Genomic DNA, 56,444 nt, shown 5'->3' with positions numbered 1-56,444 from the left:
GCGATTGTCGTAAGTATTGCCTCAAGCTTCCGTGACAAACCAACTAGGGCAACAGATTGTATTATTGGTGAGGTTGGCTTAACGGGCGAAGTAAGACGAGTTTCTAGAATTGAGCAGCGTGTGCAGGAAGCAGCGAAGCTAGGTTTTGAACGAGTTATATTGCCTGCCAATAATTTAAGCGGCTGGCAAGGTCCGAAAGATGTCGAACTCATCGGTGTGTCCACTGTAGCTGAAGCCTTAAAAGCTGCGTTGGGAGTGTAAGACATGGAAAATAGAAAGCTGGGGGAACAAACCGTAAGTGAAGTTTTACAATTTCTTGCTCCTGGTACACCCCTTCGTGAAGGAATTGATAATGTATTAAGGGCGAATACAGGCGGACTCATTGTTGTTGGTTACAATGATAAGGTCAAAAGTATTGTAGATGGCGGCTTTCAAATAAATTGTCCTTTTTCACCAAGCTATCTTTATGAGTTAGCAAAAATGGACGGTGCCATTATCCTTAATGAACTAGGTAATACGATTCTTATAGCGAATGCACAACTGGTTCCGGACTCTGAAATTTCTGCCTCGGAAACAGGGATGCGGCATCGAACGGCTGAAAGGGTCGCTAGGCAAACAAAAGCACTTGTCATAGCAATTTCTCAAAGGAGAAATGTGATAACCCTTTATCAAGGAAATTTCCGTTATGCACTTAAAGATATATCTGTGATCTTAACGAAGGCGAATCAGGCTATTCAAATGCTCGAAAAATATAAAGCAGTCCTTGAGCGGAGTATTGCCAGCTTAAGTATTCTAGAATTTGAAGAGTCTGTTACCTATAATGACTTTCTTCTGGTTCTTCACCGCTTTGAAATGGTTCTCAAAATTAAAAATGAACTCATAACCTACTTAAATGAATTAGGTACAGAAGGCAGGCTTATTCGTCTGCAAATGAATGAAATTTTGACAGATTTAGAAGAAGAAACTTCTAATATCATAAAGGATTACTCCTTTGATCGGACTGTCAAGGCGAGGGACGTTCTTAAACGAATGCAGGTTCTAACGAGCAATGGAGCATTAGAGGATAGCGCTATTTTGAAATTAATGGGTTACCATGGATATATACCGTTAGATGAAAATAAACATCCGAGAGGTTATCGGATACTGAATAAAATTCCCCGCCTGCCTTTAGTTATCATTGAAAATATTATTACAAGCTTTGGGGAGTTTTCGAAAATTATTACAGCCACTGTTGAAGAACTGGACGATGTGGAGGGAATTGGCGAGATTCGTGCTAAAAAAATTAAAGAAGGTTTAAAATTAATCAAAGACAGATTATATACGGAACGACAAATATAAATTTTCTGTGGATAAACAGCAAATTTCCTTTGTTTGACAGAGTTTTTTTCCAGTGCTACCCTATGGAGTGAAAAATATATTTTCATATATAAAGTTATATTCATGTTTTAAAACTTACACTTTGCTAAAAATAATCAATAAACAAAGGTTTCATTTTTGGGAATATGTTTATAATGAGTAGAGGAGGTGAAGGAATGTTAAAACGTATTGTGCAAGCATGTTTTCTCATTACCGGAGGTACGCTTGGAATATTATTGATTCCGCAATTACTAAAATTAATAAAATTTGATGACATTCCAATAATTAGTAACTCATATGCAACGGCTATTATAGGTGCAATTATTTTCTATCTTATTACTTTTTGGGCAGTAGATTATGTACTGGAGTTTATTAAATGGGCGGAAGATTCACTGGTGAGAATCCCTGTTACAGATGTGATTTTTGGCAGTATTGGATTAATTTTTGGTTTATTAGTAGCCTTTTTAATTGGTTTTGCTCTAAATGCTGTTCAAGTACCTATTCTTAATGCTGTCGCTCCTATTTTGCTGACATTATTATTTGGATACCTTGGATTTCAGGTTGGATTTAAGAAAAGGGATGAGTTGTTAAATCTCTTTGGCAGCCGTGGGAAGAAGAAGTCCGGTGAAGAGGATGCGGAAAAGTCTGAGGGACAATCGCTAAAAATCCTCGATACAAGTGTAATTATTGATGGCCGCGTTGCGGATATCTGTCAAACAGGATTTTTAGAAGGAACAATTGTCATTCCTCGCTTTGTACTAGAGGAATTACAGCATATTGCAGATTCATCTGATGTGTTAAAGCGGAACCGCGGTAGACGTGGATTGGATATTTTAAATCGAATTCAAAAAGAACTAGCGATTAAAGTAGAAATTTACGAAGGCGATTTTGATGAAATCCAAGAAGTCGACAGTAAGCTTGTGAAATTAGCCAAAATCACGAATGGCATGCTTGTTACGAATGATTTTAATCTAAATAAAGTATGTGAATTACAGAACGTTTCTGTATTAAATATTAATGATTTAGCCAATGCGGTTAAACCAGTTGTACTACCTGGTGAAGAGTTAGCCGTACAGGTGATTAAGGATGGGAAGGAATATCACCAAGGTGTAGCTTATCTTGATGATGGAACGATGATTGTAGTTGAAGAAGGAAGAGAATATATCGGAAAGAGAATAGATGTTCTGGTTACGAGTGTCCTTCAAACTTCAGCAGGAAGAATGATATTTGCAAAACCAAAGTTACTGGAGAAAAGTGCTTTAGGAAGCTAGATAGAATAGATTGGAGTTTTAGCATGACTTACCAAGTCATTATCCCTGCTGCAGGTCAAGGGAAGAGGATGGGCGCAGGGAAAAATAAGCTTTTATTAGAGTTAAATAGTATTCCTGTATTCATTCATTCATTAAAGGTATTTGAAGAAGATGAGTTATGCGATGGAATAATCTTAGCCATTCACCCCCAGGAAGAAGCAGAATTTAATTCCATTTTGAAGAAGCATGAAGTGAAGAAGGTGCTTGAATTAGTTCCAGGTGGAAAAGAGCGTCAGGACAGCATTTATAACGCATTGAAGACAGTGAAGAGAGATGGAATTATTCTTGTTCATGATGCGGCGCGGCCTTTTATTCGCAAGGACCATATTCACCGATTACTAGAAACAGCACAAGAAACAGGTGCAGCAATCATTGGAGTGCGAGCAAAGGATACCATGAAAACAGTACGTAATGATGTGGTGATGGCAACTGTCGAAAGGTCTAGCTTGTGGGCTGTACAAACCCCACAAGCTTTTCGTTTTTCCTTATTGTACAGTGCATATGAACAGGCAGAAAAGGATGGCTTTATGGGTACCGATGATTCTAGCTTGGTAGAGCGGATCTCTCATCCAGTCACAATGGTCGAGGGGGACTATGATAATATCAAGCTTACGACACAGGAAGATTTATTTTTTGCACAAGCGATATTACAGAAAAGACAAGGGAGTTTTTGACTATGTTTCGTATTGGACAAGGCTTTGATGTACATCAATTAACGGAGGGGCGTCCGCTTATCATTGGCGGGATTACCATACCATATGAAAAAGGGCTGCTGGGTCACTCAGATGCAGATGTTTTGTTACATACGGTAACGGATGCATGTCTTGGAGCGATTGGAGAAGGAGATATTGGCAGACATTTTCCGGACACAGATCCGAACTTTAAAGATGCAGATTCAGCTAAATTGATGGAGCATGTGTGGCAGCTTGTCAAAGATAGAGGATACGAGCTTGTTAATGCAGATTGTACAATCATTGCACAACAGCCCAAAATGTCACCCTATATTCAGCAAATGAAAGAGAGAATCGCTGAATTACTTAATGCTACTCCCGAACAAATTAATGTGAAGGCAACAACGACAGAAAAGCTGGGCTTTACTGGCCGTGGTGAAGGAATTGCCTCACAAGTTGTAGTTTTACTAAAAAGGAAATAAATTCTTTATTGCTGAAATACACAATGGTAAAATAAATCAGATATAGAAAATCAACGGTATACGGAGGCATAATGATGTCAAATGAAGTTCGTGTAAGGTATGCTCCAAGTCCTACTGGACATTTACATATTGGAAATGCCCGTACTGCATTATTTAATTATTTGTTTGCACGTAATCAGGGCGGAAAATTTATTATCCGGATTGAAGACACTGATAAGAAGCGGAATATTGCTGGCGGTGAAGAAAGCCAATTAAAATACCTTAAATGGCTGGGTATGGATTGGGATGAAAGTGTGGATGTCGGCGGTGAATATGGACCTTATCGACAGTCAGAGAGAAATGACATTTATCAAACCTACTACAATCAATTAGTAGAGAATGGTCATGCTTATAAATGTTATTGTACGGAAGAAGAAATTGCAGCAGAGCGGGAAGAGCAGACTGAAAGAGGCGAAACTCCTCACTATTCTGGAAAATGCCGTCATCTAACTGCTGAGGAACGTGCTAAATTAGAAAGTGAAGGCCGTGAACCGAGTATTCGAATCATCGTACCAGAAGGGAAAACCTACACCTTCGAGGATATGGTAAAAGGGACTGTTTCCTTTGAGTCTGAAGGAATGGGTGATTGGGTCATCATCAAAAAGGATGGCACGCCTACTTATAATTTTGCGGTAACCATTGATGATTATCTAATGAAAATATCCCATGTACTTCGGGGAGATGACCATATATCCAACACTCCTAAGCAGCTAATGGTTTATGAAGCATTAGGATGGGAGCCTCCGATTTTTGGTCACATGACACTCATCGTAAATGAAAGCAGAAAGAAGTTAAGCAAGCGGGATGAATCCATTATTCAATTTATTGAGCAATATGAAGAATTAGGCTATCTGCCAGAAGCTTTGTTTAACTTTATTACTTTACTAGGCTGGTCTCCAACTGGTGAAGAGGAGCTATATTCGAAAGAGGAATTCATTAAAATTTTCGATGCCAGTCGCTTATCAAAATCCCCTGCTTTATTTGATACAAATAAGCTGACATGGATGAACAATCAATATATGAAGAAGATTGAGGTTGACCGCGTACTGGAGCTTTCCATGCCACATCTAGTAAAAGCTGGAGTGTTAGGTGAGAGCTTGACGGATGAAGAGCATGAGTGGGCAAGAGGTTTAGTAAGTTTGTTACAGGAAAAGATGAGCTTCGGTGCAGAGATTGTTGAATTATCGGATATGTTCTTTAAAGAAGAAGCAGAATATGAAGAGGATGCTAAGGAAGTATTAACAGGCGAGACAGTTCCTGAAGTACTTAAGGCTTTTGCTGAAGAACTAGAGAAACTAGACAACTTTAAAGCCGATGGAATTAAAGCAGCGATGAAGGCAGTTCAAAAATCCACCGGTCAAAAAGGAAAAAATCTGTTTATGCCGATTCGTGCAGCTGTTTCGGGTCAAACGCATGGTCCAGATTTACCTCAGGCGATTGAACTTTTAGGAAAAGCAAAAGTTCTAAATAGAATTCAAAAAATAATTGGTTAACATTTGACCAAATATGTAATATAGTAAAGGATATATACTCGCTATATGTAAAAGTGTTGAAGAGGAAAAGTAGAATATGACGCTTTAAAGAGAAAACCATCACCGGCTGAAAGTGGTTTAAGCCTCTCATGTTTGAAAATGCACCTCTGAGTCCCATTTCGAAAGATGTTAAATCTGTGTAGATATGGGCGGAACCTTTCCGTTAACAGGTAGAGTGAGGCCAATGTAAGCTGTATGTGAAGCAGCTTATCGGTCTAATCAGAGTGGAACCGCGCCAAAGCGCCTCTGTCGTTATGACAGGGGCGTTTTTTATTTTTTTAGGAAAAACAAGGGGAGTATTTACAGATGATGCTTTATTACATTTAAGGGGAGATGAGAAAATGTTCAAAAGGTTGAGGGAGGATATTGAGGTTGTTTTTGAACAAGATCCTGCAGCAAGAACTCACTTAGAAGTTATCCTGACGTATTCAGGTTTACATGCAATTTGGGGGCACCGAATTGCACATGCATTTTTTAAGCGTAAGTATTATTTTCTTGCACGGGTCATTTCTCAAATAAGTCGCTTTTTCACAGGTATCGAAATTCATCCAGGTGCAAAAATAGGCAGGAGATTATTTATTGATCACGGTATGGGGATTGTTATTGGAGAGACCTGTGAAATTGGTGATAATGTAACAATATTTCAGGGTGTGACACTTGGGGGAACGGGGAAAGAGAAAGGGAAACGTCATCCAACCATTAAGGATAATGCATTGATTGCAACAGGTGCAAAGGTACTGGGCTCTATTACTATCGGTGAAAATTCAAAGATTGGTGCAGGCTCTGTTGTCTTAAAGGAAGTACCTCCTAATTCAACGGTTGTAGGGGTTCCAGGCAGGGTTGTCATTCAAGACGGGAAGAAAATAACGAGAGATTTAGACCATTGTAACCTTCCAGATCCGATTGCAGATCGAATTAGAGAAGTGCAAGTTGAGTTAGATGAATTGAGAGAAGAGTTAATTGAATTGAAAAAAGAAAGGACTAAAGTAAATGGCCATTCAGCTTTATAATACATTAACCCGAAGAAAAGAAGAGTTCATTCCCCTGGAGGCAGGGAAAGTTAAAATGTATGTTTGCGGTCCAACTGTCTATAATTATATTCATATTGGTAATGCACGCCCGGCTATTGTTTTTGATACCGTTCGCCGTTATTTTGAGTACCGTGGATATAACATTCAGTATGTGTCCAACTTTACAGATGTAGATGACAAATTAATCCGTGCTGCCAATCAGCTTGGGGAGGATGTCCCAGCTATCGCAGATCGGTTCATTCAAGCGTATTTTGAAGATGTGTCAGCATTAGGCTGCAAGCAGGCAGATATTCACCCACGAGTAATGGAAAATATGGACATTATTATTGATTTTATTGCACAGCTTATTGAGAAAGGTTTTGCATATGAATCAGAAGGTGATGTCTATTTCAGAACAAGAAGTTTTAATGACTACGGAAAACTCTCTCATCAATCCATTGATGACCTGCAGGTTGGAGCAAGAATTGAAATAGGTGAGAAGAAGCAAGATGATTTGGACTTTGCCTTATGGAAGGCTGCAAAAGAAGGCGAAATCTTTTGGGAAAGCCCTTGGGGAATTGGACGTCCAGGCTGGCATATTGAGTGCTCGGCAATGGCAAAAAAATACCTAGGTGAAACGATTGATATCCATGCTGGCGGTCAAGATTTAACCTTCCCGCACCATGAAAATGAAATTGCTCAGTCGGAGGCTCTTTCTGGAAAAACCTTTGCCCGCTACTGGATGCATAACGGATATATCAATATTGACAATGAAAAGATGTCAAAATCACTTGGGAACTTTGTTCTTGTCCATGACATTATAAAGGTGCATAATCCTCAAGTGTTGCGATTTTTTATGCTGTCGGTTCATTACCGCAATCCTATCAACTATAGCGAGGAGTTACTTGAAAGCACAAAGGCCGCCTTTGAACGCTTAACAACCTCTTATCAGAATTTAAAGCATCGTAAGGAATCTAGTACAGATTTAACAAATAATAATCAGGAATGGCTAGAGAAGATAGCAGCGCTACAGGATGAGTTTATCAAAGCAATGGATGACGATTTCAACACAGCAAAGGCTATTTCTGTTTTGTTTGACCTTTCGAAATTGGCTAACTACTACCTTTTAGAAAAGAACACCGCAGTAGAGGTAATCGATACATTTACCAAACAATTTGATGAGTTATTTAATGTTTTAGGTTTGACACTAGAACAAACGACAGAAATGTTAGATGAAGAAATCGATGCCCTAATCGAAAAAAGAATTCAAGCCCGCAAGGACCGCAATTTTCAACTGTCTGACCAAATTAGAGATCAATTAAAGGAAATGAATATTATTTTAGAAGATACTCCACAGGGTACAAGATGGAAAAGAGGCTAATTCATGCTTGATTATCAAGAAAAAGTAGACGCTAATCAATTGAACAGTCTTGCACTAGCTTATTTGGGTGACGCTGTCTATGAAATTTATGTCAGACGTCACCTCCTGCAAAGCGGGAAAGTAAAGCCCAACAGTCTTCACCGAGAAGGGACAACCTATGTTTCTGCAAAGGCCCAATGCCAAGTGTTATTTCGAATGATGGATGAACACCTTCTTAGTGAGGAGGAGCTGGCGGTAGTTAAGCGCGGACGCAATGCTAAATCAGGTACGGTACCAAAAAACACAGACGTCCAAACCTATCATTACAGTACCGCATTCGAAGCATTAGTAGGATTTTTATATTTAACCGAGAATACGGAACGTCTTGAAGAACTTATCTTAAAGGCTTTTGAATATGTGGAAGAAAAGAAAGGAGGAAAAAGCGAGTGAACGAAAACCAGGATTATATCATTGGTAAAAACCCAGTTATGGAAGCACTAAGATCGGAAAGAGATATCAACAAAATATTAATTGCAGAATCCTCCCAGCGTGGTCAAATGCAGCAATTAATTCAATTAGCAAAAGAAGCACATGTTATCGTTCAATTTGTACCAAAGAAAAAAATTGACCAGATATCCGATGAAAATCATCAAGGAGTTCTTGCTTACGTTGCAGCCTACCAATATGCAGAGATGGACGATTTATTTGCAGCTGCAGAAAAGAAGAATGAAGCTCCATTCTTTCTGTTATTGGATGAAATTGAGGATCCTCATAATTTAGGATCAATAATGCGGAGTGCTGATGCAGTTGGTGCACATGGAATAATTATTCCGAAAAGGAGAGCAGTTGGATTAACGGCAACCGTCGCAAAGGCCTCAACAGGTGCGATTGAACATATTCCTGTTGTCCGTGTTACCAATATGGCAAGAACAATCGATGAATTAAAGGAGCGCGGTGTTTGGATTGCGGGTACGGATGCAAGTGGAAAACAAGATTATCGTCAATTAGATGGTATAATGCCGCTTGGACTTGTCATTGGGAGCGAAGGAAAAGGGATGGGTCGTCTTGTTAGAGATAAATGTGACTTCCTCATCAACCTGCCGATGGCCGGAAAGGTAACATCATTAAATGCTTCTGTTGCAGCAGCGTTATTAATGTATGAGGTATACCGCAGGCGGCATCCTCTAGAGGGATAAAAATGGATATCTTGCTTGTCGATGGATATAACATAATTGGGGCATGGCCTGAGCTAAGGGCATTAAAGGACCATGATTTGCCGGCAGCTAGGGACACTTTAGTAGAAAGAATGGCAGAATACCAAGCATTTTCAGGCTATCGAGTCATTGTTGTTTTTGATGCCTACTATGTACAAGGAACTGAGAAGAAGTATAGTAACCATAAAGTAGAGGTTATTTTTACAAAAGAAAACGAAACAGCAGATGAGCGAATTGAAAAACTAGCCATTGCTTTAAATAACCGAAGGACTCAAATTCATGTTGCTACCTCGGATTTTACAGAGCAATGGGCTATTTTCGGACAAGGAGCACTAAGGAAATCTGCACGGGAGTTACTTATAGAGATGTCCTCAGTCGAAAAGGGAATCGAGAAAAATGTAAAAAAAATTCAAGAAAAAAGGCCAGTCTCAAAAATACCAATTAGCAGTGAAGTGGCAGAAATTTTCGAAAAATGGCGCAGAGGGCAAAAGTAAGCGTTGACGTTCAAAAGTTACGGGCAGTATAATAATACTATCTATGCTTGTTCGGTGGAGGGGGATCTTAATTGAGTACAGACTTCGGGGAAAAAAGCAACCTGCTATTTTTAACAATGGAAGACGAGGGTATTGTAGATCTAGTGCACCAAGGTAATAGTGAGGCTTTGGATTATTTAATCCACAAATATCGAAATTTTGTACGTGCAAAGGCAAGGTCCTACTTCCTAATCGGTGCAGATAAAGAAGATATTGTCCAAGAGGGAATGATTGGGCTATATAAGGCAATACGTGACTTTCGCGAGGACAAGCTTACCTCTTTTAAGGCGTTTGCTGAATTATGTATCACTCGGCAAATTATCACTGCTATTAAAACTGCAACGAGACAAAAACACATTCCTTTAAATTCCTATGTATCATTGGATAAACCGATCTATGATGAAGAATCTGACCGCACCTTAATGGATGTCCTTTCTGGTGCCAAGGTTCTTGATCCAGAGGAACTAATTATTAATCAAGAGGAATTCGATCACATAGAAGTAAAAATGACTGAATTATTGAGCGATTTAGAACGTAAGGTTTTGGCGTTATACCTCGATGGGCAATCCTATCAAGAGATTTCTGAGGAATTGAATCGTCATGTTAAATCAATTGATAATGCTCTGCAGCGTGTGAAAAGGAAATTAGAACGGTATTTAGAAATTAGGGAATTTAGTCTCTGATTTTTGAAAACGGTGACATTTGGGTGAACACGCTCACGCACGATGTTGACAATAAATAGGGGTCATGTTACATTTTTAAAGATATAAAAGATGGATATTGAAGGTGACACATTATGAGTAAAAAGATTATTCTGGCATGTGCTGACTGTGGATCACGTAATTACTCGACGAATGCAAATCAGTTACAATCAGAACGATTGGAATTAAATAAATATTGCAAAACATGCGCCACCCATACAGTCCACCGAGAAACAAAATAATTTTTATTCATACTAGCAATGTTATTCCGATAGTTGGAGGGTTACAGATATGCAACGCTTAAAGAAATTCTTCAGTGATATTTTCCGTGAAATGAGAAAAGTTAGTTGGCCAAAACGCAAGGAATTAACTCGCTATACCATCACTGTTCTTACAACAGTTGCTTTTTTTGCAATATTCTTTGGTGTAATCGATTTAGGAATATCAAAATTGATTCGAGTTATCCTTGAATAATAAAAGGTATTTCATGGTATAATGGTGAATAATAAAACAAATTCTTATGTAAAGCCCGTCTAACGGGTTTTTTCATTTGCTTTTTAAAAGTTTTTTATGAAAGTACGGGGAGGGATGGACGTTTAGTCCTCTTGAATGGAAAAAAATTGGTATGTTTTACATACTTACTCAGGTTATGAAAATAAAGTTAAAGCAAATCTAGAAAAGCGTGTTGAATCAATGGGTATGACGGATAAAATTTTCCGTGTCGTAGTACCAGAAGAAGAAGAAACAGAAATAAAAAATGGGAAAACAAAAGTAGTGAAACGAAAAGTTTTTCCTGGCTATGTACTTGTTGAAATCGTCATGACAGATGATTCATGGTATGTTGTCCGAAATACTCCAGGTGTAACGGGATTTGTCGGTTCTTCTGGAGCCGGTTCTAAACCTACTCCACTTTTACCTGAAGAAGTAGTTGTCATCCTAAAACGCATGGGCGTTGATGAGAAACGCTTCGATGTAAACTATGAAATTGGCGAAACGGTTCGGGTAAAAGAAGGTCCATTCATGAACTTTACAGGAACAGTAGAGGAAATGGATAAAGACAAGGCTAAACTTAAAGTTCTTGTTAATATGTTTGGACGAGATACCCCCGTAGAACTAGAATTTACACAGATTGAGAAGTTGTAAATTAAAGAATTATTAATAGTAATTTGAAAAAAACTTGAAATCATTTTTAAAAAGTGGTAATATTTCATAGGTCAGTATGTCTCTTCGAGAGACAAGACTTTTGCTAAGATCTTTATCTTTATATAAAGACAGATACCTGAGTGGGAGGGTAAATACCCTATTACCACATCACGGACTTTAAGGAGGTGTGTCTCGTGGCTAAAAAAGTAATTAAAGTTGTTAAATTACAAATCCCTGCTGGGAAAGCGAATCCTGCACCACCAGTTGGACCTGCATTAGGTCAAGCCGGTGTTAATATCATGGGATTCTGTAAGGAGTTTAACGCTCGTACAGCGGATCAAGCTGGATTAATCATTCCTGTTGAAATCACGGTTTTTGAAGACCGTTCATTTACATTTATTACGAAAACTCCTCCTGCTGCAGTTCTTTTGAAAGTAGCAGCTGGAATACAGTCTGGTTCTGGTGAACCAAACCGTAATAAGGTAGCAACAGTTAAGCGTAATACAGTACGCGAGATTGCGGAACAGAAAATGCCTGACCTAAACGCTGCAAGCGTTGAAGCAGCAATGCGCATGGTTGAAGGTACTGCTCGCAGCATGGGAATCGTTATCGAAGACTAATCCATGCAAACTGTTATTGTTGTAATGAAGGGGGTTGCGTTACTTACGCAACCTTTATTCGTGACAAGCTGCGGCGCCTAGCCCCTCGGGGTCATAAGCCAATCCGTCTAGAAGGTTAAAGAACAACCTTCCAGCCGGCTCGTCTTACGCCTGTCGGGGCTGGACAAGGCGCCTCCGCTTTATTAAGTGGGAGTTATTAAACGTTAAAACCACAATCTAGGAGGAAATAAAAATGGCTAAAAAAGGTAAAAAGTATTTAGAAGCTGCTAAGCTTGTTGATAACACAAAAGCTTACCCAGTTGCTGAAGCAATCGAACTTGCAAAGCAAACTAATTATGCTAAATTTGATGCGACACTTGAAGTTGCATTCCGTTTAGGTGTAGACCCTAAGAAAGCTGACCAGCAAATCCGTGGTGCAGTAGTACTTCCAAACGGAACTGGTAAGACTCAACGCGTTTTAGTATTCGCGAAGGGTGAAAAAGTGAAAGAAGCAGAAGCTGCTGGTGCAGATTATGTTGGCGATGCAGAATACATCACTAAAATCCAACAAGGTTGGTTTGAATTTGACGTAATCGTAGCAACTCCTGACATGATGGGTGAAGTTGGTAAACTTGGTCGTACATTAGGACCAAAAGGTTTAATGCCAAACCCTAAAACTGGTACTGTAACATTTGATGTAACTAGAGCTATTAACGAAATTAAAGCAGGTAAAGTTGAGTACCGTGTAGATAAAGCTGGAAATATCCACGTACCTATCGGTAAATCATCTTTCGAAAACGAAAAACTTGTTGAGAACTTCAAAACTGTGTTCGAAACAATGGTTAAAGTTAAACCTGCAGCTGCAAAGGGAACATACATGAAGAACGTAACAGTTACTTCAACTATGGGACCTGGCGTGAAGGTTGATCCTTCATCTGTAACAGTTAAGTAATTTTTTACCAATTGACAATTATAGATACATTTTATATAATCTATTTTGTTGTTTAAATAAAACATTTGTACTGAAGACAGCAGGTGCGAACATTCGCTTAATTCCCTGCCGAGGTAATGCGATAGAATTGGCTGATTCATTCGGCTATTGTATGCACCTCCATGTCTGTCTAGTGATGTGGAGGTTTTACTTTGCCTGGTATAAATGTAGAGAATCTACAGGAGGTGTAAAGATGAGCAGCGCAATCCAACAAAAAGTTCAAATCGTTGATGAAATTACAGCTAAGTTAAAAGCTAGTGTTTCAACAATCGTTGTTGACTACCGTGGGCTATCTGTTGCTGAAGTAACTGAACTTCGTAAGCAACTTCGTGAAGCTGGTGTCGACTTCAAAGTTTACAAAAACTCTATGACTCGTCGTGCGGCTGATGCAGCTGAACTTTCAGAGTTAAACGCAGCATTAACTGGTCCGAACGCAATCGCGTTCAGCACGGAAGATGTAGTAGCACCTGCAAAAATCCTTAATGACTTTGCTAAAAAGCATGAGGCACTTGAAATTAAAGCTGGTGTAATCGAAGGCAATGTAGCAACAGTTGAAGAGGTTAAAGCACTTGCAGAATTACCTTCACGTGAAGGCTTACTTTCAATGCTACTCAGCGTACTACAAGCTCCAATCCGCAACCTTGCTCTTGTTACAAAAGCAGTTGCAGAACAAAAAGAAGAACAAGGCGCGTAAGTTAACACTTATCGCTTAACCACTATGGAATGAAAACTAAGGAGGAACATTAAAATGACTAAAGAACAAATCATTGAAGCAGTTAAATCTATGACTGTTTTAGAACTTAACGACCTAGTAAAAGCAATCGAAGAAGAATTCGGCGTAACTGCTGCTGCACCAGTAGCAATGGGCGGAGCTGCGGTAGCGGCTGTTGAAGAGCAAACTGAATTTGACGTAATCCTTGCTAGCCCTGGCGATCAAAAAATCAAGGTTATCAAAGTTGTACGTGAAATCACTGGTCTTGGTCTTAAAGAAGCAAAAGATCTTGTTGATAACACTCCAAAAGCTGTTAAAGAAGGCGTTTCTAAAGAAGAAGCTGAAGAACTTAAAGCTAAACTTGCTGAAGTTGGAGCTAACGTTGAAGTTAAGTAATAACCTTATAGAAAAGCTCGCTGTATAAGCGGGCTTTTTTTCGATACTTAAAAGCTAAAAACGCCTAGGTGCTTTTCGCTAGATACTAGTTATTTTCCTCAGGTAACCTCATTATAAACACTCCTCAGGAGGTGAGCTTATTGTCTGAACATTACTACTCTCGCACCCAAAAGGTCGAAAGTGAACCGAAATATTGGGACTTCACCTTAAGGGATGTGTTATTTCGTTTTAAAACGGATAACGGTGTGTTTTCAAAAAAAGAAGTAGATTTTGGCTCCCGCTTATTAATAGAAGCTTTTGACCTGCCCAATGTTGAAGGACAAATTCTAGATGTTGGGTGTGGATACGGTCCAATCGGCCTTTCAATCGCAAAAAATTATCCAGAGCGCATTGTCCATATGATCGATGTGAATGAACGGGCAATTGAGTTAGCGATGGCTAATGCTAGGCAGAATGCGGTGGACAATGTTGAAATTTATGAAAGTGATACTTTGTTAAATGTGAAGCAATCAAACTTTGCTGCAATATTAACAAATCCACCTATTAGAGCAGGTAAGAAGACAGTTCACGATATCTTTGAACAAAGTTATGAGCATTTAGTCACCGGTGGTGAGCTTTGGATTGTCATTCAAAAAAAGCAAGGTGCACCTTCTGCTATTGAAAAATTAAAAGAACGATTTACCACAGTAGAAACTATTGACAAGTCTAAAGGTTATTTTATTATTAAGGCTGTAAAATAGTTGACTTGAATTTGTCAAGTGTGTTAGCATTATAAAATGCCATCATAATATTTTCCGAATTATTCCTGAAAATACTTATTTTATTAGTATAAAACATGTTTAAGTCGGAAAAGATGACAAAATAATAGTCAAAATGTGAAAATGTGGTTTTTAAGAAATAAAAACCCTTTTTCTTTTTTTGTCTAATGGAGGAACTCCTTTTGTTCCTTACATAAGACCAAAATATATGTTTCATAAAAACGCTTGATTTGAGGGGTGAATCAGTTGACAGGTCAACTAGTTCAGTATGGACGACACCGCCAACGAAGAAGTTACGCACGAATCAGTGAAGTTTTAGAATTACCAAATCTTATTGAAATCCAAACCTCTTCCTATCAATGGTTTCTTGATGAGGGTTTGCGTGAAATGTTCCAAGATATTTCACCAATTGAAGACTTTACTGGTAACCTATCACTAGAATTTATTGATTACAGCCTTGGCGAACCGAAGTATTCTGTTGCGGAATCGAAAGAGCGAGACGTTACATATTCTGCACCATTGCGTGTTAAAGTACGTCTTGTAAACAAAGAAACAGGCGAAGTAAAAGACCAAGATGTTTTTATGGGTGATTTTCCACTCATGACTGAAACGGGTACGTTTGTCATAAATGGGGCAGAACGTGTTATCGTTTCACAGTTAGTACGTTCACCGAGCGTATACTTTAGTGGAAAACTTGATAAAAACGGGAAAAAGGGTTTTTCAGCTACAGTAATTCCGAACCGCGGCGCTTGGCTTGAATATGAAACAGACGCCAAAGATGTCGTATATGTCAGAATAGATCGTACTCGGAAACTGCCCGTTACGGTTCTTTTGCGTGCACTTGGCTTCGGATCTGATCAAGAAATCATTGAATTGATCGGAGATAATGAGTACATTCGCAATACGCTAGAAAAGGACAACACTGAAGGAGTAGAAAAAGCGCTTCTAGAAATTTATGAGCGCCTGCGTCCAGGTGAACCTCCTACCGTTGAAAACGCAAAGAGTCTATTGGTTTCAAGATTCTTTGATCCAAAAAGATATGACCTTGCAAACGTAGGTCGTTATAAAATTAACAAGAAACTCCATATTAAAAATCGCTTATTTAATCAGCGTTTAGCTGAATCACTTGTCGATCCTGAAACAGGTGAAATTATTGCAGAAAAAGGGACACTTTTAGATCGAAGAAATTTAGATCGAATTATCCCTGCTTTGGAAAAGGATATTAATTTTAAAGGCTTTAATCCAGCTGGTGGTGTAGTACAGGAAGAAATCATTCTTCAAGGAATTAAAATCTATGCACCAAATGAAGATGGTGAAAAAGTTATTAATGTGCTAGGCAATGCGTATGTTGCAGAGCCGATTAAAAACATTACGCCTGCTGATATCATTTCTTCTATCAGTTATTTCTTTAACTTACTGCACGGTGTCGGCGATACAGATGATATTGACCATTTAGGGAACAGACGTCTTCGTTCCGTTGGCGAATTGCTTCAAAATCAGTTCCGAATTGGTTTGTCACGTATGGAGCGTGTGGTTCGTGAAAGGATGTCAATCCAAGATACTGCTACCATCACACCACAGCAGTTAATTAACATCCGACCTGTAATTGCTTCGATTAAAGAGTTCTTCGGAAGCTCTCAATTATCGCAATTTATGGATCAAACAAATCCGCTTGCAGAATTGACGCATAAGCGTCGTTTATCTGCATTAGGACCTGGTGGATTAACGCGTGAACGTGCAGGATTTGAAGTGCGTGACGTTCACTATTCCCACTATGGCCGTATGTGTCCGATTGAAACGCCAGAGGGACCAAACATTGGTTTGATTAACTCACTCTCATCTTTTGCAAAAGTGAACCGTTTTGGTTTTATTGAAACTCCATATCGCCGGATTGATCCGGATACTGGTAAGGTTACAAGCCGAATCGATTACTTAACAGCAGATGAAGAGGATAACTATGTTGTAGCACAGGCGAATTCACGTCTTAGTGATGACGGTACATTTATTGATGATGATGTTGTTGCTCGTTTCCGTGGTGAAAACACGGTAGTAAAACGCGACCGTATCGACTATATGGATGTATCTCCTAAACAGGTAGTTTCTGCTGCGACAGCTTGTATTCCGTTCTTAGAAAATGATGACTCTAACCGTGCATTAATGGGAGCGAACATGCAGCGTCAAGCCGTTCCATTATTACAGCCAGAGGCGCCGAGAGTTGGAACAGGAATGGAATATGTTTCTGGTAAAGACTCAGGTGCAGCGGTAATCTGTAAGCATGAAGGAATTGTAGAGCATGTTGAGGCACGTGAGGTTTGGGTGCGTCGAATTAATATAGTCGATGGTCAAGAAGTTAAAGGTGACCTTGATAAATATAAAATGTTGAAATTCATTCGTTCTAATCAGGGAACTTGTTATAATCAACGTCCGATTGTTGCAGTGGGTAACCACGTAACAAAAGGTGAGATTCTAGCAGATGGTCCTTCTATGGAGCTGGGTGAACTTGCTTTAGGTCGTAACGTTTTAGTTGGCTTTGTTAACTGGGATGGCTACAACTATGAAGATGCCATTATTATGAGTGAACGTCTTGTAAAAGATGATGTATATACTTCTATTCATATTGAAGAATATGAGTCAGAATCCCGTGATACAAAACTTGGACCAGAAGAGATTACCCGTGATATTCCAAATGTAGGGGAAGATGCCCTCAGGAATTTGGATGAGCGTGGAATTATTCGTACTGGTGCTGAGGTAAAAGACGGCGACTTGCTGGTTGGTAAGGTAACTCCAAAGGGTGTTACAGAACTTACTGCTGAAGAACGTCTATTGCATGCAATCTTCGGAGAAAAGGCTCGTGAAGTTCGTGATACGTCGCTAAGAGTTCCGCATGGCGGAGGCGGTATTGTCCTTGACGTTAAGGTCTTTAATCGTGAAGATGGCGATGAGTTGCCACCAGGCGTAAATCAGCTTGTTCGTGTTTATATTGTTCAGAAGCGTAAGATTCATGAAGGGGATAAAATGGCGGGCCGCCATGGTAATAAAGGGGTTATTTCCCGGATATTACCAGAAGAGGATATGCCGTACTTACCGGATGGTACCCCGATTGATATTATGTTAAATCCTTTGGGCGTTCCATCACGTATGAACATCGGTCAGGTGCTTGAGCTTCATTTAGGAATGGCTGCAAGAGCTCTTGGAATCCACGTTGCATCACCGGTATTTGACGGTGCACGTGAAGAAGATGTTTGGGGAACGATTGAAGAAGCTGGAATGGCTAATGATGCAAAAACAGTATTATATGATGGACGTACAGGTGAACCGTTCGATAATCGTGTGTCTGTAGGTGTCATGTATATGATTAAACTTGCTCACATGGTTGATGATAAGCTCCATGCTCGTTCAACTGGACCATACTCACTTGTTACACAGCAGCCACTTGGTGGTAAAGCACAATTTGGTGGACAGCGTTTTGGTGAGATGGAGGTTTGGGCACTTGAAGCATACGGTGCGGCTTATACACTACAAGAAATTCTGACAGTCAAATCAGATGACGTGGTGGGTCGTGTGAAAACGTACGAAGCGATTGTCAAAGGTGAAAATGTACCGGAACCAGGGGTTCCTGAATCATTTAAAGTATTAATAAAAGAACTTCAAAGTCTAGGAATGGATGTAAAAATCCTTTCTGGTGATGAAAAAGAAATTGAAATGCGAGATACGGAAGATGATGATGACTTACAGCAAGTCGATACATTAAACATCGTTCCTGAAGCACAAGCATTTGAATCTGAAAAGGTTGGTTCCAAGGAATAAGACTTAGCTGAAAGCGCCTAGAAGCGTTTTCAGCTAATGATTGTCTAGATAGAAAGGGAGGTAGGCCCCTTGCTGGATGTTAATAATTTTGAGTATATGAAGATTGGTCTGGCATCACCAGATAAAATCCGTTCATGGTCTTTTGGAGAAGTAAAAAAGCCAGAAACCATTAACTATCGTACATTGAAGCCTGAAAAGGATGGTTTATTCTGTGAGAGGATTTTTGGTCCTACAAAGGACTGGGAATGTCACTGTGGAAAATATAAACGTGTCCGTTACAAAGGTGTCGTGTGTGACCGATGTGGTGTTGAAGTAACAAGAGCAAAGGTTCGTCGTGAACGTATGGGTCATATTGAGCTTGCAGCTCCTGTCTCTCACATTTGGTACTTTAAAGGAATCCCTAGCCGTATGGGACTAGTTTTAGATATGTCTCCAAGAGCATTAGAAGAGATTATTTACTTTGCATCTTACGTTGTTACAGAATCAGGAGATACAGCTCTTGATAAGAAACAACTGTTATCAGAAAAAGAATATCGAGCATACCGTGAAAAGTACGGAAATAAGTTCCAAGCTGCTATGGGTGCTGAGGCAATTAAAAAGCTTCTATCTGATATCGATTTAAATAAAGAAGTTGACGCATTAAAAGAAGAATTAAAAACAGCACAAGGTCAGCGTCGTACGCGTGCGATTAAGCGCCTTGAAGTGTTGGAAGCATTCCGTAACTCTGGAAATGAGCCGTCATGGATGATTCTAGATGTTCTTCCTGTCATCCCTCCAGAACTTCGTCCAATGGTACAGTTGGATGGAGGAAGATTTGCTACATCTGATTTAAACGATTTATACCGTCGAGTAATCAATCGGAATAATCGTTTAAAACGTTTATTGGATCTTGGTGCACCAAGCATTATCGTTCAAAACGAGAAGCGGATGCTTCAAGAGGCAGTAGATGCACTAATTGATAATGGTCGTCGTGGCCGTCCGGTAACAGGCCCAGGTAACCGTCCATTAAAGTCACTGTCCCATATGTTAAAAGGAAAGCAAGGTCGTTTCCGTCAAAACTTACTTGGGAAACGTGTTGACTATTCTGGTCGTTCCGTTATCGTTGTTGGTCCAAACCTAAAAATGTACCAATGTGGTCTTCCAAAAGAAATGGCTCTTGAATTATTTAAGCCTTTCGTAATGAAGGAACTAGTAGAAAAAGGTTTAGCCCACAATATCAAATCTGCAAAACGTAAGATTGAAAGAGTGTCACCTGAAGTTTGGGATGTGCTAGAAGATGTTATTCGTGAGCACCCAGTTTTATTAAACCGTGCCCCAACACTTCATAGACTTGGAATCCAGGCATTTGAACCAACACTTGTTGAAGGAAGAGCGATTCGCCTTCATCCACTAGTATGTACGGCATACAATGCGGACTTCGATGGTGACCAAATGGCTGTTCACGTTCCACTTTCGTCTGAAGCGCAAGCAGAAGCTAGACTTTTAATGCTCGCAGCCCAAAACATTTTGAACCCTAAAGATGGTAAGCCAGTTGTTACACCTTCACAGGATATGGTACTAGGTAACTATTACTTAACTCTTGAAAGAGAAGGTGCTATCGGAGAGGGTATGATTTTTAAAGATACAAATGAAGCGTTAGTTGCTTATCAAAATGGCTATGTTCACCTGCACTCTCGTGTTGCTGTCCATGCTGGTTCATTAGGAAACGAAACGTTAACAGAAGAACAAAATAATAAATTACTGATTACAACGGTTGGTAAACTTATTTTTAATGAAATTCTTCCTAAATCTTTCCCTTATATCAATGAGCCTACTAGACAAAACCTAGAGGTTGAAACCCCAGCAAAATACTTTGTTGAAAAAGGTGAAGATGTTAGAGCAAGAATTAAAGAAATGCCGTTAGTTGATCCGTTCAAGAAGAAAATCCTTGGTAATATCATTGCTGAAGTATTTAAGCGATTCAAAATTACTGAAACGTCTAAAATGCTAGACCGTATGAAGGACTTAGGATTTAAATATTCTACAAAAGCAGGGATTACCGTCGGTGTTGCTGATATCGTGGTATTACCTGAAAAGCAAGAAATTCTTCACGAGGCACAAAATAAAGTAGATAACGTTATGAAGCAGTTCCGTCGCGGTTTAATAACTGAAGACGAACGTTATGATCGCGTTATTGCGATATGGAGTGCTGCGAAGGATACCATTCAAGGGAAACTAATGAAGTCCTTGAATAAAACGAATCCGATATTCATGATGAGTGATTCCGGAGCCCGTGGTAACGCATCTAACTTTACGCAGCTTGCAGGTATGCGTGGATTAATGGCCAACCCGGCTGGACGTATCATTGAATTACCAATCAAGTCAAGTTTCCGTGAAGGTCTGACAGTATTAGAGTACTTTATTTCTACCCACGGTGCTCGTAAAGGTCTTGCCGATACAGCGTTAAAAACAGCTGACTCTGGTTATTTAACACGTCGTCTTGTAGACGTTGCTCAGGATGTAATTGTCCGTGAAGATGATTGTGGAACGGACCGTGGTTTGTTAATCCGTTCACTAAAAGATGGTACAGAAGTAATTGAAGGCTTAGATGAACGTTTAATTGGCCGTTATGCTCGTAACCCAATTAGACATCCTGAAACAAAAGAAGTGTTAGTACCTGAAAATGGACTTATCACTGAGGATCTTGCTGAAACTATTGTTGGAGCGGGAATTGAAGAAGTTAAAATTCGTTCTGCCTTTACATGTAATACCCGTCATGGTGTATGTAAGAAGTGTTATGGCCGTAACTTGGCTACAGGTCAAGAAGTTGAAGTTGGGGAAGCAGTTGGAATCATTGCAGCCCAATCAATTGGTGAACCTGGTACACAGTTAACAATGCGTACATTCCATACAGGTGGTGTTGCAGGAGACGATATCACGCAAGGTTTACCACGTATTCAAGAAATATTTGAAGCACGTAATCCAAAAGGGGTTGCGGTTATTTCTGAAATTGATGGTGTGGTTGTTGGTATTAATGAAGGGCGTGATCGCCAGCATGAAATTATTGTTCAAGGTGAGATTGAATCACGTACTTATAATGCTCCGTATACAGCACGCTTGAAAGTAGCAGTAAATGATCCAATTCTTCGTGGACAAGAATTAACAGAAGGTTCTATTGACCCTAAAGAATTAATCAGGGTAAAAGACGTTAATGCTGTTCAGGAATATCTGTTACGTGAAGTTCAAAAGGTTTACCGTATGCAGGGTGTTGAAATTGGCGATAAGCACGTAGAAGTAATGGTTCGTCAAATGATGCGTAAGGTTCGTGTAAGTGATGCGGGTGAAACTGATGTACTTCCGGGTACACTTTTGGATATCCACCAATTCACAGATGCAAACGAAAAAGCATTGTTAGCCGGAAAATTACCTGCTACTGGACGTCCTGTATTGCTCGGTATTACGAAAGCATCACTTGAAACGGATTCATTCTTGTCTGCCGCATCCTTCCAAGAAACAACAAGAGTTCTGACTGATGCAGCAATTAAAGGTAAACGAGATGAATTGTTAGGCTTAAAAGAAAATGTTATCATTGGTAAGCTTGTTCCAGCAGGTACAGGTATGCAGAGATACCGTAAGGCTGAACCGGTTTTAAGAGATACAACTTCTGAAGAAACAGTTGCAATCGACTAAGAAATAAAAATTATGCGGTACCCGCTAATTAGCGAGTACCGCCTTTTAAAGAATGTTTGTCTTAAAAAAAATTTAAAGTATTGTTGACTTATATTTTATAAGATGGTAATATATCAAAGGTGCTCCTATTCACCTGATACTTTGGAGGATATGATAAATGTCTTATGAAAAAGTATACCAGGCAACTAAGATTGTTATAGGAACAAAACAAACAGTAAAAGCACTGAAGGATGGATCTACTAGTGAGCTGATCATTGCTAGTGACGCTGAAGCGAAAGTAACAGCTGGAGTAGTGAAACTAGCTCAAGAAATGAACATCCCAATTATCTATGTTGACTCGATGAAAAAACTCGGGAAAGCATGTGGAATAGAAGTTGGTGCTTCAACTGTAGCGATTATCCGTTAAAAACTGTTTTTGTAGATAGATGGTCTGCAAAAACTTTGTTTTTGCACAAAAATGAACCACCTGGATGTGTGGGCTTACAAATAATGAAGGGAGGAAAAGTAACATGCCAACTATTAACCAATTGGTGCGCAAACCTCGTCAAGCAATTACTGAAAAGTCGAAGTCACCTGCGCTAAACAAAGGTTACAACAGCTTCAAAAAATCACAAACTAATGTATCTTCACCACAAAAACGAGGAGTATGTACTCGTGTTGGTACAATGACTCCAAAGAAACCGAACTCAGCGTTACGTAAATATGCTCGTGTACGTTTGACTAACGGTATTGAGGTGACAGCATACATTCCTGGTATTGGTCACAACCTTCAAGAACACAGTGTTGTTCTTATTCGTGGAGGACGTGTAAAAGACTTACCAGGGGTACGTTATCACATCGTACGTGGTGCACTTGATACGGCTGGTGTTAACAACCGTATGCAAGGTCGTTCGAAATATGGTACTAAGAGACCAAAAGCAGCTAAGAAGTAATAACAGTATAAATAGAAAGCCTGTTTGAAAGGAGGAAATTAAATGCCACGTAAAGGTCCTGTAGCAAAAAGAGACGTGTTACCAGATCCACTTTACAATTCAAAATTAGTTACTCGTCTAATCAACAAAATGATGGTTGACGGTAAAAGAGGTAAATCACAAGAAATTCTTTACTCTGCATTCGAAACAATCCGTGAACGTTCTGGTAAAGAACCAATGGAAATTTTTGAAGCAGCTATGAAGAATATTATGCCAGTACTTGAGGTAAGAGCACGCCGAGTAGGTGGAGCGAACTACCAAGTACCAGTAGAGGTGCGTCCTGATCGTCGTACAACTCTTGGTCTTCGTTGGTTAGTTAACTATGCGCGTCTTCGTGGAGAAAAAACTATGGAAGAGCGTTTAGCTAACGAAATCATGGATGCAGCTAACAATGCTGGAGCATCTGTTAAAAAGCGTGAAGATACACACAAAATGGCAGAAGCAAACAAAGCGTTTGCTCACTATCGTTGGTAGAATTACCTTTATTATAAAAACTTTCACACTAGAAAGGAGAAAGACCCATGGCAAGAGAGTTCTCCTTAGCAAACACTCGTAATATCGGTATCATGGCACACATTGATGCCGGTAAAACGACGACCACTGAGCGTGTCCTTTATTACACTGGTAAGATTCATAAAATCGGTGAAACACATGAAGGTGCTTCTCAGATGGACTGGATGGAGCAAGAACAAGAACGCGGAATCACTATTACATCCGCAGCAACAACTGCACAATGGAAAGGCCACCGCGTAAACATCATCGATACTCCAGGACACGTAGACTTCACAGTTGAAGTTGAACGTTCACTAAGAGTACTTGATGGTGCGGTAGCTGTACTTGATGCACAGTCTGGTGTTGAACCTCAAACTGAAACAGTTTGGCGTCAAGCAACAACTTACGGTGTACCACGTGTAGTATTTGTAAACAAAATGGACAAAATCGGTGCAGACTTCTTGTATTCTGTAAAAACATTACATGAACGCTTGCAAGCTAATGCACACCCAATTCAGATTCCAATCGGTGCTGAAGATCAATTCTCAGCAATCATTGACCTTGTAGAAATGCATGCAGTGTTCTACAGTAACGATTTAGGTACTGACATTGAGATTGGTGAAATCCCAGAAGATTACCGTGATTTAGCTGAAGAATGGCGTGAAAAGTTAGTTGAAGCAGTAGCAGAACTAGATGAAGAATTAACAGAAAAATACCTTGGCGGTGAAGAAATCACTAAAGAAGAGCTCAAAGCAGCTATTCGTAAAGGTACTGTAAATGTTGAATTCTATCCTGTTATTTGTGGATCTGCTTTCAAAAACAAAGGTGTACAGTTAATGTTAGATGCAGTTATTGATTATCTTCCATCTCCATTAGATGTTCCTGCAATCAAGGGCCATGCTCCTGATGATGATGATGAAGTTCTTGAACGTCACTCAAGTGATGAAGAGCCGTTCGCAGCTCTTGCGTTTAAAGTTATGACTGACCCTTATGTTGGTAAATTAACGTTCTTCCGTGTTTACTCTGGTACTTTAGAATCTGGATCATATGTTCAGAACTCAACTAAAGGAAAACGTGAACGTGTTGGACGTATCCTACAAATGCATGCAAACAGCCGTCAAGAAATTTCAAAAGTTTTTGCTGGTGACATTGCTGCAGCTGTTGGTTTGAAAGATACAACTACTGGAGACACGCTTTGTGATGATAAGAACCTTGTTATTCTTGAGTCAATGAACTTCCCTGAACCTGTAATTCAACTTTCTGTTGAACCAAAGTCAAAAGCTGACCAAGATAAAATGACAACTGCATTACAAAAGCTTCAAGAAGAAGATCCAACCTTCCGTGCACATACTGACCAGGAAACTGGACAGGTTATCATTGCTGGTATGGGAGAGCTTCACCTTGATATCTTAGTAGATCGTATGCGTCGTGAATTTAAAGTGGAAGCAAACGTAGGTGCTCCACAAGTTGCCTACCGTGAAACGTTCCGCGCTTCTGCACAAGTAGAAGGTAAATTCGCACGTCAATCCGGTGGACGTGGACAATATGGCCATGTTTGGATTGAGTTCTCTCCTAATGATGAAGGTAAAGGCTTCGAATTCGTAAACGGTATCGTTGGTGGTGTTGTTCCTCGTGAATACATCCCAGCAGTTCAAGCTGGTCTTGAAGATTCCTTGAATCGTGGAGTTCTTGCTGGATATCCATTAGTTGATATTAAAGCTAGATTATTTGATGGTTCTTACCATGATGTCGATTCATCCGAGATGGCGTTTAAGATTGCTGCATCTATGGCACTTAAAAACGCGGCTTCTAAGTGTAAACCTGTTATCCTAGAACCTATGATGAGGGTTGAAGTTGTAATCCCTGAAGAGTATCTTGGAGATATTATGGGTCAAATCACTGCGCGCCGTGGTCGTGTTGAGGGAATGGAAGCTCGTGGTAACGCACAAGTTGTTCGTGCACAAGTTCCACTTTCAGAAATGTTTGGTTATGCAACTGCACTTCGTTCAAGTACACAAGGTCGTGGAGTATTCTCTATGCACTTTGATCACTATGAAGAAGTACCAAAATCTGTTTCTGAAGAAATTATCAAAAAAAATAAAGGTGAATAATTGATTTTCACCTTTTAATAAAGTATAACTACTTATGTAAGAATGGAAACTGTGAAATTGGGACAACCCTGATTTACAGTTTCCATAAATATACTTAACTTTTATATATTAAAGGAGGACTTTCCTAATGGGTAAAGCTAAATTCGACCGTTCAAAGCCACACGTTAACATTGGTACAATTGGTCACGTTGACCACGGTAAAACAACTCTAACAGCTGCAATCACTTCTGTACTTGCTAAATCAGGTAAAGCAGAAGCTCGTGCTTATGATCAAATTGATGGTGCTCCAGAAGAAAAAGAACGTGGAATCACAATCTCCACTGCACACGTTGAGTATGAAACTGATGCTCGTCACTATGCACACGTTGACTGCCCAGGACACGCTGACTATGTTAAAAACATGATCACTGGTGCTGCTCAAATGGACGGCGGTATCCTAGTTGTTTCTGCAACTGATGGTCCAATGCCACAAACTCGTGAACACATTCTTCTTTCTCGTCAAGTAGGTGTACCTTACCTTGTTGTATTCATGAACAAGTGTGATATGGTTGATGACGAAGAACTTCTTGAATTAGTAGAAATGGAAATTCGTGACCTATTATCTGAATACGATTTCCCTGGCGATGACACTCCAGTTATCAAAGGTTCTGCTCTTAAAGCATTAGAAGGCGAATCAGCATGGGAAGAAAAAATCTTTGAACTAATGAACGCAGTTGATGAATGGATTCCAACACCAACTCGTGACACTGACAAGCCGTTCATGATGCCTGTTGAGGATGTATTCTCAATCACTGGCCGTGGAACAGTTGCTACTGGACGTGTAGAGCGTGGAGTAGTTAAAGTTGGTGACGTAGTTGAGATCGTAGGTTTCACTGAAGAGCCAAAATCTACTACTGTAACAGGTGTAGAAATGTTCCGTAAGCTTCTTGACTTTGCAGAAGCTGGAGACAACATTGGTGCATTACTTCGTGGTGTAGCGCGTGAAGATATCGAGCGTGGTCAAGTATTGGCTAAGCCGAAATCAATCACTCCACACACAAAGTTCAAAGCACAAGTTTACGTTTTATCAAAAGAAGAAGGTGGACGTCACACTCCATTCTTCACTAACTACCGTCCACAATTCTATTTCCGTACTTCTGATATTACTGGTATTTGTAATCTTCCAGAAGGCGTAGAAATGGTTATGCCTGGCGATCACATTGAAATGATCGTTGAACTTATTGCTCCAGTAGCAATCGAAGAAGGTACAAAGTTCTCTATCCGTGAAGGCGGACGTACTGTAGGTTCAGGTTCAATCACAACTATCACTGAATAATTTAAAAATCAGTTATATAAAAAGCGGCTGGATGACGATCCAGCTGCTTTTTTTATTGTCTTGAATATATGGATTCATGAGAATGGAAATCAAAACCTGATAGGAATTTGATGAAAGTGTCATCATCAACTGAATGAAGACCAAAACCTAGTTAGGAATTCATCAAAAGTGTCATCATCAACTCGATAAAGACCAAAACCTCGCTAGAAAATCACCGAATTTGCTATCAATAAGCGAATGACAACGAAGTGAAAAAACGAGTTTCTTCTATATAAATAGAACTCATATAATTTTCAGTTTATATAGCGTTATTAAAGGTTATTTTTGGAGAATGACATTTTCTATTGTAATTATATAGACTGGTCGCTATAATAATAAAAGTGTGCTAGACGTAACCGAAAAGAAATTTTAAAAAATTGTTGCGTTAGCCTAATATGTTATGTATAATAGACAATGTTGGTCTTTGACTGCGATGATGTGAAAGGTTGCTGACACACCCGGCCGCTTTGCCATGGCGAGTGTGTGGGAAATTTTCACTGAGAATGTCTATTTTTAAAATAGGCGAATAAAGGAGGGAAAATAATGGCAAAACAAAAGATTCGTATCCGTTTAAAAGCTTATGATCACAGAATTCTTGATCAGTCTGCAGAGAAAATCGTTGAAACAGCAAAGCGTTCAGGTGCAGCCGTTTCTGGTCCGATTCCACTACCGACTGAAAAGTCAATCTACACGATTCTTCGTGCGGTGCATAAGTACAAAGATTCTCGTGAGCAGTTCGAAATGAGAACACATAAGCGTCTAATCGACATCGTTAACCCAACTCCACAAACAGTTGATGCGTTGATGCGTTTAGATTTACCATCTGGTGTAGATATCGAAATTAAACTTTAGTAAAAATAAATAAACAAATTCTATAGGAGGTGTGACTTAAATGACCAAAGGAATCTTAGGAAGAAAGATTGGTATGACTCAAGTATTTGCTGAAAACGGCAATTTAATCCCAGTTACTGTAGTAGAAGCTGCTCAAAACGTAGTACTTCAAAAGAAATCAGTTGAAAGCGACGGTTACGAAGCTGTTCAAGTTGGTTTTGAAGACAAACGTGAAAAGTTAGCTAACAAACCAGAAAAAGGGCATGTTGCTAAGGCAAACACTAATCCTAAGCGCTTCGTTCGCGAATTCCGCGGGGTGGACGTAACAGGATATGAAGTTGGTCAAGAAGTCAAAGTTGATATTTTCGCTGCAGGCGATGTAGTAGATGTAACAGGAATCTCAAAGGGTAAAGGTTTCCAAGGCGTAATCAAGCGTCACGGACAATCACGCGGCCCGATGGCTCACGGTTCACGTTATCACCGTCGTCCAGGTTCAATGGGACCTGTTGCTCCAAACCGCGTATTCAAAGGTAAATTATTACCAGGACGTATGGGTGGAGAACAAATTACTGTTCAAAATCTTGAAATCGTTAAGGTTGATGTTGAACGTAACTTACTATTAATTAAAGGTAATGTTCCAGGACCTAAAAAAGCTTTATTAAAGATTAAAAGTGCGGTAAAAGCGTAATATCTTCATAAGAAAGGAGGAGCAAAAGAATGCCTAAAGTTTCATTATTTAACCAAAACGGATCACAAGTTGGTGAAATCGAACTTAATGAATCAGTATTTGGTATCGAGCCTAACCAACACGTATTATTCGAAGCGATTGTTATGCAAAGAGCTTCTTTACGTCAAGGAACTCATAAAGTAAAAGTTCGTTCTGAAGTACGCGGCGGTGGACGTAAACCATGGCGTCAAAAAGGAACTGGTCGTGCTCGTCAAGGGTCTATCCGTTCTCCACAATGGCGCGGAGGTGGTACTGTATTTGGACCAACTCCACGCAGCTACAGCTACAAATTACCTAAAAAGGTACGTCGCTTAGCGATTAAATCAGCACTTTCTTCTAAAGTGTTAGAAGAAAATGTATTAGTATTAGAAAGCCTTGCTTTCGATGCTCCAAAAACAAAAGATTTCAAAACAGTATTAGGTGGACTTTCTGTTGAGAAGAAGGCACTTATCGTTACTGCTGACCTTGATGAAAATGTAGCACTTTCTGCTCGTAACATTCCTGGTGTAACAGTTGTAACAGCTGACGGAATCAATGTTCTTGATGTTGTAAATCATGATAAATTAATCATGACGAAAGCTGCAGTTGAAAAAGTAGAGGAGGTGCTTGCATAATGGATGCACGCGATATCATTAAGCGCCCCGTTATCACTGAACGTTCTACTGACCTAATGTCTGAAAAGAAATATACGTTTGAAGTTGATGTGAGAGCTAACAAAACTCAAGTTAAAGATGCGATTGTTGAGATCTTTGGCGTTGAAGTTGAAAAAGTTAACATCATGAACTATAAAGGTAAATTCAAGCGCATGGGTAAATTCGGTGGTTACACAAACAAACGTCGTAAAGCTATTGTGAAACTAACTGCTGATAGCAAAGAAATCGAATTCTTTGAAGCATAATAAAAACTAACAAGAAGAGGAGGGAATAAAATGGCGATTAAAAAGTACAAACCTACCTCTAATGGTCGTCGCGGTATGACAGTTTCTGATTTCGCTGAAATCACAACTAGCACACCAGAAAAATCTCTATTAGCTCCATTAAAGAGAAAAGGCGGCCGTAATAACCAAGGTAAGTTAACTGTTCGTCATCAAGGTGGCGGCCATAAGCGTTCATACCGTATCATTGATTTTAAACGTAACAAAGATGGCATTCCTGGACGCGTTGCCACTATCGAGTACGATCCAAACCGTTCCGCAAATATTGCATTAATCAATTATGTAGATGGTGAAAAGCGTTATATCCTAGCTCCAAAAAACCTAGTAGTAGGTATGGAAGTAATGTCTGGCCCAGAGGCAGATATTAAAGTAGGTAATGCATTACCATTAGTAAACATCCCTGTTGGTACTGTAGTACACAACATCGAATTAAAACCTGGTAAAGGCGGCCAATTGGTTCGTTCTGCTGGTACATCTGCACAGGTTTTAGGTAAAGAAGGAAAATACGTACTTGTACGTTTGAATTCTGGTGAAGTTCGAATGATTCTTGCTGAGTGCCGTGCTACAATCGGTCAAGTAGGTAACGAACAACACGAACTTATCAACATTGGTAAAGCAGGACGCTCACGCTGGTTAGGCAAACGCCCAACAGTACGTGGATCTGTAATGAACCCTAATGATCACCCACACGGTGGTGGTGAAGGACGTTCACCAATCGGACGTAAGTCACCAATGTCTCCATGGGGTAAACCAACTCTTGGATTCAAAACTCGTAAGAAAAAGAATAAATCAGATAAGTTTATTGTACGTCGTCGTAAAAAATAACGGGGTTGAACTACGGTTCAAAGAACGAGCCGTAGAACAATCACGAAGGGAGGTTCATCCATGGGTCGCAGCCTTAAAAAAGGACCATTTGTTGATGATCATTTAATGGTTAAGATCGAAAAGTTAAATGAAACTGAAGGTAAGCAAGTTGTAAAAACTTGGTCACGTCGTTCTACGATCTTCCCACAATTTATCGGCCACACTATCGCTGTTTATGATGGTCGCAAACATGTGCCTGTATATGTTACTGAAGACATGGTAGGACACAAGCTTGGAGAATTTGCTCCAACTCGTGCTTACAAAGGCCATGGTAATGATGATAAGAAAACCAGACGTTAAGAGAGGAGGGCATCCAAATGCAAGCTAAAGCTGTTGCAAGAACAGTTCGTATTGCTCCTCGTAAAGCACGTTTAGTCGTAGATCTAATTCGAGGAAAGCAAGTTGGTGAAGCGGTGTCGATTTTAAATCACACACCAAAGTTTGCTTCTCCAATCGTTGAAAAAGTATTGAAATCTGCTATGGCAAATGCCGAGCACAATTATGAAATGGACGTTAATAGCTTGGTAGTTACTCAAGCTTTTGTAGATGAAGGACCAACGTTGAAACGTTTCCGTCCTCGTGCAATGGGTCGTGCAAGCCAAATTAACAAACGCACAAGCCACATCACAATCGTTCTATCAGAAAAGAAGGAGGGATAATCTGTGGGTCAAAAAGTAAATCCAGTCGGTTTGCGTATCGGTATCATCAAAGATTGGGAATCTAAGTGGTACGCAGGTAAAGACTTCGCTGATCTTTTACACGAAGACCTTAAAATTCGTGAGTACATCACGAAACGTTTGAAGGATGCTTCTGTATCTAAAGTTGAAATCGAACGTGCTGCAAACCGTGTGAATGTAACTGTTCATACTGCTAAGCCTGGTATGGTTATCGGTAAAGGCGGTACAGAAGTTGAAGCACTTCGTAAAGCTTTAAATCAATTAACTGGCAAACGAGTACACATCAACATTCTTGAAATCAAAAGAGCTGATCTTGATGCGAAACTAGTTGCTGAAAATATTGCTCGTCAATTAGAAAATCGTGTATCTTTCCGTCGTGCACAAAAGCAAGTTATCCAACGTGCTATGCGTGCAGGAGCTAAAGGTATTAAAACAATGGTATCAGGTCGTCTTGGCGGTGCAGATATTGCTCGTTCAGAACACTATAGCGAAGGAACTGTTCCACTTCATACACTTCGTGCTGATATCGACTATGCTCATGCTGAAGCTGATACTACTTATGGTAAGCTTGGCGTAAAAGTATGGATCTATAAGGGAGAAGTCCTTCCTACTAAGAAGAAACCTGCGGAAGGAGGCAAATAATATGTTATTGCCAAAACGCGTTAAATATCGCCGTCAACACCGTGGAAAAATGCGTGGTAACGCTAAAGGTGGAACTGAAGTAACTTTCGGTGAATTCGGCTTACAAGCAACTGAAGCTTCTTGGATTACAAACCGCCAAATCGAAGCTGCCCGTATTGCAATGACTCGTTACATGAAACGTGGCGGTAAAGTTTGGATTAAAATCTTCCCACATAAGCCTTATACTGCAAAACCTCTTGAGGTGCGGATGGGTTCTGGTAAAGGGGCACCTGAAGGTTGGGTAGCTGTTGTTAAACCAGGTAAAGTAATGTTTGAAATCGCTGGTGTTTCTGAAGAAGTAGCACGTGAGGCACTACGTCTTGCTATGCACAAACTTCCAATCAAATGTAAGTTTGTAAAACGTGAAGAAATTGGTGGTGAATCAAATGAGAGCTAATGAAATTAAAGACCTTACCACTGCCGAAATTGAACAAAAAGTTAAATCTTTAAAAGAAGAGCTTTTCAACCTTCGCTTCCAATTAGCGACAGGTCAACTTGAAAATACAGCTCGCATTCGTGAAGTACGCAAAGCGATTGCTCGTATGAAAACTGTGATTCGTGAGAGAGAAATCAGCGTTAACAAGTAAAAACCCGAGAGGAGGTTCACATAATGAGTGAACGTAACCAACGCAAAGTTTACACTGGACGTGTTGTTTCTGACAAAATGGATAAAACTATCACTGTTTTAGTCGAAACGTACAAAAAGCATCCTCTTTACGGTAAACGCGTTAAGTACTCTAAAAAGTTTAAAGCTCATGATGAGCAAAATGAAGCAAAAATCGGCGATATCGTACGTATCATGGAAACTCGTCCGCTTTCAGCTACTAAGCGTTTCCGTTTAGTTGAAGTTACAGAAAAAGCAGTTATTATTTAATTGTTCGGATTAAGCATCATTCCGAAGGGAGGTTACACACATGATTCAACAAGAATCACGTTTAAAAGTTGCTGATAACTCTGGTGCTCGTGAGGTACTTACCATTAAAGTTCTTGGTGGTTCAGGCCGTAAAACTGCGGGTATCGGTGATGTTATCGTATGTACAGTGAAACAAGCAACACCTGGTGGCGTTGTTAAAAAGGGTGACGTTGTTAAGGCCGTTATCGTTCGTACGAAAAGCGGTGCTCGTCGACCTGATGGATCATACATTCGTTTCGATGAAAACGCATGTGTAATTATCAAGGATGATAAGAGCCCACGTGGAACTCGTATCTTCGGACCAGTTGCTCGTGAACTTCGCGATAACAACTTTATGAAAATCGTTTCCTTGGCTCCAGAAGTACTATAATTTAAATTCAATTGCCTTTAAGGAGGTGCTTACGAATGCATGTTAAAAAAGGTGACAAAGTAAGAGTTATCTCCGGTAAGGATAAGGGCAAAACAGGAGTAATCCTAGCAGCCTATCCTAAAGATAGCCGTGTACTAGTAGAAGGTGTAAATATCGTGAAAAAACACGCTAAACCTTCTCAAGTGAATCCACAAGGCGGAATTATGAGCTTTGAGGCACCAATTCATGTATCAAACGTTATGCCTATCGACCCTAAGTCTGGTAACCCAACTCGTGTAGGGTACACAACGGTTGATGGCAAAAAGGTACGCGTAGCAAAATCCGGTGAAGTATTAGATAAATAGTCTAAAATTTAGAAGGGAGGTACAATAAGTGAACCGCCTAAAAGAAAAGTTTGTAAAAGAAGTTACTCCTGCTCTAATGAGCAAGTTCAACTATAAATCAGTAATGCAAGTTCCTCAACTTGATAAGATTGTTATTAACATGGGTGTTGGTGATGCAGTAGCAAACGCTAAAGCTTTAGATAATGCTGTTGAAGAACTAGCAACAATCACAGGACAAAAACCTGTTATAACTCGTGCTAAGAAATCAATCGCTGGCTTCCGTCTTCGTGAAGGTATGCCAATCGGTGCAAAAGTTACACTTCGCGGTGAGCGCATGTATCAATTCTTGGATAAATTAGTTTCTGTTTCTTTACCTCGTGTTCGTGACTTCCGTGGTGTTTCTAAGAAATCATTCGATGGTCGCGGTAATTATACTTTGGGTGTTAAAGAACAATTAATCTTCCCTGAAATTGATTACGATAAGGTTAGCAAAGTTCGTGGGATGGATATCGTTATCGTAACGACTGCTAACACTGATGAAGAAGCACGTGAACTGTTAACACAATTTGGAATGCCATTCCAAAAGTAATCGCTAAATAAGGGAGGCGAAAACGTGGCTAAAAAGTCAATGATTGCGAAACAAAAGCGCACGCCTAAATACCCGGTACAAGAGTACACTCGCTGTGAACGTTGCGGCCGTCCGCACTCTGTATACCGTAAATTTAAGCTTTGCCGTATTTGTTTCCGTGAATTAGCATACAAGGGACAAATTCCTGGTGTCAAAAAAGCTAGCTGGTAAAACCCAAGTCTGGGAAGGAGGTAAAAATAATGGTCATGACAGATCCGATTGCTGATATGCTTACTCGCATTCGTAATGCGAATATGGTGCGTCACGAAAAGTTAGAAGTGCCTGCTTCTAATATCAAGAAAGAAATCGCTGAAATCTTAAAGCGTGAAGGCTTCGTTCGTGATGTAGAATTTATCGAAGACAACAAACAAGGTATTATCCGTATCTTCTTGAAGTACGGTTCTAATAATGAACGTGTTATCACAGGTCTTAAGCGCATAAGCAAGCCTGGACTTAGAGTTTATGCAAAATCTACTGAGGTACCACGTGTCCTTAACGGTCTTGGTATCGCACTAGTATCAACTTCAAATGGTGTTATAACTGATAAAGAAGCTCGTTCAAAACAAGTTGGCGGAGAAGTATTAGCTTACGTTTGGTAATAGAGTTTCTGAATGAATGGAGGTGCACTTAATGTCTCGCGTAGGAAAAAAACCTATTGAAATCCCTGCAGGAGTTACGGTTACTTTAAACAACAGTACCGTTACTGTTAAAGGACCAAAAGGCGAACTTACTCGCTCTTTTAATCCAGATATCGAAATTAAAATCGAAGAAAACCTAGTTACAATCACTCGTCCATCTGATGTGAAAGAACATCGCGCATTGCACGGTACTACTCGTGCTCTAATTGCGAACATGGTTGAAGGTGTTTCTAAGGGCTTTGAAAGAAAATTAGAATTAATCGGGGTTGGATACCGTGCCCAAAAGCAAGGTAGCAAGCTTGTATTAAACGTTGGATATTCTCACCCAGTTGAGATTGAACCTGAAATTGGTCTTCAAGTAGAAGTACCTACTAATACTAAAATTACGATTACAGGTACTGACAAAGAACGTGTTGGCGCATTAGCAGCCAATATTCGTCAAGTTCGTCCTCCAGAGCCTTATAAAGGCAAAGGAATTCGTTACGAAGGCGAAGCTGTTCGTCGTAAAGAAGGTAAAACAGGTAAGTAATGCCGCATAGGTAAACGAAAGGAGTGACGTAAATGATTACGAAGCTTGACAAAAATGCTAGTCGCAAGAAGAGACATGCTCGTGTTCGTGCGAAACTTAGCGGTACTGCAGCTCGTCCACGTCTAAATGTGTTCCGTTCTAACAAGCATCTATATGCTCAATTAATCGATGACATGAGTGGAGTTACATTAGCAAGTGCTTCTACTATGGAAAAAGATCTTAACCTTGAATCTACAAGTAATGTTGAAGCAGCTAAGTTGGTCGGAGAATTAGTCGCTAAACGTGCGGTAGAAAAAGGTATCACTGCTGTTGTTTTTGACCGTGGAGGATACCTTTACCATGGACGTATCCAAGCACTAGCTGATGCAGCCCGTGAAAACGGCTTACAATTTTAATAGACAAAGGAGGGACACATAAATGATACGTCGTATTGATCCAAACAAACTTGAACTAGAAGAACGCGTTGTAACGGTTAACCGTGTAGCGAAAGTTGTTAAGGGTGGTCGTCGTTTTCGCTTCACTGCTCTAGTAGTAGTTGGAGATAAAAACGGTCATGTTGGTTTCGGTACTGGTAAAGCTCAAGAAGTACCAGATGCGATTCGTAAAGCAATCGAAGATGCTAAGAAGAACTTAATCGAAGTACCAATGGTTGGAACTACTGTTCCTCACCAAGTTATTGGACGTTTTGGTGCTGGTCAGATTCTTCTAAAGCCTGCTTCTGAAGGTACAGGAGTTATTGCTGGCGGTCCAGTCCGTGCTGTTCTTGAATTAGGCGGAGTAGGAGATATCCTTTCTAAATCTTTAGGGACTAACACTCCAATTAATATGGTACGTGCAACGATCGATGGTCTAAAACAACTAAAACGTGCTGAAGACGTAGCTAAGTTACGTGGTAAATCAGTAGAAGAACTGCTAGGATAAGGAGGGAAATCAAATGGCAAACAAACTATTAATTACCCTCAACCGCAGCGTAATTGGTCGTCCTGAAGACCAACGCGCGACAGTTACTGCTCTAGGTTTACGTAAATTAAATCAAACAGTTGAGCATCAAGATAATGCTGCAATTCGCGGTATGATTACAAAAGTTGCTCACCTTGTATCAGTAAAAGAACAATAATAGATTGTTTTCTTTCATAAGGAGGTGCCAATATGAAACTTCATGAACTAAAGCCTGCTGAAGGTTCTCGTAAAGAACGTAAACGTTTAGGACGCGGTATCGGTTCTGGACAAGGTAAAACTGCTGGTAAAGGTCATAAAGGTCAAAATGCTCGTTCCGGCGGCGGTGTCCGTCTTGGATTCGAGGGTGGTCAAACACCTTTATTCCGTCGTTTACCAAAACGTGGTTTTACTAATATCAGCCGTAAGGAATATGCAATTGTAAACCTTGATGTTCTTAATCAGTTTGAAGAGGGTACAGAAGTTACTCCAGAACTTCTAATTGAAACTGGTGTAGTTAAGAACGAAAAAGCAGGAATTAAGATTCTTGCAAAAGGGAACGTAGAGAAAAAACTTACTGTAAAAGCTCATAAATTCTCCTCTACCGCCAAAGAAGCAATTGAAGCTGTAGGTGGAACTACTGAGGTGATCTAATGTTCCAGACAATCTCCAATTTTATGCGCGTGGCTGAAATTAGAAGAAAGATTATCTTCACTCTTTTAATGTTAATCGTATTTCGACTAGGCAGTTTTATTCCTGTTCCTAATGTAAATGCTGAAATATTGGCAGCACAAGATAAATTAAGTGTATTCGGAATTTTAAATACCTTTGGCGGTGGAGCGTTGCAAAACTTCTCCATTCTTGCTATGGGTATTATGCCTTACATTACTGCTTCCATTATTATTCAGCTTTTACAGATGGATGTAGTTCCGAAATTTACGGAATGGTCAAAGCAAGGAGATGCTGGACGTCGAAAGTTAGCTCAGTTTACTCGATATTTCACAATTGTTCTTGGCTTTATTCAAGCCTTAGGAATGTCATACGGATTTAATAGTATGGCAAGCGGACAATTGATTAAAAATCCTGGGATCGGTACTTACTTGTTGATTGCAGTTGTGTTAACTGCTGGTACTGCCTTTTTAATGTGGTTAGGTGAGCAAATTACCGAAAAGGGTGTTGGAAATGGTATTTCCATCATTATCTTTGCAGGTATCGTTGCAAGTATTCCTAATACCGTTAATCAGATTTATGTACAGCAGTTTGAAAATGCTGGTGAGCAATTATTTCTTCGTATTATTACGGTTGTTTTAATTCTCCTAGCAGTAATTGCGATTGTTGTAGGTACTATTTTTATCCAACAGGCAATTAGAAAAATTCCTATTCAGTATGCTAAACAACGGTCTGTAAATGGACGTAATGCAGGTGCACAACAATCCACGCATATGCCGTTAAAAGTTAATGCTGCTGGTGTAATTCCTGTTATCTTTGCAGTTTCTTTTATTGTAACGCCAAGAACGGTAGCCTCATTCTTTCCAACGAATGATGTAACCCTTTGGATTACAAGAGTATTTGATTATTCCCATCCGATTGGAATGACTCTTTATGCTGCACTGATTATTGCCTTTACGTACTTTTATGCTTTCATTCAGGTTAATCCTGAACAGGCTGCAGAAAACTTACAAAAGCAAAGCGGTTATATTCCAGGTATTAGACCGGGTAGGAGTACACAGGAATACTTAACACGCGTCTTATATCGTTTAACTTTTGTTGGTGCGCTTTTCTTAACCGTAATTGCGATTTTGCCAATCATTTTTATTAATGTGGCTAATTTACCGCAATCGGCTCAAATTGGCGGAACAAGTTTATTAATCGTCGTCGGTGTCGCACTTGATACGATGAAACAGCTTGAAGCCCAGCTAGTTAAACGTCATTATAAAGGCTTTATTAAATAAATAGGTTTTGGGGACTTGTGTTCCCTGAAACCATAAATAGCACGAGGGGGAACACGTGTGAATTTAGTATTAATGGGGCTTCCAGGTGCCGGAAAAGGTACTCAAGCCGAACAAATCGTCGAACAATACGGCATCCCTCATATCTCTACTGGAGATATGTTCCGTGCAGCGATGAAAGAAGGAACAGAACTAGGTTTAGAAGCTAAGTCTTTTATGGACAAAGGCGCTCTTGTTCCTGATGAAGTAACAATCGGCATTGTTCGTGAACGGTTAAGTAAAGATGACTGTAAAAATGGCTTTTTACTTGATGGCTTTCCTAGGACAGTACCTCAAGCGGAAGCATTGGAAAGTCTATTATCCGATTTAGAAAAAAAGATTGATTATGTTATAAATATAAATGTTGATAAAAGTATTTTAATGGATCGTTTGACAGGTCGTCGTATTTGTAAAGATTGTGGATCAACATATCATTTAGAATTTAATCCTCCTGCAAAAGAGGGAGTTTGCGATAAATGTGGTGGAGAGCTCTACCAACGTGCAGATGATAATGCTGAAACTGTTCAAAATCGATTAGACGTTAATATCAAACAACAAGAACCATTGCTTACTTTCTATGAAACAAAAGGCTACCTTCGTACAATTGATGGACAGCAGGACATTAATAAAGTATTTGCTGATATCGAGCAATTGCTTAGGGACTTACGTTAATGGCCATTAGTTTAATCGTAGGTCGACTCTCGAACATCTCTTCAATAAACTTCAAAAGTATGTGGATGTAAATGGCTTTTCTATTGTACTGAGTATGTAGGACCGAGAGTTGGGCAAGACTTACATGTGGAAATTGTTATTCCATTTAATGTAGAATTTACTTGCGGACAGAAGAAGAACATTATGTTAATATTAAAAGGTTGCTAATGTTTTGTACGAAAGAAAAGTATTTGCTTTGCATTTTAGAATGTAATAGTTGAAATGAGAAGGGAGACGAATTAATGGCCAAAGATGATGTAATTGAAATTGAAGGTAAAGTAATTGAAACTTTGCCAAATGCAATGTTTAAGGTAGAATTAGAAAATGGTCATACCGTGCTAGCTCATGTTTCTGGTAAAATCCGAATGCACTTCATTCGCATCCTTCCGGGTGACAAAGTTACTGTCGAGCTTTCTCCATATGACTTAACACGCGGAAGAATTACTTACCGCTTTAAATAATTGCTTGCACTCCGTATTACTAAGGAGGTTAGGATAATGAAAGTAAGACCATCTGTTAAACCGATCTGCGAAAAGTGCAAAGTTATCCGTAGACGCGGTAAAGTCATGGTTATCTGTGAAAACCCTAAACATAAACAAAAACAAGGTTAATCTTGAAGGAGGTGCGCTCATTTATGGCACGTATTGCTGGTGTAGATATTCCACGTGAAAAACGTGTAGTTATCTCTTTAACTTACATTTATGGTATTGGTAAAAATACTGCACAAAAAGTATTAGCAGATGCTGGTGTTTCTGAAGATACTCGAGTGCGTGATTTAACTGAAGACGAACTAAACAAAATCCGTGATATCATCGACAAATTAAAAGTTGAAGGTGACCTTCGCCGTGAAATTTCTCTTAACATTAAGCGTTTAATGGAGATTGGTTGCTACCGCGGATTACGTCATCGTCGTGGTTTACCGGTTCGTGGACAAAACACGAAAAACAACGCTCGTACACGCAAAGGTCCTCGTAAGACTGTTGCGAACAAGAAGAAGTAATCGGCAAAGGAGGTTATTTAAATGGCACGTAAAACTAATACACGTAAACGTCGTGTTAAAAAGAATATTGAACAAGGTATTGCACATATCCGTTCAACATTTAACAATACAATCGTAACAATTACTGATGTTCATGGTAATGCTATTTCTTGGTCTAGTGCTGGTGCGCTTGGATTTAGAGGTTCTCGTAAATCTACTCCATTCGCAGCTCAAATGGCTGCTGAAACGGCTGCTAAGACATCTATCGAACATGGTATGAAAACTCTAGAAGTAACAGTTAAAGGACCAGGTGCTGGTCGTGAGGCTGCTATTCGTGCGCTGCAAGCTGCAGGTCTTGAAGTAACTGCAATTAAAGACGTTACTCCTGTTCCTCATAACGGATGCCGTCCACCAAAACGCCGTCGTGTTTAATTTTTCTGTATAGAATTTGTATCATTGTCAATAATGGGTTATGATACTAAATTTTGTAGTTTATACAGAAAGTTTATTCCAGTTGTTGTGCACAAAACGGGAACGTATACATGGGGGAATTTCGATTAGGTAAATTACTAGTCGAGGTTTCGACGTTTTGAAGGAGGGTTATTTGATGATCGAAATAGAAAAACCAAAAATCGAAACGGTTGAGATCAACGATGATGCCAAGTACGGAAAGTTCGTCGTAGAACCACTTGAGCGTGGATATGGTACCACTTTGGGTAACTCCTTACGTCGTATCCTATTATCTTCACTCCCAGGTGCCGCTGTTACATCGATTCAGGTCGATGGGGTACTTCATGAGTTCTCAACAATTGAAGGCGTCGTAGAGGATGTAACATCCATCATTTTAAACATTAAAAAATTAGCTTTAAAAATCTACTCTGATGAAGAGAAAACTCTTGAGATTGATGTTCAGGGTGAAGGTCCTGTTAAAGCTGGAAACATTACGCATGATAGTGATGTTGAAATCTTAAATCCTGATCTTCATATTGCTACATTGGCTTCAAGTGGACATCTTCGCATGCGTTTAACTGCTAAGCGAGGCCGTGGTTATACACCTGCTGAGCAAAATAAGCGTGAAGACCAGCCAATTGGTGTTATTCCAATTGATTCTATTTTCACACCAGTCTCTCGTGTGTCCTATCAGATAGAAAATACTCGTGTGGGTCAAATGACAAACTATGATAAGCTAACGCTTGATGTTTGGACAGATGGAAGCACAGGGCCAAAGGAAGCAATAGCTCTTGGTTCGAAAATTTTAACCGAGCATTTAAATATCTTTGTTGGTTTAACTGACGAAGCACAAAATGCTGAGATTATGATCGAAAAAGAAGAGGATCAGAAAGAAAAAGTCCTTGAAATGACGATCGAAGAACTTGATTTATCCGTTCGTTCATATAATTGCTTAAAACGTGCTGGAATCAATACTGTTCAGGAATTAGCTAATAAGACTGAAGAGGATATGATGAAAGTTCGTAACTTAGGCCGCAAATCACTTGAAGAAGTGAAAGCAAAACTAGAAGAGCTTGGATTAGGCTTACGTAAGGATGACTGAGTAATTTCATCTCCATTCATTAACTAATCCGTTTAATGACTTCAACAAAGGAGGGAACCCTTCATGGCATACAGAAAGTTAGGACGCACAAGTGCACAGCGTAAAGCTATGCTACGTGATTTAACTACAGATTTAATTATCAATGAGCGCATTCAAACAACAGAAACTCGCGCGAAGGAACTTCGTGGTACTGTTGAGAAAATGATTACTTTAGGTAAACGTGGTGACTTGCATGCTCGCCGTCAAGCTGCTTCTTACGTTCGTAATGAAGTTGCTGATGCTGAAAAAGGTACAGATGCACTACAAAAACTTTTCACTGATATCGCTCCACGTTATTCAGAGCGCCAAGGTGGATATACTCGTATTATGAAACTTGGACCACGCCGCGGCGATGGTGCACCAATGGTAATTATCGAGTTAGTTTAATATCTCAAAAGCAGACAACAAGGGCGCTGGACAGTTTAGTTACAAACTTGTTCTTGAGCCCTTTTTCTGTATAAAATCTAATAATGTACGAACCAAGCCAAAAAGAGTGTTATGATGAGCGTAACTCCATTTAATTGGAGCAAATCTAAAAGTTTTACATGTTATTTCTTTGGAAAGCTTTTATTATGTCGCAATTCATATTGCGCGGATTGAAATACGACTCGTCTAGCTCATGCACCTCCTCCTATTTCTTTTTTAGAAATCCCGTTTACGTGGCAGTTACTATCGTCTGCTGCCTTTGGGGTGAGGTGCAGGCTTTTTTTGTATTCTACGAGCCTAGCCTAGTATGGTTTGCATAGATGAGACGAGAGGAGAAGATTTATATGAGAGAGGCCGTTGTATCACTTAGGAATGTGTCTTTTCAATATGAAAATCAAAGCAGCTATGCTCTTCAAAATGTAACTTTTGATATCTTTGAAGGCGAATGGTTAGCGATTGTTGGTCATAATGGTTCAGGTAAATCCACTATGGCAAAGCTTCTTAATGGTTTACAATTTCCGCAAAGTGGTGAGATTTCAGTTTGTGGAATTCAATTAAATGAAGAGTCTATTTGGGACATACGAAAGAAATTAGGGATGGTTTTTCAGAACCCTGATAATCAGTTTGTGGGTACGACTGTTCAGGATGATGTGGCTTTTGGTTTAGAAAACCATGGGGTCCCAAGGAATGATATGATCTTTAGGGTAGAGGATTCTTTAAAAAAAGTTAACATGGATCAATTTCTTAATCAAGAGCCGCACCATCTTTCTGGAGGGCAAAAGCAACGCGTAGCTATTGCTGGTGTTCTTGCATTGAGACCATCCATTATTATTCTAGACGAAGCAACTTCAATGCTCGATCCGAAAGGAAGAGGGGAAGTTTTAGAGACTGTTCGTACTCTAAAGAATGAGAAGTCACTCACTGTCATCTCAATTACTCATGATTTAGAAGAAGCTGCAAAAGCCGACAGAATTATTGTGATGAATCAAGGGGAAGTTTACCGTGAGGGAACCCCTGAGGACATATTTTCAATGGACGATGAATTGGTTCGTTTAGGGCTTGATATACCTTTTTCGATTAAAATGAGTAATGCTTTCCGTCAAAAAGGAATTGACCTATCCAAGCACTATTTATCGGAAGAAGAGTTGGTGAATGAGTTATGGACATTTCGCTCCAAAATATAGAGTATCGTTATCAAGCAAACACGCCTTTTGAGAGGTTAGCAATTAAAGATGTGTCTATTAACATCCCAACAGGAACATACATGGCGTTAATAGGTCATACTGGTTCAGGAAAATCTACGGTGTTACAGCATTTAAATGCCTTACTATTGCCAACTGAAGGATCTGTAATAATAGGCAGCCAAGAAATCAAAGCAAAGCAAAAGAATAAGAACTTAAGAATGATTAGACAAAAAGTAGGGATTGTCTTTCAATTTCCAGAGCATCAGTTATTTGAGGAAACCGTCGAAAAGGATATTATTTTTGGACCCATGAATTTCGGTGTTTCAGAAAATGAAGCAAAAGAGAGAGCAAGACTTGCTTTAAAGCAAGTTGGATTAGCTGAGGAAATATTAGAAAAGTCTCCATTTGATTTATCGGGTGGTCAAATGCGCCGAGTTGCCATTGCTGGTGTTCTTGCAATGGAACCAGATTGTCTTGTTCTGGATGAGCCAACTGCAGGACTTGATCCGCGAGGGCGTAAAGAAATCATGGATATGTTTTATTCACTTCATAAAAAGAGAAATTTATCCACCATACTTGTAACACATAGTATGGAAGATGCAGCGAGGTATGCGGATCAAATTGTCATCATGCAGCAAGGACATGTTGTAAAGCAAGGGACGCCTGTCGAAATTTTCTCCTCGGTTACTGAACTTGTTGAAATGGGATTGGATGTTCCTGAAGTGGTACGTTTCCAACGAATGCTAGAAGAAAAGTTAGGTTTGAAGCTAGAGAGAACCTATCTATCGATTGAGGAACTATCAGCGGCGGTTGCTGAGCTGTTAAGGGGTGCACCGGTATGATGGAAAAAATGATTATTGGAAGATATGTACCTGCTGATAGTTTAATCCATCGACTGGACCCTAGATCGAAGCTAATTATTATTTTCTTATTTGTATGTATTATTTTTCTTGCTAATAATTTTTTCACCTATATTCTTATTGGAATTTATACTATTCTTATGCTTGGTTTATCACGAATTCCTGTTCGCTTTCTTTATGCAGGTTTAAAACCTGTGCTCTGGTTAGTACTATTTACATTACTCTTACAGGTTTTCTTCACGAAAGAAGGAAGTCTATTGTATGAGCTGGGGCCGATAAAGATTTATGAAGAAGGAGTCAGACAGGGAATTTTTATTTCAATGAGGTTCTTTTTCTTAATATTAATGACCAGTCTTCTCACCTTAACCACGACACCCATCGAAATAACCGATGGCTTGGAAACACTATTACACCCTTTGAAAAAGGTCCGATTCCCTGTACATGAAATGGCATTAATGATGTCTATTTCTTTACGGTTTATTCCAACCTTAATGCAGGAAACGGATAAGATTATGAAAGCACAAATTGCACGCGGGGTTGAGTTTTCAAGCGGCCCTATAAAGGAAAGAATCAAAGCAGTCATTCCATTGCTTATCCCTCTTTTCGTTAGCTCTTTTAAGCGTGCTGAGGAGCTTGCTATTGCGATGGAGGCGAGAGGCTATCGTGGCGGCGAGGGCAGGACTAAATATCGTCTATTAAGCTGGAAACTCGCTGATACTTTGCAACTTTTGATTCTTGTTGTATTGACTATATTGTTAATCCTACTACGTTCATAATGGAGCTAATGATGACTCGCTATAAATGCAAGATTTCATATGATGGTTCTGGTTTCTCAGGATATCAGGTTCAGCCAAAGAAACGGACCGTTCAAAGTGTTATAGAAACTGTATTAACCAAAATGCATAAGGGCAGCCAAGTGAAAATTTCAGCCTCAGGAAGAACGGATGCTGGGGTCCATGCAAGGGGACAGGTGATTCATTTTGATTCGCCGTTATCCCTTCCTTTGGAAAAGTGGGAGTTAGCACTAAATTCTATGCTCCCTGAAGATATATCTGTTCTTCGTGTGGAAGAGGCTGATACTGCCTTTCATGCTCGATTCGATGCAATTGGAAAGGAATACCGCTATTTTCTGAATCAATCACCGAAAAGGGACCCATTTCTACGGAATTATTCGTTCCACTACCCGTATCCTCTAAATCTTGCTGCCATGAGAGTGGCGTCATCTTATTTATTGGGGACACATGATTTTTCTAGTTTTTGTTCAGCAAGAACAGAAGTAGAAGATAAGGTTAGGACGATTGAAACCATTGAAATCCTGGAGGATGAAGGGCGTGTTAGCTTTCGTTTTATCGGTAATGGTTTTTTATATAATATGGTTAGAATTTTAGTAGGAACTTTAATTGAGGTCGGTTCTGGAAAACGTCAACCAGAGGAAATAGTGGAGATACTCAAAAAAAGAGATCGTCGCTATGCTGGAAAAACCGCACCAGGGCAAGGGTTGTATCTTTGGCAGGTTTATTATTAAATAAAATTTATCTAACAACACAACCTGGTGTAACATTTTCTTGACTTTTTGATCTAAAGAACTTATTATATTATATGGTTGTGTTTTTAATCCCACGATTAAGCCCCGGAAAGTCTTCATCGTGATTGAAAATATATGAATTTAACAATTGACGCACAATGCCGATAACGTTTATTCCCGGAACAGAATAAACGATAACGACTTATGATGGTGCGAAAAAATAATCTTTAATGGATTTAAATTAGGAGGGAAATTCATGCGTACAACGTTTATGGCTAACGCCAACAATATCGAGCGTAAATGGTACGTGATTGATGCTGAAGGCAAAACTCTTGGACGTCTTGCTTCTGAAGTAGCAGCAATCTTACGTGGTAAAAATAAACCAACTTTTACACCACATGTTGACACTGGTGATCATGTTATCATTCTTAACGCTTCTAAAGTTGAATTAACTGGTAAGAAATTAACTGACAAGATCTACTACCGTCACACTATGCATCCAGGTGGTTTAAAGACTAGAACTGCTCTTGAAATGCGTACGAACTATGCTGAGAAAATGATCGAGCTTGCTGTTAAAGGTATGCTTCCAAAGAATTCTCTTGGCCGTCAAACTTTCAAAAAATTACACGTATATGCTGGCGCAGAACATCCGCACCAAGCACAACAACCTGAAGTTTACGAACTTCGCGGTTAATAAAGAGGGAGGGAATTAACTTGGCACAAGTTCAATATATTGGTACTGGTCGTCGTAAGAGCTCTGTCGCACGCGTGCGCTTAGTTCCAGGTACAGGTAAAATCCTAATTAACGGTCGTGACATCGAAGAGTATATCCCATTTGCAGCTTTACGTATGGTTGTTAACCAACCATTAGTAGCTACTGAAACACAAGGCAGCTATGATGTTCTTGTAAACGTAAGCGGCGGTGGATACACTGGTCAAGCTGGAGCAATCCGCCACGGTATTGCTCGCGCATTACTTCAGGCTGATCCTGAATACCGTACAACATTAAAGCGTGCAGGACTATTAACACGTGACCCACGTATGAAAGAACGTAAGAAATACGGTCTTAAAGGTGCTCGTCGTGCTCCTCAGTTCTCAAAACGTTAATCTTCAACATTTCAAAGGCTCTCAACCATTTTTGGTTGGGGGTCTTTTTTATGTTTTAATATTGCTAGGACCACATCTCTTGAGAATTTACCCATTTACTAAATACTGAAATATAATTTCACTTTTTTGTCAGATATTTTTAAAAAAAGGTAGAAAAAATCACATGGCTATTCAGATAGCTATTCAGCTCAACTAAGAGATTATTAAAGTTTGAGGAGGAGAAACAACTTGCGCAAATTTATAAAGACATTTATCACCTCGTTTCTGGCATTTGCTCTATTATTAACGGGAATCCCACTAGCAGGTTCAGCTGCTACGGGAATTGAGGATTTAGTGATTGACCTCAATGTTCCACAGGTTACACGGGAAGTAAAGGATAGCAAGCTTGATTTAAATGCACTTCATGTTTATGAGGATGGTCACTTTATGTTGTCATCTGAGAACCTAGAATGGCACTCTTCTAATAAAAATGTTGCCTCTGTATCTAAAGATGGAGTAGTAACTTTATCCGGTCACAATGGTACAACGTTTATCTCTGTCAGCGATGGTAGCAATAGCGACAGAATTTCTATTCAATTCAAGGGAAATCAAGACAAAATACTTGTTGAAAAAGAAAAAGGCACACGCTATGACCTCATCGGAAATGCCATCAAGCATATGAGTATGGAAGAAAAGGTTGGACAAATGCTAATGCCTGACTTTATGAATTGGAACGGTAATAACGTAACAGAAATGAACGACGAAATTGCCATGCTTGTAAATGATTATCATCTTGGCGGTGTGATTTTATTCCGTGAAAATACGGTAACAGCTGAGCAAACAGCAAGTTTAGTTTCTGCCTATCAAGATGCTGCTGAAAAATATGGACTACTAATTTCGATTGACCAAGAAGGTGGAATCGTTACACGTCTGCAAACCGGTACCGACATGCCAGGGAATATGGCGTTAGGTGCGACTAGATCTGAAGATCTTGCCGAAAAAGTTGGACGAACAATTGGTGAAGAGCTTAATGCACTTGGTATTAACATGAACTTTGGACCAGTGTTGGATGTAAACAACAATCCAGATAATCCGGTGATTGGTGTTCGGTCTTTTGGAGAGGAACCTGAGTTAGTAGCTAACCTAGGAAATGCCTATATTAAAGGTCTCCATGAAACGGGCACTGCAGCAACTGCTAAGCATTTTCCGGGCCATGGGGATACTGCGGTTGATTCCCATGTAGGACTTCCATCGGTACCTCATGATATTGAGCGTTTAAAGAAAGTAGAATTATATCCTTTCCAGCAGGCAATGGATGCAGGAATTGATGCGATTATGTCAGCACATGTGACGTTCCCAAAAATAGATGATACGAAAGCAATCTCTAAAAAGGACGGTACAGAAGTCGCTGTACCAGGTACACTTTCCTACAAGATATTAACGGGTCTTATGCGCGAAGAAATGGGCTTTAAAGGAGTTATCGTAACGGATGCGATGAATATGGGTGCAATTGCAGATCATTTTGGTCCTGTTGATGCGGCGATCCGTGCTGTTAAAGCAGGAGCTGACATACTTTTAATGCCAGTTGGAATCGTCGATGTAGCAAACGGTCTATATAATGCTGTGAACTCAGGAGATATTGCAGAAGATCGACTTGAGCAGTCAGTAGAGCGGATTTTAACATTAAAGTTAAATAGAGGCATCGTTAAGGCTGAGGTAGAGAAGAGCCTTGATGAGAAGGTAGCTAACGCGATTCAGGTGGTAGGCTCAGAGGATCATAAAGCAATAGAAAAAGAAGCAGCAGCAAAATCCATTACGCTTGTGAAAAATGATAATGTTCTTCCGCTAACTGTTTCATCAGTAGATAAAATTGTTGTGGTTGGTGGATCTGGATTCTCCATTAATCTCCTTGCAGCAGAGGTCCAAAAACACCATCCTGGTGCAGTTTATGTTAATACTACAGGTCAGCTTAATGCCGAACAATTGGCACAAGTACAGGATGCGAAATACATCATTGCTGGAACCTACACTTCAAGTGTTGGAGGCAGGGCTCAAGACGCCAGCCAAATGGTGATGACAAGACAACTCATCGAGACTGGTCTACCTGTCATTGCAGTTGGAGCTAGAAATCCATATGATGTTATGTCCTATACGGATGTTGCTGCCTATCTTGTTCAATATGGATTCAGACCAGCGAGCTTTGAAGCAACCGCAAACACAATTTTTGGAAAAAACAATCCAACTGGAAAACTTCCTGTCACGATTTATAACCATGATGGTAGTGTTTTATATGGATTTGATCACGGTTTAGGATACTAAGTAGGGGATTTATTAAAGGAAATTTAGTTTTAAATCTGAGAGTTTCGTCTATTTTCCCTGAGCTAGATAGGAGCAGATTTAACTGTTGTGGAAATTGAAGGCTGGAAGCTGAACATGTATTACGATGAAATGCCAGTAGAATGGGTTCAGTCTGGATTAGATCAATTTAACGAGGTTCGTGAGAAGTATTTATTATATTAATAAATGTAAGGGGCCTTCATTTTAGGAGACATCTTTAGTAGAAACAGTAGAAATCTAGTCGAATTTTGTATTTTCGGGGAAATAATAGGCAGTTTTTGCTGAATTATTCACCGAAAAAATATATAAGAATGGATAAGAGTATAGCGCCACGGTGGGCGATACACCTTGTAAATCGGACATTAAAGAGTTATATCGCCACCCGATACGGCCAAACCTCGAGATATTAATTTGTAAGGAATGGGGGATAATCTTCTCTTTTTTATTTGTATCGCTAGGTGATATGACTTCATCCATCATCCCTCATTTTTAGTTCAAGAAAAAATATAAAAGGGGCTTTAAAAATTTGTTTCTAATCTATTTAATTTACAAAGATAGGTGCGAATGATAAGAATGTTAAATTTCACTCTCACATGACAAAAATGTCACTTTAGATTTTGTTATTTCGATGGTTAGCGGGAAAGTTAGCGGGTATATTTGGTGGTGAAGGAGGAGTGAAAATGATGCGGAAATCGGACAGTCATGAAAAGATCATATCGCTAGGTGATATGGCTCTTGCAATTTCATCTATAACCCTTCATATTTGATATAAAAAAGGTGATCAGATATGCGAAATGATATTCAACCGTATGAACGCTCTTTCTCTTCCAAGGAAGTGGCTGAGGAAGCCGGAATTGCAACACCTACTGTTCGGAAGTATGGCCAAATCTTGGAGCGGAATGGCTATGTATTTTTAAAAGAAGGTGATCGGCGTATCTTTGTTCAATCCGACATTGAAGCGCTTATAGCGTTACGCGATACGGACAAGCCCCTAGATGAAACGTCTAAAGAAATTGCCCGCCAACAAAAAGAAAAATTAGACGGATTAAGCGAAACAGAGATATCGGTACCCGATACATATGACAATTTACCCCAAGACCCCAATCACCTAAAAGAAATATTATCTTATTTAGCCAATGAACTTGCTGCCGCTCGTGAAATGAATGTCCAAGTAATAAGCGATATGGCGGATCTTAAAACTACTGTTTCCAGGCTAAAGCAGGATCACCACGATTTAAGTTCTAATATTTCTAATTCAGCGCAAAAAACGCAGGCTAGGATTGAAAAATTATCTGAACAAGAAAAAATTCATTACCAGGCATTACTGGAACTCGAAAAGGAGAAGAGTGATTACTTACAGAGAGAATTAGAAAATCTAAAGGAAGAAATGAAAAAAGAGTGGCTTTCACAAAATGACTTTAATAAACGTTTAGAAAAGTCGATTCAAAAGCCAAAAGATAAATGGGACTGGATTTTCTCCCTATTCCGTAAATAAAGCTGACATTCTATTTTACCCTTTATTACTCATGATCAATTAAATGGATACCATCCAAGCCCTGATGGCATATTCTGAATTAGGAATAAAAAAGAAGGGGATTGTATGTATCCTTTAAATAATCAAAACGTAAATAATAATAATAATAATGGCGGGAATGATAACAACTTTGCTGATATTTTACAATTTATAGGACAATGGTTCACCACAACTGGAGATTTCATTTCATTTGTTGGGCAAGCCATTGCCTTAGAACAAGATAGGAAAAATAAAATTCAAGAGCAAAAAGAGAAACAACAGCAGGATGAACAACAACAACAATTTCAACAACAATTAGCACAAATGCAAGAACAAATAAAATTGTTACAAGAACAAGTGAAAAAAGGATAAAAATTGGCAAATGAAAAGATTGCCCACTCTGTATTTCTTCGCAATGTAGGATGAAGAATAGTCCTAAGAGGTGAAAAACGAGTGACTGTAATTACAACCTTTAAAGAAAAGCGTCGCGATAAACAATTAAAATACGAGCGGTCCGTACTAAAGGACTTATCGGTAAAAACGTTAAAAGAGCGAGTTCAGCAGTACTTTGGCTCAACAAGAATTGCGCAAAGCTTTGTTATGAATACAGGAATTGAAGAGGCTTGTTATGACGTAGCATTGGAAGCTTACTTATTAGGAGCTAAATTCAGCAAATTTGGTTATTACGGTGAGAACATAGATGATGTACGTAAACGTTGTTATCGAGAAGAAAAACACTTAATTGATACGCTGTACAATTTTCTCCTCTATTGGGGGAATGGTGAAGAAGGAACAATGAGTGAAACCCTTTATTACTCCTGTGAGGGCTATATAGATGTTTGGTGGAAAGAGGGCTATGATAAAGGACAAAGACGCAGGAAACTGCGATTACATTAATAATTATGATAAAACTGCACCAGTATCTAGAGGCAAGAGCCGCTAATCCTGGTGCTTTTCTTTGTTACTTCTTCTGAGTTCTAAACAGGTCCCTTGTCCCATATAGTTAAGTGAATAGGGACGAGCGGGAAGGAATGATTTGGGTGTCAAAGAAAAAGTTAAAGGTCATTGGTTTTTCTGTTGGTTTACTTCTCTTATTTCTGATTTTACAATATGATTTTGTTAAAGAGAATACCTTGGGCGATTCCTGGAGTCTTCCCTTATCTGGCAAAATCATATTACTTGACCCAGGCCATGGAGGTCCTGATGGTGGAGCTGGAAGCGCCAAAACATTAGAAAAAGACATTGCTTTGGATATTTCGCTAAAAGTCAGAGATTATTTGCAGGAACAGGGAGCTTTGGTTGTCATGACCCGCCAGACAGATAAAGATTTGGCAGATGAAGGTACAAAAGGATATAGCAGAAGGAAAGTGGAGGACTTGAAAACACGCTTAAAAATGATAAATAACTCGGATAATGATCTCTTTGTCAGCATTCATTTAAATGCGATTCCATCTTCAAGGTGGAGTGGAGCTCAAACCTTTTATGCTTCACATTTCAAAGAAAATGCTAAGGTGGCAAAATTCATTCAGGATGAGCTGATTGTAAATTTAGAAAATACAACAAGAAGAGCAAAGCCCATTAATTCTGTCTATATTTTAAAGAATTCAAAGAAGCCTGGTGTGTTAGTAGAGGTTGGTTTTCTATCAAATCCACATGAAAGAGAACAGTTAAAGAAGGATGCCTATCAAGAGAAGATTGCAGCTTCAATCTATCAGGGGGTTGTACGCTACTTTACAAATGAAAAGGAGATCAAGATTGAGGATTAAAGGGAGGTTTTATCCCTTCTTTTTTTTGGAATGATAATGGGTAGTGATTCATTTAACTGTTTCTACAAATATTTATGGTATACTGGAAACTGGAAACGAATTCATTAGGTGAGGTGTTTGTTTACATGTTAACAGAAGTGAAAGTCCGGGAAGTGTTAGGAAGCTTAAAAGAACCATTTTTACATAAAACATTAGCAGAATTAAATGCTATTGAAGAAATAAAAATCAAAGAAGAGAAAAATCATGTCAGCGTGAAATTGCAAATTGCCAAAACTGGTACAGCTGAGCAATTACAGCTGCAAACTCAAGTAGTTAACTTGCTAAAGGAAGCGGGAGCCCAAACAGTGGGTATCAGATTTAGCGAGTTACCAGAAGCGGTGTTAGCAGAGCATCGTCAAGCAGGTAGTGAAACAGAAGACAAAGGATTACTTGCTTCGAATAAAACTACTTTTATTGCAATCGCTAGCGGAAAAGGTGGAGTTGGTAAATCAACTGTTTCCGTCAACCTTGCTGTTGCTCTAGCCCGTCTTGGTAAAAAGGTTGGTTTAGTTGATGCAGATATTTATGGGTTTAGTGTTCCAGATATGATGGGGATTACTAAAAGACCAGTGGTAAGAGGAGAAAAAATTCTACCTGTTGAGCGTTTTGGCGTTAAAGTCATTTCAATGGGCTTCTTTGTAGAAGATAACTCTCCAATCATTTGGCGTGGGCCAATGTTAGGGAAGATGCTCAATAGCTTCTTTAATGAAGTAGAATGGGGAGAAGTAGATTATTTACTACTAGACTTACCTCCAGGAACTGGGGATGTCGCATTAGATGTTCATACGATGCTTCCTGCTTGTAAAGAAGTTATCGTAACCACACCACATCCAACAGCTGCATTTGTTGCAGCTCGTGCTGGTGCTATGGCGCTGCGTACTGATCATGAAATTTTGGGTGTTATTGAAAACATGGCGTACTTTGAAAGTAAGCTGACAGGTGAAAAAGAATATGTATTTGGTAAAGGCGGCGGCGATAAATTAGCAGAGGACTTAAACACAGAAGTCCTTGGACGCCTACCACTTAATCAGCCTGATTGGAATGAAGATGATTTTGCTCCGTCAATCTATCAGGAAGATCACCAATTAGGGAAAATTTATCTAGAAATAGCAGAAAAAATGACAAGTCTTTTGAAAAAATAAATAAATCAAAAACGAAAGCCTCCTCCAAATTCCTTGGAAGAGGCTTTTTTATTTATGTCACTCTCAGCCGCTTTGATCTTCGCCTTCCTGTCCTTTCTCCTCTTTTTTCCCTTCTTTACTTGCTTCCTCTGCCGCTTTTAGGAGTAATTCTTGCATTTTCACTTTAAATAGTGGACTCTCAAGCGTTTCAGAGATGACGGTTTGAAGATGCTCACGGTATTCTTTACTTTTTAGAGCGTCTGCCATTTCCTTCTGGATTTCTGGTTCCTTAAAAACTTCAATCATCATGCCTCTATATTCAGGATCTTTCATTAAATCCTTCAATAGTTGTTCATTCTCGGTTCTCATGCTTTTTGCTACGCCTTTTGCGAATTTAGGATCACTAAAGGTTTTTTTCCAAAACTCAGTTGCATTCTCTGAAGTAAGGGTTTGTTGAATCGTATCTGCAACTACCTGTTGATCCATTACTAATGTTTCCTTCATCTTATCATCTGACATCACTTCTTGAATTGCTTTCTTGCCATCATCGGTTTTAAGAATATCTACTACCATCTTTTTTGTTGTTTCATAATCGATTTGCTCTCCGCCACTTGCTTCTGGAGACGCGCAACTAGAAAGAAACATGGTGATGAGCAAGAGGAGCATTAATCGTTTTGCATTCATCTAAAAAAGCTCCTTTCACATAAGAGTCCTTAATTTCTAGGATGAAGAAATGAGCGTTATATTATGCGTGTAGAATTTGAAAAGATGGATTTTTTATATTTGGATTGGTACAATCATTATGGAATTTATTATTTTATTATTGGAGGATAATGGTGTGACGAGTCGTATTTGGGTTAGGCTGTTTATGACTACGCTTTTAATTGGCGCTGTAACAACAGCTATTGTGGGTTTTATTATCAACTGGAATGAATATGTACACTATTTTACAGATTTCCGAATCATCAATATATTATCCGCTCTTTTTTGGTTTATTTTGTGGGGCTTTCTTTATAGTGTTATTAGTCAAATGGGCTTTTTTGCCTATCTAACGGTCCACCGCTTTGGCTTAGGCATTTTTAAATCCGTATCACTCTGGAATGGAGTTCAAGTAGTTATTACTCTATTCGTGTTATTCGATCTTGTTTATTTACGCTATGAGACCTTTGCGAAGTCAGGGGACAGCCTACTGCCTTATATCGTTCTAGCATTCCTTCTGTTGATTCCTGCTTTGATTACAGCGTGGTTTAAAGCAAAACAAACAAATCGAGAAGCATTTATTCCTGCACTCTTTTTTATGATTGTAGTTACTGTTATCGAGTGGTTCCCCGTTTTACGTGTGAATGAACATAGCTGGGTTTACCTAATGCTATTCCCCTTAATGGCTTGTAATGCTTATCAATTATTGATTCTTCATAAGTTAAATATGCAATCACAGCAGGTGAGAGAAAAAATTCAGAGTAAACGAGTGCCAAATAAAAAAGCAAATGCTCCGAAAAAATCAAGTAAAAAACCGTCCATTTAAGATTAATGGACGGTTTTCCTTTTGCTATTTAATTTCTTTTGATTCAACTACTCCATTTGCGATTAACTCTGAAACAGTTACTAGTTTCAAGCCTTTACTTTGTATGTCATGCAGAATTCCCGGCAATGCCTTTGCGGTCTGTTTTGCAGAATCAGATGCATGGAGGAGAACAATATCTCCTTTATCCGCCTTCTTTACGTTTGCAATAATTTGGTTAACACCAGGATTGGTCCAATCCTTCGAATCTACACTCCAATGAACGACAGTGTATCCATACCGTTCAGCAATTTTTAAAGAGCGCTCATCAAAATGACCGGTTGGAGCGCGAAGAAGCTTAATTTCTTTAATATTTAACTTTCTATAGACTTCCTTTGCTTTTGCAATGTCTTTCCCGATATTAACATCTTCTAATTCAGTGTAATCTACATACGCATATCCGAGTATTCCAATTTCAAATCCTTCCTTAACTATCCGGCTGACAATGTCCGGATGTCTCTCTGCCCATGAACCTGCTAGAAAGAATGTTGCTGATTTCACATTTTCCTTTTTAAGTGCATCTAAAATAGGCTCTGCTTTTTCGTCACCCCAGCCAATATTAAAGGTTAGAGCAATGTCCTTTTCGCCGCGATAAACGGCTTTAGGCCCATCCTTTGTAGAGAAGACTGGGGATAATGACAGATTCCCCATAAATAGAAACAATGCAGTAAAAAATGCAGCAATCACTACGAGAAGAATTTGTTTTACAGATTTACCATTCAACACAAAAAAGAAATTCATTATTACCACCTCGTCCAATGCTATCCTTGTCTCATACCTATGCAGTTTTTTTAATGTTTATGATTAACAAAAAAATAATTATAAATTTTACTATTTTGGAAAAGACTACTATAACTACATCTTACAAAGGGTGATTCAATGTTTGGGCTTCTCATTAATGAAAAAGAAGTAAAAGAAATGGAATACCTGATAAAGAGAGAAATGGATGAAATATTATTTGATTTAAAGGATAATCGTATTGATCATATAGTAAAACGGGCAATGGAAGAACGTTATAAGATTTTATTTACTTTATTTAGAAGAGTTGCTTCTCCGAATGAGTGCTTAAAATATATGAGACGGGATAATAAGAGCAGGAAGAAGGGGTAATTTTCTTTCATGAAAATTGAAAGGAATAAATTTGAGAAATACCGTTGACTTTTAAATGGTATGTTGGTATATTAATAAACGTCGCTGCTGACGTAAAAGAAATCACTTAAAAAAAGTTATTGACTTTACATCATGGTGATGATATATTTATAAAGTCGCTTTTAGGCGATGGAGAATAATTGATCTTTGAAAACTAAACAAACAAGAACGTCAACAAACAATTTTTTAGCTTTTTATAAAAGCTAAGCCAACGTAACAAAATGAGCTATATCAACTTTCTTGGAGAGTTTGATCCTGGCTCAGGACGAACGCTGGCGGCGTGCCTAATACATGCAAGTCGAGCGAATCTTGAGGTGCTTGCACCTCTTGGTTAGCGGCGGACGGG

At 39.3% G+C, this 56,444-nt stretch carries 72 protein-coding genes, 1 rRNA gene and 2 other annotated features (1 of these 75 running past the window's edge); of the genes, 71 read left to right on the top strand and 2 right to left on the bottom strand.

Features of this window, described 5'->3' with window-relative positions; translation table 11 throughout:
- The 68 genes from radA to M3189_RS24545 form a co-directional block, all read left to right on the top strand.
- Positions 1–261 carry the 3' portion of a DNA repair protein RadA gene (gene radA / locus M3189_RS24880; RefSeq protein ID WP_251639188.1) on the top strand. 1,122 nt of this gene lie to the left of the window's left edge, so the window shows 261 of its 1,383 coding nt (coding positions 1,123–1,383); its start codon lies off the left edge, out of view; its stop codon occupies positions 259–261.
- Between the two features lie 3 nt (positions 262–264).
- On the top strand, positions 265–1,338 hold the full coding sequence (gene disA, locus M3189_RS24875; RefSeq protein WP_251639186.1) for a DNA integrity scanning diadenylate cyclase DisA: 1,074 nt from the start codon (positions 265–267) through the stop codon (positions 1,336–1,338).
- A 194-nt stretch (positions 1,339–1,532) separates the two neighbouring features.
- Positions 1,533–2,627, top strand: coding sequence for a PIN/TRAM domain-containing protein (locus M3189_RS24870; protein ID WP_251639184.1), 1,095 nt, complete (start codon positions 1,533–1,535; stop codon positions 2,625–2,627).
- Between the two features lie 23 nt (positions 2,628–2,650).
- Positions 2,651–3,340, top strand: coding sequence for a 2-C-methyl-D-erythritol 4-phosphate cytidylyltransferase (gene ispD, locus M3189_RS24865; RefSeq protein WP_251639182.1), 690 nt, complete (start codon positions 2,651–2,653; stop codon positions 3,338–3,340).
- A gap of 2 nt (positions 3,341–3,342) precedes the next feature.
- Complete coding sequence (ispF, locus tag M3189_RS24860; protein ID WP_251639180.1) at positions 3,343–3,819, top strand: 2-C-methyl-D-erythritol 2,4-cyclodiphosphate synthase; 477 nt, start codon at positions 3,343–3,345, stop codon at positions 3,817–3,819.
- Between the two features lie 74 nt (positions 3,820–3,893).
- On the top strand, positions 3,894–5,351 hold the full coding sequence (gene gltX / locus M3189_RS24855) for a glutamate--tRNA ligase (RefSeq protein ID WP_251639178.1): 1,458 nt from the start codon (positions 3,894–3,896) through the stop codon (positions 5,349–5,351).
- Positions 5,352–5,398: 47 nt separating this feature from the next.
- Positions 5,399–5,641: a binding site (T-box leader), on the top strand.
- 3 nt (positions 5,642–5,644) lie between these two features.
- On the top strand, positions 5,645–6,400 hold the full coding sequence (gene cysE / locus M3189_RS24850; protein WP_285889819.1) for a serine O-acetyltransferase: 756 nt from the start codon (positions 5,645–5,647) through the stop codon (positions 6,398–6,400).
- On the top strand, positions 6,381–7,781 hold the full coding sequence (gene cysS / locus M3189_RS24845) for a cysteine--tRNA ligase (RefSeq protein WP_251639173.1): 1,401 nt from the start codon (positions 6,381–6,383) through the stop codon (positions 7,779–7,781). The genes cysE and cysS overlap by 20 nt, the downstream gene beginning before the upstream one ends.
- Positions 7,782–7,784: 3 nt before the next feature.
- A complete protein-coding gene (locus tag M3189_RS24840) occupies positions 7,785–8,210 on the top strand; it encodes a Mini-ribonuclease 3 (RefSeq protein ID WP_251639171.1) in 426 nt (141 codons plus the stop codon).
- On the top strand, positions 8,207–8,956 hold the full coding sequence (gene rlmB / locus M3189_RS24835) for a 23S rRNA (guanosine(2251)-2'-O)-methyltransferase RlmB (RefSeq protein ID WP_353057492.1): 750 nt from the start codon (positions 8,207–8,209) through the stop codon (positions 8,954–8,956). The genes M3189_RS24840 and rlmB overlap by 4 nt, the downstream gene beginning before the upstream one ends.
- A 2-nt stretch (positions 8,957–8,958) precedes the next feature.
- Positions 8,959–9,468, top strand: a complete 510-nt coding sequence (locus M3189_RS24830; RefSeq protein ID WP_251639169.1) for an NYN domain-containing protein — start codon at positions 8,959–8,961, stop codon at positions 9,466–9,468.
- A gap of 116 nt (positions 9,469–9,584) precedes the next feature.
- Entirely contained in the window at positions 9,585–10,190 is a 606-nt protein-coding gene (sigH, locus tag M3189_RS24825) for an RNA polymerase sporulation sigma factor SigH (RefSeq protein ID WP_179292730.1), read from the top strand.
- 113 nt (positions 10,191–10,303) lie between these two features.
- Positions 10,304–10,450, top strand: a complete 147-nt coding sequence (gene rpmG, locus M3189_RS24820) for a 50S ribosomal protein L33 (RefSeq protein WP_251639158.1) — start codon at positions 10,304–10,306, stop codon at positions 10,448–10,450.
- A 49-nt stretch (positions 10,451–10,499) separates the two neighbouring features.
- Positions 10,500–10,682, top strand: coding sequence for a preprotein translocase subunit SecE (gene secE, locus M3189_RS24815; protein ID WP_251639156.1), 183 nt, complete (start codon positions 10,500–10,502; stop codon positions 10,680–10,682).
- Between the two features lie 135 nt (positions 10,683–10,817).
- Positions 10,818–11,351, top strand: coding sequence for a transcription termination/antitermination protein NusG (gene nusG / locus M3189_RS24810; RefSeq protein ID WP_251639154.1), 534 nt, complete (start codon positions 10,818–10,820; stop codon positions 11,349–11,351).
- A gap of 194 nt (positions 11,352–11,545) precedes the next feature.
- Positions 11,546–11,971 carry a 50S ribosomal protein L11 gene (gene rplK / locus M3189_RS24805; RefSeq protein ID WP_026565509.1) on the top strand — a complete coding sequence of 142 codons (426 nt, stop codon included), beginning with the start codon at positions 11,546–11,548 and terminating at the stop codon, positions 11,969–11,971.
- A gap of 232 nt (positions 11,972–12,203) precedes the next feature.
- Entirely contained in the window at positions 12,204–12,902 is a 699-nt protein-coding gene (gene rplA, locus M3189_RS24800) for a 50S ribosomal protein L1 (protein ID WP_251639153.1), read from the top strand.
- 52 nt (positions 12,903–12,954) lie between these two features.
- Positions 12,955–13,101: a sequence feature (ribosomal protein L10 leader region), on the top strand.
- Between the two features lie 33 nt (positions 13,102–13,134).
- On the top strand, positions 13,135–13,635 hold the full coding sequence (gene rplJ / locus M3189_RS24795; RefSeq protein ID WP_251639151.1) for a 50S ribosomal protein L10: 501 nt from the start codon (positions 13,135–13,137) through the stop codon (positions 13,633–13,635).
- A 54-nt stretch (positions 13,636–13,689) separates the two neighbouring features.
- On the top strand, positions 13,690–14,049 hold the full coding sequence (rplL, locus tag M3189_RS24790) for a 50S ribosomal protein L7/L12 (RefSeq protein ID WP_251639148.1): 360 nt from the start codon (positions 13,690–13,692) through the stop codon (positions 14,047–14,049).
- A 140-nt stretch (positions 14,050–14,189) separates the two neighbouring features.
- Positions 14,190–14,789 carry a class I SAM-dependent methyltransferase gene (locus M3189_RS24785; protein ID WP_251639146.1) on the top strand — a complete coding sequence of 200 codons (600 nt, stop codon included), beginning with the start codon at positions 14,190–14,192 and terminating at the stop codon, positions 14,787–14,789.
- 264 nt (positions 14,790–15,053) lie between these two features.
- Positions 15,054–18,614, top strand: coding sequence for a DNA-directed RNA polymerase subunit beta (gene rpoB / locus M3189_RS24780; RefSeq protein ID WP_251639144.1), 3,561 nt, complete (start codon positions 15,054–15,056; stop codon positions 18,612–18,614).
- Positions 18,615–18,683: 69 nt separating this feature from the next.
- Entirely contained in the window at positions 18,684–22,283 is a 3,600-nt protein-coding gene (gene rpoC / locus M3189_RS24775) for a DNA-directed RNA polymerase subunit beta' (RefSeq protein WP_251639142.1), read from the top strand.
- Between the two features lie 157 nt (positions 22,284–22,440).
- A complete protein-coding gene (locus M3189_RS24770) occupies positions 22,441–22,689 on the top strand; it encodes a 50S ribosomal protein L7ae-like protein (RefSeq protein WP_251639140.1) in 249 nt (82 codons plus the stop codon).
- A gap of 103 nt (positions 22,690–22,792) precedes the next feature.
- Positions 22,793–23,215: a 30S ribosomal protein S12 gene (rpsL, locus tag M3189_RS24765; protein WP_026574083.1), complete on the top strand. Its 423-nt coding sequence runs from the start codon at positions 22,793–22,795 to the stop codon at positions 23,213–23,215.
- A gap of 42 nt (positions 23,216–23,257) precedes the next feature.
- Complete coding sequence (gene rpsG / locus M3189_RS24760; RefSeq protein ID WP_179161264.1) at positions 23,258–23,728, top strand: 30S ribosomal protein S7; 471 nt, start codon at positions 23,258–23,260, stop codon at positions 23,726–23,728.
- Between the two features lie 47 nt (positions 23,729–23,775).
- A complete protein-coding gene (gene fusA / locus M3189_RS24755) occupies positions 23,776–25,857 on the top strand; it encodes an elongation factor G (RefSeq protein ID WP_251639137.1) in 2,082 nt (693 codons plus the stop codon).
- A 127-nt stretch (positions 25,858–25,984) separates the two neighbouring features.
- Complete coding sequence (tuf, locus tag M3189_RS24750) at positions 25,985–27,172, top strand: elongation factor Tu (protein ID WP_251639129.1); 1,188 nt, start codon at positions 25,985–25,987, stop codon at positions 27,170–27,172.
- A gap of 582 nt (positions 27,173–27,754) precedes the next feature.
- Positions 27,755–28,063: a 30S ribosomal protein S10 gene (rpsJ, locus tag M3189_RS24745; protein WP_034676072.1), complete on the top strand. Its 309-nt coding sequence runs from the start codon at positions 27,755–27,757 to the stop codon at positions 28,061–28,063.
- Positions 28,064–28,103: 40 nt separating this feature from the next.
- The gene (rplC, locus tag M3189_RS24740; RefSeq protein WP_179161261.1) at positions 28,104–28,730 is read left to right on the top strand and encodes a 50S ribosomal protein L3; all 627 of its coding nucleotides are present in this window, start codon (positions 28,104–28,106) and stop codon (positions 28,728–28,730) included.
- Positions 28,731–28,759: 29 nt separating this feature from the next.
- On the top strand, positions 28,760–29,383 hold the full coding sequence (rplD, locus tag M3189_RS24735) for a 50S ribosomal protein L4 (RefSeq protein WP_179161260.1): 624 nt from the start codon (positions 28,760–28,762) through the stop codon (positions 29,381–29,383).
- Entirely contained in the window at positions 29,383–29,667 is a 285-nt protein-coding gene (rplW, locus tag M3189_RS24730) for a 50S ribosomal protein L23 (protein WP_251639127.1), read from the top strand. Before rplD ends, rplW begins: the two co-directional genes overlap by 1 nt.
- A gap of 30 nt (positions 29,668–29,697) precedes the next feature.
- On the top strand, positions 29,698–30,528 hold the full coding sequence (gene rplB, locus M3189_RS24725) for a 50S ribosomal protein L2 (protein WP_045516539.1): 831 nt from the start codon (positions 29,698–29,700) through the stop codon (positions 30,526–30,528).
- Between the two features lie 60 nt (positions 30,529–30,588).
- Positions 30,589–30,867 (top strand): 30S ribosomal protein S19, encoded by a 279-nt coding sequence (rpsS, locus tag M3189_RS24720; RefSeq protein ID WP_026574091.1) that lies wholly within the window; start codon positions 30,589–30,591, stop codon positions 30,865–30,867.
- A 17-nt stretch (positions 30,868–30,884) separates the two neighbouring features.
- The gene (gene rplV, locus M3189_RS24715) at positions 30,885–31,226 is read left to right on the top strand and encodes a 50S ribosomal protein L22 (RefSeq protein ID WP_034676086.1); all 342 of its coding nucleotides are present in this window, start codon (positions 30,885–30,887) and stop codon (positions 31,224–31,226) included.
- Positions 31,227–31,229: 3 nt separating this feature from the next.
- Positions 31,230–31,886: a 30S ribosomal protein S3 gene (rpsC, locus tag M3189_RS24710; RefSeq protein WP_179161258.1), complete on the top strand. Its 657-nt coding sequence runs from the start codon at positions 31,230–31,232 to the stop codon at positions 31,884–31,886.
- Between the two features lies 1 nt (position 31,887).
- On the top strand, positions 31,888–32,322 hold the full coding sequence (rplP, locus tag M3189_RS24705) for a 50S ribosomal protein L16 (RefSeq protein WP_045516533.1): 435 nt from the start codon (positions 31,888–31,890) through the stop codon (positions 32,320–32,322).
- Positions 32,312–32,512, top strand: a complete 201-nt coding sequence (rpmC, locus tag M3189_RS24700) for a 50S ribosomal protein L29 (protein ID WP_034676094.1) — start codon at positions 32,312–32,314, stop codon at positions 32,510–32,512. The genes rplP and rpmC overlap by 11 nt, the downstream gene beginning before the upstream one ends.
- A gap of 23 nt (positions 32,513–32,535) precedes the next feature.
- Complete coding sequence (rpsQ, locus tag M3189_RS24695; RefSeq protein ID WP_034676097.1) at positions 32,536–32,799, top strand: 30S ribosomal protein S17; 264 nt, start codon at positions 32,536–32,538, stop codon at positions 32,797–32,799.
- Between the two features lie 40 nt (positions 32,800–32,839).
- Entirely contained in the window at positions 32,840–33,208 is a 369-nt protein-coding gene (gene rplN, locus M3189_RS24690) for a 50S ribosomal protein L14 (protein ID WP_034676100.1), read from the top strand.
- 35 nt (positions 33,209–33,243) lie between these two features.
- Complete coding sequence (gene rplX, locus M3189_RS24685) at positions 33,244–33,552, top strand: 50S ribosomal protein L24 (protein ID WP_045516531.1); 309 nt, start codon at positions 33,244–33,246, stop codon at positions 33,550–33,552.
- A 28-nt stretch (positions 33,553–33,580) separates the two neighbouring features.
- Complete coding sequence (rplE, locus tag M3189_RS24680) at positions 33,581–34,120, top strand: 50S ribosomal protein L5 (protein WP_251639125.1); 540 nt, start codon at positions 33,581–33,583, stop codon at positions 34,118–34,120.
- Positions 34,121–34,144: 24 nt separating this feature from the next.
- On the top strand, positions 34,145–34,330 hold the full coding sequence (locus M3189_RS24675; protein ID WP_009791316.1) for a type Z 30S ribosomal protein S14: 186 nt from the start codon (positions 34,145–34,147) through the stop codon (positions 34,328–34,330).
- A 29-nt stretch (positions 34,331–34,359) separates the two neighbouring features.
- On the top strand, positions 34,360–34,758 hold the full coding sequence (rpsH, locus tag M3189_RS24670) for a 30S ribosomal protein S8 (RefSeq protein WP_179161255.1): 399 nt from the start codon (positions 34,360–34,362) through the stop codon (positions 34,756–34,758).
- A gap of 31 nt (positions 34,759–34,789) precedes the next feature.
- Positions 34,790–35,326, top strand: coding sequence for a 50S ribosomal protein L6 (gene rplF, locus M3189_RS24665; protein WP_251639123.1), 537 nt, complete (start codon positions 34,790–34,792; stop codon positions 35,324–35,326).
- A 32-nt stretch (positions 35,327–35,358) separates the two neighbouring features.
- A complete protein-coding gene (gene rplR / locus M3189_RS24660; RefSeq protein ID WP_045516522.1) occupies positions 35,359–35,721 on the top strand; it encodes a 50S ribosomal protein L18 in 363 nt (120 codons plus the stop codon).
- Positions 35,722–35,746: 25 nt separating this feature from the next.
- The gene (gene rpsE / locus M3189_RS24655; RefSeq protein ID WP_221830978.1) at positions 35,747–36,247 is read left to right on the top strand and encodes a 30S ribosomal protein S5; all 501 of its coding nucleotides are present in this window, start codon (positions 35,747–35,749) and stop codon (positions 36,245–36,247) included.
- A gap of 13 nt (positions 36,248–36,260) precedes the next feature.
- Complete coding sequence (gene rpmD / locus M3189_RS24650; protein WP_251639121.1) at positions 36,261–36,443, top strand: 50S ribosomal protein L30; 183 nt, start codon at positions 36,261–36,263, stop codon at positions 36,441–36,443.
- Between the two features lie 32 nt (positions 36,444–36,475).
- Positions 36,476–36,916 (top strand): 50S ribosomal protein L15, encoded by a 441-nt coding sequence (gene rplO, locus M3189_RS24645; RefSeq protein WP_095250614.1) that lies wholly within the window; start codon positions 36,476–36,478, stop codon positions 36,914–36,916.
- Entirely contained in the window at positions 36,916–38,214 is a 1,299-nt protein-coding gene (gene secY / locus M3189_RS24640) for a preprotein translocase subunit SecY (protein ID WP_251639119.1), read from the top strand. Before rplO ends, secY begins: the two co-directional genes overlap by 1 nt.
- A gap of 57 nt (positions 38,215–38,271) precedes the next feature.
- Positions 38,272–38,922 (top strand): adenylate kinase, encoded by a 651-nt coding sequence (locus M3189_RS24635; protein WP_251639117.1) that lies wholly within the window; start codon positions 38,272–38,274, stop codon positions 38,920–38,922.
- Positions 38,923–39,203: 281 nt separating this feature from the next.
- Positions 39,204–39,422, top strand: a complete 219-nt coding sequence (gene infA, locus M3189_RS24630) for a translation initiation factor IF-1 (RefSeq protein ID WP_007085268.1) — start codon at positions 39,204–39,206, stop codon at positions 39,420–39,422.
- Positions 39,423–39,458: 36 nt separating this feature from the next.
- A complete protein-coding gene (gene rpmJ / locus M3189_RS24625) occupies positions 39,459–39,572 on the top strand; it encodes a 50S ribosomal protein L36 (protein ID WP_000868344.1) in 114 nt (37 codons plus the stop codon).
- A 23-nt stretch (positions 39,573–39,595) separates the two neighbouring features.
- Positions 39,596–39,961, top strand: coding sequence for a 30S ribosomal protein S13 (gene rpsM / locus M3189_RS24620; RefSeq protein ID WP_090767670.1), 366 nt, complete (start codon positions 39,596–39,598; stop codon positions 39,959–39,961).
- Between the two features lie 21 nt (positions 39,962–39,982).
- Positions 39,983–40,372, top strand: a complete 390-nt coding sequence (gene rpsK / locus M3189_RS24615; protein ID WP_066072366.1) for a 30S ribosomal protein S11 — start codon at positions 39,983–39,985, stop codon at positions 40,370–40,372.
- A gap of 175 nt (positions 40,373–40,547) precedes the next feature.
- Positions 40,548–41,492, top strand: coding sequence for a DNA-directed RNA polymerase subunit alpha (locus tag M3189_RS24610; protein WP_045516506.1), 945 nt, complete (start codon positions 40,548–40,550; stop codon positions 41,490–41,492).
- A gap of 63 nt (positions 41,493–41,555) precedes the next feature.
- Positions 41,556–41,918 (top strand): 50S ribosomal protein L17, encoded by a 363-nt coding sequence (gene rplQ / locus M3189_RS24605; protein ID WP_251639115.1) that lies wholly within the window; start codon positions 41,556–41,558, stop codon positions 41,916–41,918.
- Positions 41,919–42,301: 383 nt separating this feature from the next.
- Positions 42,302–43,141: an energy-coupling factor ABC transporter ATP-binding protein gene (locus M3189_RS24600; RefSeq protein WP_251639113.1), complete on the top strand. Its 840-nt coding sequence runs from the start codon at positions 42,302–42,304 to the stop codon at positions 43,139–43,141.
- Positions 43,117–43,983, top strand: coding sequence for an energy-coupling factor ABC transporter ATP-binding protein (locus M3189_RS24595; RefSeq protein ID WP_251639111.1), 867 nt, complete (start codon positions 43,117–43,119; stop codon positions 43,981–43,983). Before M3189_RS24600 ends, M3189_RS24595 begins: the two co-directional genes overlap by 25 nt.
- Positions 43,980–44,777, top strand: coding sequence for an energy-coupling factor transporter transmembrane component T family protein (locus M3189_RS24590; protein ID WP_251639110.1), 798 nt, complete (start codon positions 43,980–43,982; stop codon positions 44,775–44,777). Before M3189_RS24595 ends, M3189_RS24590 begins: the two co-directional genes overlap by 4 nt.
- 11 nt (positions 44,778–44,788) lie before the next feature.
- Positions 44,789–45,526 (top strand): tRNA pseudouridine(38-40) synthase TruA, encoded by a 738-nt coding sequence (gene truA, locus M3189_RS24585; protein WP_251639108.1) that lies wholly within the window; start codon positions 44,789–44,791, stop codon positions 45,524–45,526.
- A gap of 256 nt (positions 45,527–45,782) precedes the next feature.
- Positions 45,783–46,220, top strand: a complete 438-nt coding sequence (gene rplM / locus M3189_RS24580; RefSeq protein ID WP_090767691.1) for a 50S ribosomal protein L13 — start codon at positions 45,783–45,785, stop codon at positions 46,218–46,220.
- A 20-nt stretch (positions 46,221–46,240) separates the two neighbouring features.
- Complete coding sequence (gene rpsI, locus M3189_RS24575) at positions 46,241–46,633, top strand: 30S ribosomal protein S9 (RefSeq protein WP_251639106.1); 393 nt, start codon at positions 46,241–46,243, stop codon at positions 46,631–46,633.
- A 228-nt stretch (positions 46,634–46,861) separates the two neighbouring features.
- Positions 46,862–48,931 carry a glycoside hydrolase family 3 protein gene (locus M3189_RS24570; protein ID WP_251639104.1) on the top strand — a complete coding sequence of 690 codons (2,070 nt, stop codon included), beginning with the start codon at positions 46,862–46,864 and terminating at the stop codon, positions 48,929–48,931.
- A gap of 805 nt (positions 48,932–49,736) precedes the next feature.
- On the top strand, positions 49,737–50,444 hold the full coding sequence (locus M3189_RS24565) for a hypothetical protein (protein WP_251639102.1): 708 nt from the start codon (positions 49,737–49,739) through the stop codon (positions 50,442–50,444).
- Positions 50,445–50,549: 105 nt separating this feature from the next.
- Complete coding sequence (locus M3189_RS24560) at positions 50,550–50,834, top strand: hypothetical protein (RefSeq protein ID WP_251639100.1); 285 nt, start codon at positions 50,550–50,552, stop codon at positions 50,832–50,834.
- Positions 50,835–50,915: 81 nt separating this feature from the next.
- Positions 50,916–51,359, top strand: a complete 444-nt coding sequence (locus M3189_RS24555) for a YbaK family protein (RefSeq protein WP_251639098.1) — start codon at positions 50,916–50,918, stop codon at positions 51,357–51,359.
- Positions 51,360–51,502: 143 nt separating this feature from the next.
- A complete protein-coding gene (gene cwlD, locus M3189_RS24550; RefSeq protein ID WP_353057491.1) occupies positions 51,503–52,228 on the top strand; it encodes an N-acetylmuramoyl-L-alanine amidase CwlD in 726 nt (241 codons plus the stop codon).
- A gap of 125 nt (positions 52,229–52,353) precedes the next feature.
- Positions 52,354–53,409 (top strand): Mrp/NBP35 family ATP-binding protein, encoded by a 1,056-nt coding sequence (locus tag M3189_RS24545; protein ID WP_251639094.1) that lies wholly within the window; start codon positions 52,354–52,356, stop codon positions 53,407–53,409.
- 63 nt (positions 53,410–53,472) lie between these two features.
- Here M3189_RS24545 and gerD read toward each other — a convergent pair whose 3' ends face one another.
- Positions 53,473–54,072: a spore germination lipoprotein GerD gene (gene gerD / locus M3189_RS24540; RefSeq protein WP_251639092.1), complete on the bottom strand. Its 600-nt coding sequence runs from the start codon at positions 54,070–54,072 to the stop codon at positions 53,473–53,475.
- 154 nt (positions 54,073–54,226) lie between these two features.
- On the opposite strand from gerD, the gene M3189_RS24535 reads away from it, so the two are divergent.
- Positions 54,227–54,913: a KinB-signaling pathway activation protein gene (locus M3189_RS24535; RefSeq protein WP_251639197.1), complete on the top strand. Its 687-nt coding sequence runs from the start codon at positions 54,227–54,229 to the stop codon at positions 54,911–54,913.
- A gap of 24 nt (positions 54,914–54,937) precedes the next feature.
- On the opposite strand, the gene pdaB is transcribed toward M3189_RS24535, so the two are convergent.
- Entirely contained in the window at positions 54,938–55,690 is a 753-nt protein-coding gene (pdaB, locus tag M3189_RS24530; RefSeq protein ID WP_251639090.1) for a polysaccharide deacetylase family sporulation protein PdaB, read from the bottom strand.
- A gap of 138 nt (positions 55,691–55,828) precedes the next feature.
- On the opposite strand from pdaB, the gene M3189_RS24525 reads away from it, so the two are divergent.
- Positions 55,829–56,059 carry a hypothetical protein gene (locus tag M3189_RS24525; RefSeq protein WP_251639088.1) on the top strand — a complete coding sequence of 77 codons (231 nt, stop codon included), beginning with the start codon at positions 55,829–55,831 and terminating at the stop codon, positions 56,057–56,059.
- A gap of 276 nt (positions 56,060–56,335) precedes the next feature.
- Positions 56,336–56,444 (top strand): 16S ribosomal RNA (locus tag M3189_RS24520); the annotation flags it as partial.

It is taken from the genome of Neobacillus niacini (assembly GCF_023715415.1).
Lineage (GTDB): Bacteria > Bacillota > Bacilli > Bacillales > Cytobacillaceae > Neobacillus > Neobacillus niacini_C.
This window is presented reverse-complemented; position numbering and strand designations above follow the sequence as displayed.

Bases quoted from the DNA above. Each gene is read 5' to 3' on its own strand.
- disA (WP_251639186.1), top strand. From the start codon at position 265: ATGGAAAATAGAAAGCTGGGGGAACAAACCGTAAGTGAAGTTTTACAA.
- M3189_RS24870 (WP_251639184.1), top strand. From the start codon at position 1,533: ATGTTAAAACGTATTGTGCAAGCATGTTTTCTCATTACCGGAGGTACG.
- ispD (WP_251639182.1), top strand. From the start codon at position 2,651: ATGACTTACCAAGTCATTATCCCTGCTGCAGGTCAAGGGAAGAGGATG.
- ispF (WP_251639180.1), top strand. From the start codon at position 3,343: ATGTTTCGTATTGGACAAGGCTTTGATGTACATCAATTAACGGAGGGG.
- gltX (WP_251639178.1), top strand. From the start codon at position 3,894: ATGTCAAATGAAGTTCGTGTAAGGTATGCTCCAAGTCCTACTGGACAT.
- cysE (WP_285889819.1), top strand. From the start codon at position 5,645: ATGACAGGGGCGTTTTTTATTTTTTTAGGAAAAACAAGGGGAGTATTT.
- cysS (WP_251639173.1), top strand. From the start codon at position 6,381: ATGGCCATTCAGCTTTATAATACATTAACCCGAAGAAAAGAAGAGTTC.
- M3189_RS24840 (WP_251639171.1), top strand. From the start codon at position 7,785: ATGCTTGATTATCAAGAAAAAGTAGACGCTAATCAATTGAACAGTCTT.
- M3189_RS24830 (WP_251639169.1), top strand. From the start codon at position 8,959: ATGGATATCTTGCTTGTCGATGGATATAACATAATTGGGGCATGGCCT.
- sigH (WP_179292730.1), top strand. From the start codon at position 9,585: ATGGAAGACGAGGGTATTGTAGATCTAGTGCACCAAGGTAATAGTGAG.
- rpmG (WP_251639158.1), top strand. From the start codon at position 10,304: ATGAGTAAAAAGATTATTCTGGCATGTGCTGACTGTGGATCACGTAAT.
- secE (WP_251639156.1), top strand. From the start codon at position 10,500: ATGCAACGCTTAAAGAAATTCTTCAGTGATATTTTCCGTGAAATGAGA.
- nusG (WP_251639154.1), top strand. From the start codon at position 10,818: ATGGAAAAAAATTGGTATGTTTTACATACTTACTCAGGTTATGAAAAT.
- rplA (WP_251639153.1), top strand. From the start codon at position 12,204: ATGGCTAAAAAAGGTAAAAAGTATTTAGAAGCTGCTAAGCTTGTTGAT.
- rplJ (WP_251639151.1), top strand. From the start codon at position 13,135: ATGAGCAGCGCAATCCAACAAAAAGTTCAAATCGTTGATGAAATTACA.
- rplL (WP_251639148.1), top strand. From the start codon at position 13,690: ATGACTAAAGAACAAATCATTGAAGCAGTTAAATCTATGACTGTTTTA.
- M3189_RS24770 (WP_251639140.1), top strand. From the start codon at position 22,441: ATGTCTTATGAAAAAGTATACCAGGCAACTAAGATTGTTATAGGAACA.
- rpsL (WP_026574083.1), top strand. From the start codon at position 22,793: ATGCCAACTATTAACCAATTGGTGCGCAAACCTCGTCAAGCAATTACT.
- rpsG (WP_179161264.1), top strand. From the start codon at position 23,258: ATGCCACGTAAAGGTCCTGTAGCAAAAAGAGACGTGTTACCAGATCCA.
- fusA (WP_251639137.1), top strand. From the start codon at position 23,776: ATGGCAAGAGAGTTCTCCTTAGCAAACACTCGTAATATCGGTATCATG.
- tuf (WP_251639129.1), top strand. From the start codon at position 25,985: ATGGGTAAAGCTAAATTCGACCGTTCAAAGCCACACGTTAACATTGGT.
- rpsJ (WP_034676072.1), top strand. From the start codon at position 27,755: ATGGCAAAACAAAAGATTCGTATCCGTTTAAAAGCTTATGATCACAGA.
- rplC (WP_179161261.1), top strand. From the start codon at position 28,104: ATGACCAAAGGAATCTTAGGAAGAAAGATTGGTATGACTCAAGTATTT.
- rplD (WP_179161260.1), top strand. From the start codon at position 28,760: ATGCCTAAAGTTTCATTATTTAACCAAAACGGATCACAAGTTGGTGAA.
- rplW (WP_251639127.1), top strand. From the start codon at position 29,383: ATGGATGCACGCGATATCATTAAGCGCCCCGTTATCACTGAACGTTCT.
- rplB (WP_045516539.1), top strand. From the start codon at position 29,698: ATGGCGATTAAAAAGTACAAACCTACCTCTAATGGTCGTCGCGGTATG.
- rpsS (WP_026574091.1), top strand. From the start codon at position 30,589: ATGGGTCGCAGCCTTAAAAAAGGACCATTTGTTGATGATCATTTAATG.
- rplV (WP_034676086.1), top strand. From the start codon at position 30,885: ATGCAAGCTAAAGCTGTTGCAAGAACAGTTCGTATTGCTCCTCGTAAA.
- rplP (WP_045516533.1), top strand. From the start codon at position 31,888: ATGTTATTGCCAAAACGCGTTAAATATCGCCGTCAACACCGTGGAAAA.
- rpmC (WP_034676094.1), top strand. From the start codon at position 32,312: ATGAGAGCTAATGAAATTAAAGACCTTACCACTGCCGAAATTGAACAA.
- rpsQ (WP_034676097.1), top strand. From the start codon at position 32,536: ATGAGTGAACGTAACCAACGCAAAGTTTACACTGGACGTGTTGTTTCT.
- rplN (WP_034676100.1), top strand. From the start codon at position 32,840: ATGATTCAACAAGAATCACGTTTAAAAGTTGCTGATAACTCTGGTGCT.
- rplX (WP_045516531.1), top strand. From the start codon at position 33,244: ATGCATGTTAAAAAAGGTGACAAAGTAAGAGTTATCTCCGGTAAGGAT.
- rpsH (WP_179161255.1), top strand. From the start codon at position 34,360: ATGGTCATGACAGATCCGATTGCTGATATGCTTACTCGCATTCGTAAT.
- rplF (WP_251639123.1), top strand. From the start codon at position 34,790: ATGTCTCGCGTAGGAAAAAAACCTATTGAAATCCCTGCAGGAGTTACG.
- rplR (WP_045516522.1), top strand. From the start codon at position 35,359: ATGATTACGAAGCTTGACAAAAATGCTAGTCGCAAGAAGAGACATGCT.
- rpmD (WP_251639121.1), top strand. From the start codon at position 36,261: ATGGCAAACAAACTATTAATTACCCTCAACCGCAGCGTAATTGGTCGT.
- rplO (WP_095250614.1), top strand. From the start codon at position 36,476: ATGAAACTTCATGAACTAAAGCCTGCTGAAGGTTCTCGTAAAGAACGT.
- secY (WP_251639119.1), top strand. From the start codon at position 36,916: ATGTTCCAGACAATCTCCAATTTTATGCGCGTGGCTGAAATTAGAAGA.
- infA (WP_007085268.1), top strand. From the start codon at position 39,204: ATGGCCAAAGATGATGTAATTGAAATTGAAGGTAAAGTAATTGAAACT.
- rpmJ (WP_000868344.1), top strand. From the start codon at position 39,459: ATGAAAGTAAGACCATCTGTTAAACCGATCTGCGAAAAGTGCAAAGTT.
- rpsM (WP_090767670.1), top strand. From the start codon at position 39,596: ATGGCACGTATTGCTGGTGTAGATATTCCACGTGAAAAACGTGTAGTT.
- rpsK (WP_066072366.1), top strand. From the start codon at position 39,983: ATGGCACGTAAAACTAATACACGTAAACGTCGTGTTAAAAAGAATATT.
- M3189_RS24610 (WP_045516506.1), top strand. From the start codon at position 40,548: ATGATCGAAATAGAAAAACCAAAAATCGAAACGGTTGAGATCAACGAT.
- rplQ (WP_251639115.1), top strand. From the start codon at position 41,556: ATGGCATACAGAAAGTTAGGACGCACAAGTGCACAGCGTAAAGCTATG.
- M3189_RS24600 (WP_251639113.1), top strand. From the start codon at position 42,302: ATGAGAGAGGCCGTTGTATCACTTAGGAATGTGTCTTTTCAATATGAA.
- M3189_RS24595 (WP_251639111.1), top strand. From the start codon at position 43,117: ATGGACATTTCGCTCCAAAATATAGAGTATCGTTATCAAGCAAACACG.
- M3189_RS24590 (WP_251639110.1), top strand. From the start codon at position 43,980: ATGATGGAAAAAATGATTATTGGAAGATATGTACCTGCTGATAGTTTA.
- truA (WP_251639108.1), top strand. From the start codon at position 44,789: ATGACTCGCTATAAATGCAAGATTTCATATGATGGTTCTGGTTTCTCA.
- rplM (WP_090767691.1), top strand. From the start codon at position 45,783: ATGCGTACAACGTTTATGGCTAACGCCAACAATATCGAGCGTAAATGG.
- M3189_RS24565 (WP_251639102.1), top strand. From the start codon at position 49,737: ATGCGAAATGATATTCAACCGTATGAACGCTCTTTCTCTTCCAAGGAA.
- M3189_RS24560 (WP_251639100.1), top strand. From the start codon at position 50,550: ATGTATCCTTTAAATAATCAAAACGTAAATAATAATAATAATAATGGC.
- M3189_RS24545 (WP_251639094.1), top strand. From the start codon at position 52,354: ATGTTAACAGAAGTGAAAGTCCGGGAAGTGTTAGGAAGCTTAAAAGAA.
- gerD (WP_251639092.1), bottom strand. From the start codon at position 54,072: ATGAATGCAAAACGATTAATGCTCCTCTTGCTCATCACCATGTTTCTT.
- pdaB (WP_251639090.1), bottom strand. From the start codon at position 55,690: ATGAATTTCTTTTTTGTGTTGAATGGTAAATCTGTAAAACAAATTCTT.
- M3189_RS24525 (WP_251639088.1), top strand. From the start codon at position 55,829: ATGTTTGGGCTTCTCATTAATGAAAAAGAAGTAAAAGAAATGGAATAC.